51 protein-coding genes and 1 pseudogene (2 of these 52 cut by a window edge) are annotated in these 57,671 nt (G+C 56.6%); 36 read left to right on the forward strand and 16 right to left on the reverse strand.

The window, feature by feature from the left end:
• The 6 genes from mntR to SOM40_RS06840 form a co-directional block, all read left to right on the forward strand.
• Positions 1-78, forward strand: partial view of a manganese-binding transcriptional regulator MntR gene (mntR, locus tag SOM40_RS06815; RefSeq protein WP_106992458.1) — the final stretch only. 396 nt of this gene lie to the left of the window's left edge; only the last 78 of its 474 coding nucleotides appear in the window; its start codon lies off the left edge, out of view; it ends in the stop codon at positions 76-78.
• Positions 75-1,184, forward strand: a complete 1,110-nt coding sequence (locus SOM40_RS06820; RefSeq protein WP_320530715.1) for an anion transporter — start codon at positions 75-77, stop codon at positions 1,182-1,184. The genes mntR and SOM40_RS06820 overlap by 4 nt, the downstream gene beginning before the upstream one ends.
• 103 nt (positions 1,185-1,287) lie before the next feature.
• Positions 1,288-2,379 carry an HlyD family secretion protein gene (locus SOM40_RS06825; protein ID WP_106992460.1) on the forward strand — a complete coding sequence of 364 codons (1,092 nt, stop codon included), beginning with the start codon at positions 1,288-1,290 and terminating at the stop codon, positions 2,377-2,379.
• On the forward strand, positions 2,376-3,947 hold the full coding sequence (locus tag SOM40_RS06830; RefSeq protein WP_320530714.1) for a DHA2 family efflux MFS transporter permease subunit: 1,572 nt from the start codon (positions 2,376-2,378) through the stop codon (positions 3,945-3,947). Before SOM40_RS06825 ends, SOM40_RS06830 begins: the two co-directional genes overlap by 4 nt.
• Positions 3,947-5,470 carry an efflux transporter outer membrane subunit gene (locus SOM40_RS06835; RefSeq protein ID WP_320530713.1) on the forward strand — a complete coding sequence of 508 codons (1,524 nt, stop codon included), beginning with the start codon at positions 3,947-3,949 and terminating at the stop codon, positions 5,468-5,470. The genes SOM40_RS06830 and SOM40_RS06835 overlap by 1 nt, the downstream gene beginning before the upstream one ends.
• Positions 5,471-5,568: 98 nt before the next feature.
• Positions 5,569-6,609, forward strand: a complete 1,041-nt coding sequence (locus SOM40_RS06840) for an aldo/keto reductase (RefSeq protein WP_320530712.1) — start codon at positions 5,569-5,571, stop codon at positions 6,607-6,609.
• Positions 6,610-7,266: 657 nt separating this feature from the next.
• Here SOM40_RS06840 and ldtB read toward each other — a convergent pair.
• On the reverse strand, positions 7,267-8,187 hold the full coding sequence (ldtB, locus tag SOM40_RS06845) for a L,D-transpeptidase (RefSeq protein ID WP_106992464.1): 921 nt from the start codon (positions 8,185-8,187) through the stop codon (positions 7,267-7,269).
• A gap of 219 nt (positions 8,188-8,406) precedes the next feature.
• On the opposite strand from ldtB, the gene SOM40_RS06850 reads away from it, so the two are divergent.
• Positions 8,407-10,002 carry an ABC-F family ATPase gene (locus tag SOM40_RS06850; protein WP_106992465.1) on the forward strand — a complete coding sequence of 532 codons (1,596 nt, stop codon included), beginning with the start codon at positions 8,407-8,409 and terminating at the stop codon, positions 10,000-10,002.
• A 102-nt stretch (positions 10,003-10,104) separates the two neighbouring features.
• On the opposite strand, the gene SOM40_RS06855 is transcribed toward SOM40_RS06850, so the two are convergent.
• The gene (locus SOM40_RS06855) at positions 10,105-12,468 is read right to left on the reverse strand and encodes a glycoside hydrolase family 31 protein (RefSeq protein WP_320530711.1); all 2,364 of its coding nucleotides are present in this window, start codon (positions 12,466-12,468) and stop codon (positions 10,105-10,107) included.
• Between the two features lie 17 nt (positions 12,469-12,485).
• Entirely contained in the window at positions 12,486-13,787 is a 1,302-nt protein-coding gene (locus tag SOM40_RS06860) for an MFS transporter (RefSeq protein WP_166181929.1), read from the reverse strand.
• 266 nt (positions 13,788-14,053) lie between these two features.
• Here SOM40_RS06860 and SOM40_RS06865 point away from each other — a divergent pair.
• Positions 14,054-15,126 (forward strand): annotated as a pseudogene (locus tag SOM40_RS06865) (LacI family DNA-binding transcriptional regulator).
• Here SOM40_RS06865 and SOM40_RS06870 read toward each other — a convergent pair.
• Entirely contained in the window at positions 15,123-16,385 is a 1,263-nt protein-coding gene (locus SOM40_RS06870; RefSeq protein ID WP_166181931.1) for a DUF1479 domain-containing protein, read from the reverse strand. The pseudogene SOM40_RS06865 and the gene SOM40_RS06870 overlap by 4 nt on opposite strands.
• A gap of 150 nt (positions 16,386-16,535) precedes the next feature.
• The gene (locus tag SOM40_RS06875; protein WP_225759238.1) at positions 16,536-17,351 is read right to left on the reverse strand and encodes a Cof-type HAD-IIB family hydrolase; all 816 of its coding nucleotides are present in this window, start codon (positions 17,349-17,351) and stop codon (positions 16,536-16,538) included.
• Positions 17,352-17,826: 475 nt separating this feature from the next.
• Between SOM40_RS06875 and SOM40_RS06880 the strand changes: the two genes are divergently transcribed.
• From SOM40_RS06880 to SOM40_RS06900, 5 genes are all read left to right on the forward strand, one after another.
• Positions 17,827-18,549 carry a hypothetical protein gene (locus tag SOM40_RS06880; protein ID WP_312078683.1) on the forward strand — a complete coding sequence of 241 codons (723 nt, stop codon included), beginning with the start codon at positions 17,827-17,829 and terminating at the stop codon, positions 18,547-18,549.
• Between the two features lie 17 nt (positions 18,550-18,566).
• Positions 18,567-19,877, forward strand: coding sequence for a radical SAM/SPASM domain-containing protein (locus SOM40_RS06885; RefSeq protein ID WP_312188889.1), 1,311 nt, complete (start codon positions 18,567-18,569; stop codon positions 19,875-19,877).
• Between the two features lie 45 nt (positions 19,878-19,922).
• Positions 19,923-20,096, forward strand: coding sequence for a hypothetical protein (locus SOM40_RS06890; RefSeq protein ID WP_312078679.1), 174 nt, complete (start codon positions 19,923-19,925; stop codon positions 20,094-20,096).
• 80 nt (positions 20,097-20,176) lie between these two features.
• Positions 20,177-22,000, forward strand: a complete 1,824-nt coding sequence (locus SOM40_RS06895; RefSeq protein WP_312078677.1) for an ABC transporter ATP-binding protein — start codon at positions 20,177-20,179, stop codon at positions 21,998-22,000.
• 188 nt (positions 22,001-22,188) lie between these two features.
• Positions 22,189-23,229, forward strand: coding sequence for a S8 family serine peptidase (locus SOM40_RS06900; RefSeq protein ID WP_312188887.1), 1,041 nt, complete (start codon positions 22,189-22,191; stop codon positions 23,227-23,229).
• Positions 23,230-23,335: 106 nt separating this feature from the next.
• Here SOM40_RS06900 and SOM40_RS06905 read toward each other — a convergent pair whose 3' ends face one another.
• Positions 23,336-25,768 carry a formate C-acetyltransferase/glycerol dehydratase family glycyl radical enzyme gene (locus SOM40_RS06905; protein WP_312188884.1) on the reverse strand — a complete coding sequence of 811 codons (2,433 nt, stop codon included), beginning with the start codon at positions 25,766-25,768 and terminating at the stop codon, positions 23,336-23,338.
• Between the two features lie 4 nt (positions 25,769-25,772).
• A complete protein-coding gene (locus tag SOM40_RS06910) occupies positions 25,773-26,672 on the reverse strand; it encodes a glycyl-radical enzyme activating protein (RefSeq protein WP_166181933.1) in 900 nt (299 codons plus the stop codon).
• A gap of 126 nt (positions 26,673-26,798) precedes the next feature.
• On the opposite strand from SOM40_RS06910, the gene fsa reads away from it, so the two are divergent.
• Complete coding sequence (gene fsa, locus SOM40_RS06915) at positions 26,799-27,461, forward strand: fructose-6-phosphate aldolase (RefSeq protein WP_320530710.1); 663 nt, start codon at positions 26,799-26,801, stop codon at positions 27,459-27,461.
• 85 nt (positions 27,462-27,546) lie between these two features.
• Here fsa and moeB read toward each other — a convergent pair whose 3' ends face one another.
• The gene (gene moeB / locus SOM40_RS06920) at positions 27,547-28,293 is read right to left on the reverse strand and encodes a molybdopterin-synthase adenylyltransferase MoeB (RefSeq protein WP_320530709.1); all 747 of its coding nucleotides are present in this window, start codon (positions 28,291-28,293) and stop codon (positions 27,547-27,549) included.
• A 2-nt stretch (positions 28,294-28,295) separates the two neighbouring features.
• Positions 28,296-29,528: a molybdopterin molybdotransferase MoeA gene (moeA, locus tag SOM40_RS06925; RefSeq protein ID WP_320530708.1), complete on the reverse strand. Its 1,233-nt coding sequence runs from the start codon at positions 29,526-29,528 to the stop codon at positions 28,296-28,298.
• A 189-nt stretch (positions 29,529-29,717) separates the two neighbouring features.
• Here moeA and iaaA point away from each other — a divergent pair, with 189 nt between their 5' ends.
• From iaaA to SOM40_RS06955, 6 genes are all read left to right on the forward strand, one after another.
• A complete protein-coding gene (iaaA, locus tag SOM40_RS06930) occupies positions 29,718-30,656 on the forward strand; it encodes a beta-aspartyl-peptidase (RefSeq protein ID WP_166181936.1) in 939 nt (312 codons plus the stop codon).
• 10 nt (positions 30,657-30,666) lie between these two features.
• Positions 30,667-32,538, forward strand: a complete 1,872-nt coding sequence (gsiA, locus tag SOM40_RS06935) for a glutathione ABC transporter ATP-binding protein GsiA (protein WP_166181937.1) — start codon at positions 30,667-30,669, stop codon at positions 32,536-32,538.
• 35 nt (positions 32,539-32,573) lie between these two features.
• A complete protein-coding gene (gsiB, locus tag SOM40_RS06940) occupies positions 32,574-34,112 on the forward strand; it encodes a glutathione ABC transporter substrate-binding protein GsiB (protein ID WP_320530707.1) in 1,539 nt (512 codons plus the stop codon).
• Positions 34,113-34,159: 47 nt separating this feature from the next.
• Positions 34,160-35,080: a glutathione ABC transporter permease GsiC gene (gsiC, locus tag SOM40_RS06945; protein WP_106992479.1), complete on the forward strand. Its 921-nt coding sequence runs from the start codon at positions 34,160-34,162 to the stop codon at positions 35,078-35,080.
• Position 35,081: 1 nt separating this feature from the next.
• Positions 35,082-35,993 (forward strand): glutathione ABC transporter permease GsiD, encoded by a 912-nt coding sequence (gsiD, locus tag SOM40_RS06950; RefSeq protein WP_106992480.1) that lies wholly within the window; start codon positions 35,082-35,084, stop codon positions 35,991-35,993.
• 146 nt (positions 35,994-36,139) lie between these two features.
• Positions 36,140-36,529 carry a hypothetical protein gene (locus tag SOM40_RS06955; protein ID WP_261642427.1) on the forward strand — a complete coding sequence of 130 codons (390 nt, stop codon included), beginning with the start codon at positions 36,140-36,142 and terminating at the stop codon, positions 36,527-36,529.
• 99 nt (positions 36,530-36,628) lie between these two features.
• On the opposite strand, the gene SOM40_RS06960 is transcribed toward SOM40_RS06955, so the two are convergent.
• Both SOM40_RS06960 and SOM40_RS06965 read right to left on the reverse strand, forming a co-directional pair.
• Positions 36,629-37,369, reverse strand: a complete 741-nt coding sequence (locus SOM40_RS06960) for a nitroreductase family protein (protein ID WP_320530706.1) — start codon at positions 37,367-37,369, stop codon at positions 36,629-36,631.
• Between the two features lie 110 nt (positions 37,370-37,479).
• Complete coding sequence (locus tag SOM40_RS06965) at positions 37,480-38,157, reverse strand: type 1 glutamine amidotransferase domain-containing protein (RefSeq protein WP_320530705.1); 678 nt, start codon at positions 38,155-38,157, stop codon at positions 37,480-37,482.
• A gap of 79 nt (positions 38,158-38,236) precedes the next feature.
• Between SOM40_RS06965 and SOM40_RS06970 the strand changes: the two genes are divergently transcribed.
• The gene (locus tag SOM40_RS06970; RefSeq protein ID WP_320530704.1) at positions 38,237-38,674 is read left to right on the forward strand and encodes a GNAT family N-acetyltransferase; all 438 of its coding nucleotides are present in this window, start codon (positions 38,237-38,239) and stop codon (positions 38,672-38,674) included.
• Positions 38,675-38,834: 160 nt separating this feature from the next.
• Here the strand turns inward: SOM40_RS06970 and SOM40_RS06975 are convergent, their stop codons facing one another.
• From SOM40_RS06975 to SOM40_RS06990, 4 genes are all read right to left on the reverse strand, one after another.
• Entirely contained in the window at positions 38,835-39,296 is a 462-nt protein-coding gene (locus tag SOM40_RS06975; protein ID WP_320530703.1) for a hypothetical protein, read from the reverse strand.
• Positions 39,297-39,464: 168 nt separating this feature from the next.
• A complete protein-coding gene (locus SOM40_RS06980; RefSeq protein ID WP_414672291.1) occupies positions 39,465-39,980 on the reverse strand; it encodes an NlpC/P60 family protein in 516 nt (171 codons plus the stop codon).
• Positions 39,981-40,168: 188 nt separating this feature from the next.
• Positions 40,169-40,687, reverse strand: a complete 519-nt coding sequence (locus SOM40_RS06985) for a helix-turn-helix domain-containing protein (protein ID WP_501050558.1) — start codon at positions 40,685-40,687, stop codon at positions 40,169-40,171.
• Positions 40,688-40,894: 207 nt separating this feature from the next.
• Positions 40,895-41,557, reverse strand: a complete 663-nt coding sequence (locus SOM40_RS06990) for a winged helix-turn-helix transcriptional regulator (protein ID WP_320530700.1) — start codon at positions 41,555-41,557, stop codon at positions 40,895-40,897.
• Positions 41,558-41,964: 407 nt separating this feature from the next.
• Here SOM40_RS06990 and SOM40_RS06995 point away from each other — a divergent pair, with 407 nt between their 5' ends.
• The 15 genes from SOM40_RS06995 to SOM40_RS07065 all read left to right on the forward strand — a co-directional run bounded on the left by SOM40_RS06995 (position 41,965) and on the right by SOM40_RS07065 (position 56,930).
• Positions 41,965-42,495, forward strand: coding sequence for a fimbrial protein (locus SOM40_RS06995; RefSeq protein ID WP_320530699.1), 531 nt, complete (start codon positions 41,965-41,967; stop codon positions 42,493-42,495).
• Between the two features lie 61 nt (positions 42,496-42,556).
• Entirely contained in the window at positions 42,557-43,234 is a 678-nt protein-coding gene (locus tag SOM40_RS07000) for a fimbrial biogenesis chaperone (RefSeq protein ID WP_320530698.1), read from the forward strand.
• A 51-nt stretch (positions 43,235-43,285) separates the two neighbouring features.
• Positions 43,286-45,820 (forward strand): fimbria/pilus outer membrane usher protein, encoded by a 2,535-nt coding sequence (locus tag SOM40_RS07005; RefSeq protein WP_320530697.1) that lies wholly within the window; start codon positions 43,286-43,288, stop codon positions 45,818-45,820.
• 80 nt (positions 45,821-45,900) lie between these two features.
• Positions 45,901-46,914 (forward strand): fimbrial protein, encoded by a 1,014-nt coding sequence (locus SOM40_RS07010; protein WP_320530696.1) that lies wholly within the window; start codon positions 45,901-45,903, stop codon positions 46,912-46,914.
• 20 nt (positions 46,915-46,934) lie between these two features.
• The gene (locus tag SOM40_RS07015) at positions 46,935-47,456 is read left to right on the forward strand and encodes a fimbrial protein (protein ID WP_414672290.1); all 522 of its coding nucleotides are present in this window, start codon (positions 46,935-46,937) and stop codon (positions 47,454-47,456) included.
• Positions 47,457-47,499: 43 nt separating this feature from the next.
• Positions 47,500-48,009 carry a fimbrial protein gene (locus SOM40_RS07020; RefSeq protein WP_320530695.1) on the forward strand — a complete coding sequence of 170 codons (510 nt, stop codon included), beginning with the start codon at positions 47,500-47,502 and terminating at the stop codon, positions 48,007-48,009.
• A gap of 47 nt (positions 48,010-48,056) precedes the next feature.
• On the forward strand, positions 48,057-48,731 hold the full coding sequence (locus tag SOM40_RS07025) for an EAL domain-containing protein (protein WP_320530694.1): 675 nt from the start codon (positions 48,057-48,059) through the stop codon (positions 48,729-48,731).
• Positions 48,732-48,733: 2 nt separating this feature from the next.
• On the forward strand, positions 48,734-49,348 hold the full coding sequence (locus SOM40_RS07030; RefSeq protein ID WP_320530693.1) for a helix-turn-helix transcriptional regulator: 615 nt from the start codon (positions 48,734-48,736) through the stop codon (positions 49,346-49,348).
• A gap of 100 nt (positions 49,349-49,448) precedes the next feature.
• A complete protein-coding gene (locus SOM40_RS07035; RefSeq protein ID WP_320530692.1) occupies positions 49,449-52,211 on the forward strand; it encodes a sigma-54-dependent transcriptional regulator in 2,763 nt (920 codons plus the stop codon).
• A gap of 94 nt (positions 52,212-52,305) precedes the next feature.
• On the forward strand, positions 52,306-52,728 hold the full coding sequence (locus tag SOM40_RS07040; protein WP_312998509.1) for a PTS sugar transporter subunit IIA: 423 nt from the start codon (positions 52,306-52,308) through the stop codon (positions 52,726-52,728).
• A gap of 15 nt (positions 52,729-52,743) precedes the next feature.
• Positions 52,744-53,214 carry a PTS sugar transporter subunit IIB gene (locus tag SOM40_RS07045; protein ID WP_312188863.1) on the forward strand — a complete coding sequence of 157 codons (471 nt, stop codon included), beginning with the start codon at positions 52,744-52,746 and terminating at the stop codon, positions 53,212-53,214.
• A gap of 16 nt (positions 53,215-53,230) precedes the next feature.
• Complete coding sequence (locus SOM40_RS07050; protein ID WP_262673086.1) at positions 53,231-54,007, forward strand: PTS mannose/fructose/sorbose/N-acetylgalactosamine transporter subunit IIC; 777 nt, start codon at positions 53,231-53,233, stop codon at positions 54,005-54,007.
• Positions 53,988-54,833, forward strand: a complete 846-nt coding sequence (locus SOM40_RS07055; protein WP_106992491.1) for a PTS system mannose/fructose/sorbose family transporter subunit IID — start codon at positions 53,988-53,990, stop codon at positions 54,831-54,833. Before SOM40_RS07050 ends, SOM40_RS07055 begins: the two co-directional genes overlap by 20 nt.
• A 12-nt stretch (positions 54,834-54,845) precedes the next feature.
• Positions 54,846-55,907, forward strand: coding sequence for an SIS domain-containing protein (locus SOM40_RS07060; protein WP_320530691.1), 1,062 nt, complete (start codon positions 54,846-54,848; stop codon positions 55,905-55,907).
• A gap of 12 nt (positions 55,908-55,919) precedes the next feature.
• Entirely contained in the window at positions 55,920-56,930 is a 1,011-nt protein-coding gene (locus SOM40_RS07065) for an SIS domain-containing protein (protein WP_320530690.1), read from the forward strand.
• Positions 56,931-57,007: 77 nt separating this feature from the next.
• Here the strand turns inward: SOM40_RS07065 and rimO are convergent, their stop codons facing one another.
• Positions 57,008-57,671, reverse strand: partial view of a 30S ribosomal protein S12 methylthiotransferase RimO gene (rimO, locus tag SOM40_RS07070; RefSeq protein WP_166181951.1) — the 3' portion only. It continues 662 nt past the right edge of the window; the window shows 664 of its 1,326 coding nt (coding positions 663-1,326); the start codon falls outside the window, past its right edge — the gene reads right to left on this strand; its stop codon occupies positions 57,008-57,010.

Genomic DNA, 57,671 nt, shown 5'->3' on the forward strand with positions numbered 1-57,671 from the left:
ATGGAACATCACGTCAGCGAAGAGACGCTGCAACAGTTCCAGGCCTTTACGCTGAAATATGGATCCTCCGCAGAATGACCCTGCCAGGCTTGCGGGCGCTGGCCCGGGATCGCTTCTTTCATCTGTTGTTGATTATCGGGGTCGGGCTCAGCTTTCTGGTGCCCTTCGCCCCTGAGCGCTGGCCTGCCGCCATTGACTGGCACACCATTATTACCCTCGCCGGGCTGATGATGCTGACCAAAGGGGTCGAGCAGAGCGGGTTTTTTGACGTACTGGGGCGTAAGCTGGTGCGCCGTTTCGCCACCGAGCGACGGTTAGCGCTCTTTATGGTCTTCTCCGCGGCGCTGCTGTCGACCTTCCTGACTAATGATGTGGCGCTGTTTATCGTGGTGCCGCTCACTCTTACCCTGCGCAAGCTGTGCGAAATCCCGGTCAACCGGCTGATCATCTTTGAGGCGCTGGCGGTCAACGCCGGGTCGCTGCTTACCCCGATTGGCAACCCGCAGAACATCCTGCTGTGGGGACGCTCCGGGCTGTCGTTTGCCGCCTTCACCTGGCAGATGGCCCCCCTGGCGCTGGTGATGGTGCTGACCCTGATAGCCCTGGGCTGGTTCGCCTTCCCGGCAAAACCGCTGCACTATCACAGCGGCAGCGCGGCGGCCCAGTCGAAACCGCGGCTGGCGTGGAGCTGTCTGGCGCTCTATCTGATGTTTGTCGTGGCCCTCGATCTCAAACAGGAGCTATGGGGCGTGCTGCTGGTGGCGGGAGGTTTTCTGCTACTGGCTCGCCGGGTGTTGATAAGCGTCGACTGGACGCTGCTGCTGGTCTTTATGGCGATGTTTATCGACGTCCATCTCCTGATTCAGGTTCCGGCCTTGCAGGGGGTGCTGCAAAACGTGACCCATCTGACCCAGGGCCAGCTATGGCTCACCGCTATCGGCCTGTCCCAGGTGATCAGCAATGTGCCTTCCACCATCCTGCTGCTTAACTATGTCCCGCCAACCGCACTGCTGGCGTGGGCGGTGAATGTTGGCGGCTTTGGCATGCTGCCGGGATCGCTGGCTAACCTCATCGCCCTGCGGATGGCCAACGATCGCCGGATCTGGTGGCGCTTCCACCTGTGGTCCCTGCCGATGCTGGCCTGGGCCGGGCTGATCGGATTCGGATTATTCCTTCTCAAATAGTGCCCTATTTGTAAGGTTTTCCTGGCAAATGTATAGCAACGTCCTAACTTTAGTGAGCGGCATAAATTGTGATGCCGTTCACTAACAGGACGGATGCTGTTCTATGGCGGAAGAAAACCAACCCTCTGAAAACACCGATAATAAAGAGACTCAACGTAAACGCCCCGGCAAAAAGCCGCTGATTATTCTGGGCATTGTGGTGATCGTGATGGTCATTGTGGCGCTGGTGTGGTGGTTTATGACCCGTAACCAGGAGACCACCGACGACGCCTTTACCGAAGGCGACGCTGTGACCATTGCCCCCAAAACCGCAGGCTATGTCACCGAGCTGCGGGTGCGCGATAACCAGCGGGTGAAAAAGGGCGATCTGCTGGTAACCATCGATCCCCGGGACACCAGCGCCCAGCGCGACCAGGCCAAAGCCCAGCTTGGCCTGGCTGAGGCCCAGCTGCATCAGGCCCAGGCGCAGCTGGCGCTCTCGAAGGTGCAATACCCGGCCCAGCGCGATGAAGCTAACGCTCAGGTGATCAAAGCCCAGGCGGATCTCGCCAATGCCCAGGCGGAGTATCGCCGCCAGCGCGGCGTCGATCCCCGCGCCACCACGCAGCAGAGCATCGATGCGGCCAACGCCCAGTTGCGCAGCGCCCAGGCCCAGCTTGCCAGCGCTAAAGCCCAGCTCGAGGTGGCCTCGCAGGTGCAGCTGCAAATTCGCCAGCAGGAGACCAACGTCGAAGCCCGGGAGCGTCAGGTGGAGCAGGCCCGCGCCCAGCTGGAGACCGCAGAGCTCAACCTCTCTTACACCGAGGTCCGCGCCCCCTTTGATGGCTATATAACGAAACGCAACGTCCAGACCGGTACCCTGGTGCAGGCCGGCACCGCGCTCTTTTCGCTGGTCTCGACCGATATCTGGGTGGTCGCCAACTTTAAAGAGTCGCAGCTGGAGCGGATGCGTCCCGGTAATAAGGTCACGCTGAGCGTGGACGCCTGGCCGGATCTGGAGCTGGAAGGGCATATCGACTCTATCCAGCAGGGGAGTGGCTCGCGCTTTGCCGCCTTCCCGTCGGAGAACGCCACCGGCAACTTCGTGAAGATCGTCCAGCGCGTGCCGGTAAAAATCGTTATCGATAAAGGTCTGGATCCGAACCAGCCGCTGCCGCTCGGTCTCTCGGTTGAACCCAAGGTAACCGTGGAATGAGTGAGCACAGCCATGAAAACTGGCGGCCCGCCAGCAACCCGTGGGCGGTGGCGATTGTCGTCACCCTCGCGGTGTTTATGGAGATCCTCGACACCACCATCGTCAACGTGGCGCTGCCCCACGTGGCGGGCTCGCTCTCTGCCAGCTACGACGAATCCACCTGGGTGCTCACCAGCTATCTGGTGGCCAACGGCATCGTGCTGCCCATCTCGGCCTTTCTGAGCCGGGTTTTTGGCCGCAAGCAGTTCTTCCTGATCTGCATTGTGATGTTCACCATCTGCTCCTTCCTGTGTGGGATCGCCACCGAGCTGTGGCAGATCATCCTGTTCCGCATCATGCAGGGCTTCTTCGGCGGTGGCCTGCAGCCCACCCAGCAGTCGGTGCTGCTCGACTACTTTAAGCCGGAAGATCGCGGCAAGGCTTTTGGCCTGTCGTCGATTGCCATTATCGTCGCCCCGGTGCTGGGGCCGACGCTCGGGGGCTGGATCACCGATAACTACTCCTGGCGCTGGGTGTTCTTTATTAACATTCCGGTAGGGATCGTCACCGTGCTGGCGATCTATCAGCTGCTGGAAGATCCACCCTGGGAGAGTAAATCGAAAGAGAAGATCCCTATCGACTGGACGGGGATTGGCCTGATCGCGCTGGGTCTCGGTTGCCTGCAGGTGATGCTCGACCGGGGCGAGGACGAAGACTGGTTTAACTCGAACTTTACCCGCACCTTCGCGGTACTGACCCTGGTTGGCATTATCGGTGCCATCTACTGGCTGCTGTATGCCAAAAAGCCGGTGGTGGATCTGCACTGCATGAAGGATAAAAACTTCGCCGTCTCCAGCCTGCTGATGGCCGGGATGGCAATGATCCTGTACGGCAGTTCAGTGGTGATCCCGCAGCTGGCCCAGCAGGATCTGGGCTATACCGCCACCTGGTCCGGGCTGGTGCTCTCCCCCGGGGCGATCCTGATCGTCCTCACCATCCCGCTGGTGCTGAAACTGATGCCGATCGTGCAGACGCGCTGGATCATTGCCTTCGGCTTTACCTGTCTGGCGGTGTCGTTCTTCTGGTCCCGCACGCTCACGCCGGATATCGACTTCGAGACCCTGGTGCTGTTCCGCAGCGCCCAGTCGATCGGGCTGGGGTTCCTGTTTGTGCCCTTGACCACCATCGCCTTTATCTCGATTCCCCGGCAGCTGAACGCCGACGCCGCGGCGCTGTTTACCATGTTCCGCAACGTGGCCGGGTCGATCGGCATTTCGCTCTCGACGGCGGCCATTACCGAGCGTTCGCAGGCCCACAGCGCCCATCTCGCCACGCACACCTCAGCGTTCGATGAGCCGTTCCAGCACACACTTCGCGAGATGGCGCAGGCGGTGCAGAACTTCACCACCCAGGTGGGCGACCCCGCCAGCATCGCCACCGGGCGCATGTACCAGGTGATGATCGAACAGTCGCGATTCCTGGCCTACATCGACGTCTTCACCATTCTGAGCGTGGTGGCTCTCTTACTGATTCCGTTTTGTTTGTTGCTCTCGCCGGTTAAGAGCGAGGGAAGTGCAGGAGCACACTGATGATTTGCAGACGTTTAAGCCCCCTGATGATAATGCTGTTGCTGGCAGGCTGTGCCGTGGGGCCCGACTACCAGCAGCCCGCGCCGCAAACGCCGACCCACTGGAACGATCCGGGCGACGGCGGGGCGAAATCGCAAACCGCATCCACCGCCATCAATCCGCGCTGGTGGAAAACCTTCGGCGATCCGCAGTTGGACAGCCTGATTGAACGCGCCATTGCCGGCAACCTCACCCTGCAGCAAACCGTGCTGCGCATCGCCGGCGCGCGGGAGCAGATTAATCAGGCGGGCGGGGCCTTCTTCCCGGCGGTGAACGGCAACCTGCAGGCCACCCGGCAGCAGCTGGGGCTGGAGGGGGAGCTGAAATCCCACGGGGTGTACGACCAGCTGGATGATGTCGATCCCGAACTGCGCGGGGCGCTGGGGCCGCTGACCCAGCCGATTAACCTCTACCAGGGCAGCTTTGATGCCCAGTGGGAGCTGGATCTGTGGGGCAAGGTGCGCCGTCAGGTGGAAGCCGCCGACGCCCAGCAGCAGGCGGCCATCGAGCAGCGTAACGACGCCCTGGTGTCGCTGGAGGCCGAAGTCGCCCGCGGCTGGCTCCAGCTGCGCGGCGCCCAGAGCAGTATCGCCACCCTAAACACCCAGATCGAGAGCGCGCAGCAGACCCTGGAGCTGACCGACAGCCGCCAGCGCGGCGGGCTGTCACCGCAGATGGACGTGGAGAACGCCCGCGCCCAGCTCGGCAACCTTGAGGCGCAGCTTCCGCAGTATGAAGCCCAGGCCCGGCAGGCGATGAACGGCCTGGCGATCCTGCTGGGCAAACCGCCGGGGGCGCTGGACGGCGAGCTGCAGGCCAGCAAACCGCTGCCCGCGCTGCCGGAGATTGTCCCCACCGGTATTCCCTCCACGCTTGCGCGGCGACGTCCGGACGTGCGTGAAGCCGAGGCGAACCTGCATGCGGCCACCGCGCAGATCGGCGTGTCGGTGGCGCAGCTGTTCCCCAGCGTCTCGCTCAGCGGCCAGTTTGGCCTGCGTAACAGCGAAGCCAGCTGGCTCACCGACTGGAGCAGCCACTTCTACAGCGTCGGGCCGCAGGTCTCCATCCCCATCTTCCAGGGCGGACGGCTGGTCTCCAGCGTGAAGGTCGCCCGGGCGCAGCAGGGTGCCGCGGTGCTGGAGTATCGTCAAACGGTGCTCACCGCGCTGGGGGATGTGGAAAATGCGCTGGTCAGCTACCGCACCGACCAGAAGCGGGAAGCGGGATTGAACAAAACGATCGATGCGCTGCAAAACGCCTTCGATCTGGCAAGCAGCAGCTATCGCCAGGGGATCGCCACCTTTATCGACGTGCTGGATGCCCAGCGCCAGCTGGCGCAGGCGCAGCAGCAGCGGGAGCAGGCCCGGGTACAGAGCGCCCTGGATCTGGTGGCGCTCTATAAAGCCCTCGGCGGGGGCTGGGAGCCGTATCAGCAGGTCCAGCTGCCGGACTACGCCGTCTTTGGCGACGCCCCGCGCGGATAAGTTCAGAGGATTGGGCAAGAAACGGGCAGGAACCGCACATTCGCCGTCGGCGTGAGCCGGGTATAACTATCGGGTACTCAACACACGAGGAGCGTCAAATGCGATATCAAAAACTGGGTAATACCGGCCTGTTTGTTTCTGAGCTCTGCCTCGGGACCATGACCTTCGGCGGCGAAGGCGGGATGTGGGGCAAGATAGGCCAGCTCCAGCAGCAGGAGGCCGAGCAGCTGGTGGGTCGTGCGCTGGACGCGGGGATCAATTTTATCGATACCGCCAACGTCTATTCAGAAGGGCGCTCGGAAGCCATCACCGGCCAGGCGCTGAAAAACCTGAAGATCCCGCGTGAAAACGTGGTGGTAGCAACCAAAGTCTTTGGCGAGACGGGCACCGCCGGGGTTAACTCCCGCGGCAATTCGCGTCATCACATCATCAGCAGCGTGAAAGAGAGCCTGCAGCGCATGCAGCTGGACTATATCGATCTCTATCAGCTGCACGGTTTTGACCCGGCCACCCCGATTGAAGAGACGCTCTATGCCCTGGATAACCTCGTCCAGCACGGACATGTGCGCTACGTCGGCGTCTCCAACTGGGCGGCCTGGCAGATTATGAAAGCGCTGGGGATCTCCGAGCGGCTGGGGCTGGCCCGTTTTGCCTCCCTGCAGGCTTACTACACCATCGCAGGCCGCGATCTTGAGCGCGAGCTGGTGCCGATGTTGCAAAGCGAGAAGGTGGGGTTAATGGTCTGGAGCCCGCTGGCAGGCGGGCTGCTGAGCGGCAAATATGACCGCGACGGTCAGGTGCAGGGCGGTGGCCGCCGCCAGGAATTTGACTTCCCGCCGGTGGATAAAGCGCGGGCGTTTGACTGCGTGGACGTGATGCGCCACATTGCCGACAGCAAAGGGGTATCGGTCGCGCAGATTGCCCTCGCCTGGCTGCTCCACCAGCCGGTGGTCAGCAGTGTGATTGTGGGGGCAAAACGGGTGGATCAGCTGGACGACAATATCGCCGCGACGGCGATTCATCTCAGCGACGAGGAGCTGAAACAGCTGGATGCGGTGAGCGCGCTGCCGCGAGAATATCCAGGCTGGATGCTGGAGCGGCAGGGGGAATATCGCCATAACCAGCTGGCGCAGCAGTAATCTTTTATTGTTTTCTGATTGAGTTCGGTGGCGTGTTCCGTTCACCTTATGTCCACCAGAATATGACATTCCAGAACCTGTGAACGTGAAAGGGGGCCACCGCGGCCCCCTTTTCAATCCCCGCGGCCCGCAACGAAATCGGTGCTTCGCACTGCGCTCACCTCACGACCTGCTGCCTGCGGTCGGCTCAACTCGACGTCCTGTCTCGCTTCGCCTCTGGCCGCCATCCATGGCGTCCAGCCCTGGTCATCCGGTCTCCGGTTCGCCGATTTCAGCGGGACTCAACACCTGTGCCACATGCAGAAATTGTTAAAAAACTCTTTTAAGATTTTTTCAAACAGCTGTAAAGGTGGAAGGGGCGGGAGTCCGGCTGAAAATCGCCGAAGCGTTTCCTGTAGGCCGGGGCGAGGCGCATGGATGCGCCGAGAGGGCGTGACCTACATGGATGTAGGATCACGCCCGACCCGAAAGCCGAAAGGAATAAGCTGAGGGAACCGCGAAGCGGCGATTTTCTTTGCCGGGAGCCGGGATTGTTAAGGGGGCGGCGGTAGCCCCCTTAACACGTTCACCGCAGCTGGGTATGCATAATGCAGAGATGCTGTAGTGAACGGAACAATTCCACTGCTATGACAGAATTGTTCTCTTACGATCGGTCGATCAGTTCAGACGAACCGGCATCCCGGAACGGTTGTTGATCGCTTGCTCAACGATGGTCGCATCCACGTCCTGCTGGCCGGTGATGGCCTGCACGTTGCTGGTCAGGGTGACCGGCACGGTGACGTTGTTGTTGATCTGCTCTTCGCTGGTGGACAGCGGGTTATGCACTTCGAGGTAACGGCTGCCATCCGGCTCGGTAGTTGCTTTTACCGGCTCGTTGATGAACTGCACGCGGGTGCCTACCGGCACGTTCTCGAACAGGAATTTGATATCGTCGTTACGCAGACGCACACAGCCGTGGCTCACGCGCAGGCCGATACCGAAGTTGGCGTTGGTGCCGTGGATCGCATACAGACGACCAATGTACAGCGCGTACAGACCCATCGGGTTATCCGGGCCAGCAGGAACAACGGCTGGCAGCGGCTCGCCCGCGGCAATGTACTCGGCGTGCATTTTGGCAGTCGGCGTCCAGGTTGGGCCGGCTTTCTTACGCTCAACTTTGGTGGTCCAGTTCATCGGGGTATCTTTCCCCAACTGGCCGATACCGATTGGCAGCACGATCACCGTGTTGGTGCCTTTCGGGTAATAGTACAGACGCATTTCGGCGCTGTTGATGACGATGCCTTCATGCACGGTGTCCGGCAGGATCAGCTGCTGAGGAATATTCAGCACGGTACCACCCTTCGGCAGGTACGGATCGACGCCTGGGTTGGCTTCCATCATGTTGGACAGACCCAGCTGATATTCAGCTGCGAAATATTCCAGCGGCTGGGTGTTACCCTCTTCAATGGTCACAACCTGGTTCTGACCCACCAGACGGCTACCGTCGGTTGGCAGTGGATAGGTGACAGCAGAAGCGGTCTTGCAAAACCCTACTACGGCAAACGCCGCCGCGAAAAGCGAAGTTAATTTCATATTCATGGTGTGCGAGGTATCTGTGCCACTTGGCAGGTTGTTTAAAAGTCTGAACGGTTTAGGGAGCGCATTATATGTGCATTCCTGACCGCATGGAATTCGGATGTGTACTAAATCACACTTTTTTCCGTTTCGTTAAAGTTTAGCGTTATGTTGTTACACGGGATCTCATTTCGGAATTGTGGCATAATGCCGGGTTTATCACACTTCTCGCAGGAATCTCCCGTGTTAGTTACCAGCAACGTCACTATGCAGTTTGGCAGTAAGCCGCTGTTCGAAAACATTTCCGTCAAATTTGGCGGCGGCAACCGTTACGGCCTCATTGGTGCCAACGGTAGCGGAAAATCCACCTTCATGAAGATCCTCGGCGGCGATTTAGAGCCGACGCTGGGCAACGTTTCTCTCGATCCGAACGAGCGCATCGGTAAGCTGCGTCAGGATCAGTTCGCCTTTGAAACGTTCACCGTTCTTGACACGGTGATCATGGGCCACGGTGAGCTGTGGGAAGTGAAGCAGGAGCGCGACCGCATCTATGCCCTTGCCGAAATGAGCGAAGAAGACGGCTATAAAGTGGCCGACCTCGAAGTGCTGTACGGCGAAATGGATGGCTACTCTGCGGAGTCCCGTGCCGGTGAGCTGCTGCTGGGCGTGGGCATTCCGGTTGAACAGCATTACGGTCTGATGAGCGAAGTCGCACCCGGCTGGAAACTGCGTGTTCTGCTGGCGCAGGCGCTGTTCTCTAACCCGGACATCCTGCTGCTCGACGAACCGACGAACAACCTGGACATCGACACCATTCGCTGGCTGGAGCAGACGCTGAACGAGCGTAACAGCACCATGATCATCATCTCGCACGACCGTCACTTCCTGAACATGGTCTGCACCCACATGGCGGATCTGGACTACGGCGAGCTGCGCGTCTATGCGGGTAACTACGACGAGTACATGACCGCTGCGACCCAGGCGCGTGAGCGTCTGCTGGCCGATAACGCCAAGAAAAAGGCGCAGATTGCTGACCTGCAATCCTTCGTCAGCCGCTTCAGCGCCAACGCCTCCAAATCGCGTCAGGCCACCTCCCGTGCTCGCCAGATCGACAAAATTAAGCTGGATGAAGTTAAAGCCTCCAGCCGTCAGAACCCGTTCATCCGCTTCGAGCAGGACAAGAAACTGTTCCGTAATGCCTTAGCCGTCGAAGAGCTGACAAAAGGTTTCGACAACGGCCCGCTGTTCAAAAACTTCAATCTGCTGCTGGAAGTGGGCGAGAAGATCGCCATTCTGGGTGCCAACGGCGTGGGTAAAACCACCATGCTGAAGACCCTGGTGGGTGAACTGGCTCCGGATAACGGGACCGTGAAATGGTCCGAGAATGCGCAGATTGGTTATTACGCCCAGGATCACGCCGAAGATTTCGACAACGATCTGACCGTCTTCGACTGGATGAGCCAGTGGAAGTCTGAAGGTGATGACGAGCAGGTGGTACGTAGCTTCCTTGGCCGTCTGCTGTTCAGCCAGGACGACATCAAAAAGCCGGCGAAGGTGCTTTCCGGTGGTGAGAAGGGGCGTATGCTCTTCGGCAAGCTGATGATGCAGAAACCGAACATTCTGGTGATGGATGAACCAACCAACCACCTGGACATGGAATCGATCGAATCGCTGAACATGGCGCTGGAGATGTATCAGGGCACCCTGATCTTCGTCTCTCACGACCGTGAGTTTGTCAGCTCCCTGGCGACCCGCGTGATTGAAATTACGCCAGAGCGCGTGGTGGACTTCAGCGGTAACTATGAAGATTACCTGCGCAGCAAAGGTATCGACGGTTAAAATAAACCCCTCACCCTAACCCTCTCCCCACAGGGGAGAGGGGACTGCCCGGTGCGGTTTTCACCCTCGCCCCTATGGGGAGAGGGCCGGGGTGAGGGGCAATTACACCACCCACTCACTCCCTTCCACACCGTTCACCCGCAGCTTACGTTTTTCTTCCGCCGGTAACGACAGCTTCAGCGCCTTCCACGCCGGACGATAATCCCCACGCCCGTTGACCTTCAGGTTGATGGTTGCCCCATCGCACACCATCTCCCACTCCACCCACAGCGCATTGCCGTTCTGATAACCCCAGCTCTCGCCGTCATCTTCAAACAGCAGACCCGAGGTCGCACCCACGCCTTTCACCGGGAACAGCTTCAGCTCGCGGGTATCATCTTTTTCGGCTGACACATGCGTGATGCGTTCGCTGAGGGGAAGACCGGCACCGGCACGCACCAGCAGGGGCAGTTTTTCCAGCGGAGCATCACGGACGATCCACTGCCCGCCGGAGAACCACTCCTGGGTGTAAAAATCGTACCAGCCGGTTTCGTTATCCGGCAGCCAGACACGGCGCTCACGCTGCCCGGCGTCGACGACGCTGGCCACCAGCAGGTCGCGGCCCAGCAGGAAGTCATCGCACTCTTCGAAGGTCTGCGCATCGTGCTCATGGTCGAGGAAGGTTGGACGCAGCATCGGCTCGTCATCGGCATGGGCCTGCCAGAGCAGGGTGTAGAGATAGGGCAGCAAACGATAGCGCAGCTCAATGGCACCGCGAATGGCCGGCGTTACCCCCGGATACATCCACGGCTCGTTAACGGTGGCATCATCATTCCACGAGTGAATGGTAAAGCGCGGATGCATCACCCCGTTCTGCACCCAGCGGACAAACAGCTCGGCGTCCGGTTTATCGCCGGAGAAGCCGCCGACGTCGTGGCCGACGTTATAGAGCCCGGAGAGGCTCATCCCCAGCCCCATGCGGGTGTTGTAGCGCAGGGTCGCCCAGTTGGTGCGGTTATCCCCGCTCCAGGTCTGGACGTAGCGCTGCATCCCGGCGCAGCCGGAACGGGAGATCAGATACGGACGTTTTTCCGGCGCAAAGCGCTGCTGCGCTTCCAGCGAAGCCCGCATCATCAGCAGCGGCATCACCGGACGAATATGTTTGATGGCGATTTCATTGCCAAAGCCGTGGCAGCGCGCTTCCCCATCCCACACCTCAAACTCGTTGTTGTCGTTCCAGGTGGAGTCGATCCCCATCTCCAGCAGCTGGGTGGTCACCCCTTCCTGCCACCACTGCACCGTCTGCGGGTTGGTAAAGTCGAGGTGTGAACCTTCGTCATCCCAGAAGCTGGAGCGTTCCGGTGCGTCGGTTTCTGAATCGCGAATGAACAAGCCGCGCTCCGCCACCTCGTTATAGCGCGGATGATCCTGCAGCAGGCACGGCTTGATGTTGGCTGCCAGCTTCAGGCCCGCATCGTGGAACGCCTGGCTCATCACCTTCGGCTGCGGCACTTTGTCGTAGTTCCAGTTGAAGACGTAGCGCTTGCCGTTGATCGAGGTGTAGCCCGACGAGAGCTGGAACGAGTCGCACGGAATGGCGTGCTCTTCGCACAGGCGGAAAAAGTTCATCAGCTGGTTCTGGGCGTCCGGTGCGTCGGTGTAATGCATGGTCGAGCCGCTATAACCCAGGCTCCATTTCGGCCCGAACAGGGTTTTGCCGGTCAGACGGACAAAGGCTTTGGTGACCTCCAGCGCCCGTTTGCCGGTGAAAATGTAGTAATCGATATCACCCGCTTCCGCCTGCCAGCGACGGTAGGCGGTGTGATAGTTGTCGATTTCGTTACCCAGATCCAGCCAGCAGCTGCTGAGGTTGTCGTAAAACAGGCCGTAGCTCACATCATCCCGGCGGGTGAGGGTGAACGGAATATGCTTGTACAGCGGATCGGTGCTGGCCGCGTTATAGCCCATCGCATCCAGGTTACGCATCTCATAGCGCTTGCCGTTGCGCTGTAAATCACCCGCTTTCTCACCCAGACCGTAGAAACGTTCGTCCTGACGACGGCTCAGGTAGTGCGCCACCCCGTCGCCGTGGGCGTTCAGCAGATAGGCGCTGGTAGGACGGTCATTTACCAGCGGCTGCCACTCACCTGCCTCGTCGCGGTAGTGCCACTCCAGCCACAGCGGCTGATGCACGGTGACGCGCAGCTGTTCGGTGGCCACGGTCAGTACATCGTCCTGTTGCGTCAGCGTCCAGGTCGGGCAGCTAAAGCCGCTGAGATCGTCCCGACGGCGGCCTTCCCAGGGCACATCCCGCTCCGGGGCAATGCTCCAGGTCCGATCCAGGGTCAGTGCCCCCTGGCGCTTAATCAACACCCGGAACAGGTTCTCTTCCAGCACATACAGGCACAGGCGATGCTGGTTATCGACCAGCAGTTCCAGATGGTTCGCTGACTGTTTATCTACGGTCCAGTTTTTCAGGGTTTTCATATGCAATACATCCACTATCAGGCGCGCTTAGCGCGACGTTCAGCAATAAATGCCACCAGGAAAACAGCGCCAATCAGGTCGAAGAACCCCATGGCAATAAAGAGCGGGTTGAAGCCGATTTTGTCGGCGGTGACACCAATCAACAGGGAGAAGAGGAAGCTGGCGATCCACGCCGCCGAGCCGCGCATGCCGTTGACGGTGGCCATCTGGCCCTTGTCGAAGGACTCCACCACCAGGGCGCTGAGCATGCAGGAGATGATCTGATGTCCAAAGCCGCCGATGGAGATCAGGGCAATGGTGATGTACGGGTCGCGGGTGAGGGCGACAATGCCTAAGGAGATCATCAGGAAGGCGCCGGTAACCGAGCTGGCCACCACTGAGTTGACGCGGGAGCAGCCGAACCAGCGGGTATAGAGACGGGTGAGATACCCGCTCGCCACGCTGCCGAGGTCGGCGGCGAGGAACGGTAGCCAGGCAAACATCGCGATCTGCTTCAGGTCCATGCCGTGCTCTTTCGCCAGATAGAGCGGCACCCAGAAGCTCAGTACCGCCCAGGCCGGTTCCGCCATAAACGCCGGAATGGCAATCCCGTAGAAACGTTTGTTCTTCGAGACGGTTTTCAGCGCGGTCAGGAAGGGCAGTTTCACCGCCGGTGGCTCGTTATCCTGCTTGATAAACGCCAGTTCGTCCTTGCTCAGGTTCGGGTGCTGCTCCGGGTTGTGGTAGAACGCCCACCACAGGATCACCCACAGCAGCGCCAGCACGCCGGTAAACATAAACGCGCCCTGCCAGCCGAAGGAGGCGTGGGCGAAGTAGATGATAGGCGGGGCCAGCATCGCGCCGATGGAGAAGCCCACACCGGCCCAACCGGCGGCTACCGGACGTTCTGATTTCGGGAACCATTCGCCAATGGTTTTGGCGTTTGCCGGGGTCGCGGCCGCTTCGGACGCGCCCATAAAGAAGCGCAGGATCGCCAGATGCAGCCAGCTCCCGGCTCCCGCGTGGAAAATACACATCAGCGCCCAGATCCCGGCGCAGACCATAAAACCAATCTTCAGGCCAATGACGTCGATTAACCAGCCACACAGCGGCTGGAAGAGGGTATAGGCGAGCTGGAAGGCACCGACAATCCACGAGTACTGTTCCGTGGTGATGCCGAGGCTCTCTTTCAGCTCCGGGGCAAGAATGCCTAACGAGTTACGGGTGATGTAGTTGACGGTGACGCCCAGTAAAAACAGAACCAGCACATACCAGCGCAGGTTTTTGATAACGCGGCGAGTTTTGCCGACCGCGACGGTGTGATTGATGTCCTGACTCATTGTTCTGTCTCCAGACGGACTGTAGGGGTACGGAGGTTAGGTGTCACACCGCTTTATCGTTTTTTGATGGTGTTGGTATACAACTAGTATGGGAGTGGTGTGACAAATTGAACTTAAGACAGAAAAAGAAGCCGCAGTAGCGGATTTTGTGCAAGTTTTCTCATAAATGTTATTAATAGTTTGACATGATGCTAATGAAGCCAGTTATGACCCACTTTTGACGCTGTGAAAATTTATTCATTTAACAATCGGGGCAAGATCACAAAATGGAGAAAAGACTAAAAATCGCCGAAATTGCTGCCCGCACGCAGCTTTCGGTCAGCACGGTGTCCAGAGTGCTGGCCGGAAAGGCCAACACCAGCCCGGCTGCACCAGTAAAGTGCTGGCCTGCGCCCGGGAACTGGGGGTGATGGAGGGCATGGCTGCCGGACGGCTGCTGCTTAACAGTCTGGTGGTGTTTGCGCCCCAGCGCGCCTTTGACGAGCGCTCCGACATCTTTTATTACCGGGTGATCCAGAGCATGAGTAAAGCCCTCGGCCTGCATGAGGTGAGGCTGCGCTACTGCGCACTGGAGGAGTTCGACAGCGATGCCCAGCTGTTTCTGACGAAGATGAACGAAGCAGAGACCCAGGCCGCCATTCTGCTGGGGATTGACGATCCGCACATTCACGATCTCGCCGTGGATGTGGGTAAACCCTGCATGCTGATCAACTGCCGCGACCGCCGCCAGCGCCTGCCCGCCGTCTCCCCCGATCACCGTGCGATTGGCGAGCTGGCAGCGGAATACCTGTTCGAGATGGGGCACCGGGACGTGCTGAACGTGCTCTGCCTGCGGCGGTACACCATGGAGCTGCGGCTGGCGGGGATCCGCGATGCCTGGCAGGGACACAACCTCAAATTCAACGACAAGCGCGATCTGCTGGTGGTGCCGAGCTTTAGCGCCAGAGAGACCGAGGAGCAGGTCAGCGCCTGGCTCAGCAAGATACCGGATAACGCGCTGCCAACGGCGTTTCTGGTGGGGGGCGATTTTATGGCGGCAGGCACCATCAGCGCACTGCAGAAGCACGGCCTGCGCGTGCCGCAGGATGTTTCGGTGATGAGCATTGACGGGTTTAATCTGGCGGCGATTCAGGATGTGCCTTTAACGGCGGTGCACGTTCCGCGCGATGAGCTGGGAACCGAAGCGGTGCATATGCTCCAGCAACGGCTGATTCGCCCGGAGGCACCGGCCGGAACCTTGCTGCTGAACGGGATGCTGGCGGTGCGGGAATCAGTACGGCGGATACGTCCGGGGAAAAGACGCACCGCCGTGGAGCGGGACGGGCTGTACGACGCTTAAGCCATACCCAGCGCGCGCTTGCCGTGGATGTTCAAATCTTCCGTGGTGAAGCGTGACTGCCAGTCAGCCTCATAATCCTCGCGCGGGAAATCGCCCGGCGAGGCCCCGGTTTCCAGCGCCGCTTTCACCTTCTTCGCGTAGGCGAGGTTTTTCTCGCACATCGGTGCCGCCGGAATATACATCACGTTGCCCCAGCCCTGCTGGTTCTCTACCGGGGCCACCGAGTGGATCACATCGCAGTGCCACCACACGGAATCACCCGCTTCCAGCGCCGGAATGCTGGTCAGGGCTTCAATCAACAGCGGATGCCACTTCTCAGAGATCGGCAGCACGCGCCCTGGCGCCACGCCGCAGAGTTCATCTTCCGGCACATCGTCCAGCAGCGGACGCAGCAGAATGTAAGCCATCGCTTCCGGGATCGGCACCACGTGCAGCAGACCCTGATCCGGGATCATATCGGAGAGCGCGGTCCAGCCCTGGAAGGTGCGGAACACCGAGCACTTGGTGGTGTTATCCACGGTGTACTCTTCCACTTCGGTACGGTGCGCGGCATTCCACGGATCGTACTGGTCAACATTGCCATCGAACACCCGGGCGAAGACCTGCTGATAGGCCGGGAGCAGCCAGCGCTCCAGCGCCCCGGAGTCAGTGTGTGCGCCCAGGCCTTTCGAGGTGGTGCCTGGCGGACGGCGGCGAATGCGGTCCGGGTAGATGACGCTCACGTCCGGGTTGAACCACTGTTTGCCGTTGCTCTCGAAGGTCCACAACCGGTTCAGGAACGACTGCACCTGGGCCATCCGTTCGCTCTGACGGGCTTCCATCTGGGCGTGTGACCAGTAGATCGGGTAGATCTCCGGGCGTGACGCGGTGAGGGAGCCGAAGAAGTTGTCACCCGGGCCTTTATAGACCTCATCAAACCGGTTGAGATCCAGATAGTCGAGCATCGCGTTATCCCACGCCAGCGCCTGCTCACGCGGGAAATGACCTTTGATCACTGCACAGCCGCGACGCTTAACCGCGTCGCGCTGTTCCGGGCTGATGTTGCCGCTCTGCACGTCGGCAAAGGGGATCACCGGCCAGACAGGATCGCCTTTGCTTTTCAGGGCATTAATTTCTGCCACCCGGCTGGCAATCTTATCGCTCAGACGATTGAACACCGCCTGCACGTCACCGATCTGCGCCCGCAGTTCACGCTTCATCTGGCGGATCGCCGCTTTATGGTCAGCAGGCAAGGTTTCACTGGTAAAGGTTAAGGACATAACAGCCTCGCTATCTTTCATTCGAAAGTAAAAGTGATTACAAGTGATACTTTAGGTTAAAAATAAGTTAAAGCAAGTTAAATAACTTGATGAAGTGCACAGGCTGAGAAAAAAGAAGGGAGTTCGCCGGAGCAGGCTCCGGCGAGAGGATCAGTGGCTGAAAGGCGGGGTGTTATCGAGGACGGCCTGAATCACGTTCAGCGCGCCCTGGTGGTTATTGTCATCGGCCTGATAGCGGGTGATGGCTTTAATGTTCTCGCCAGCGTTGCCCATGGCGAAAGAGTAGTGGGCAAACTTCAGCATTTCGGCGTCGTTACCGCTGTCGCCAATCGCCACACACTCCTGCGGAGAGATATGCCAGCGCTTCAGCAGGCGGCTGAGGCCGTTGGCTTTGTGCAGGCCGGGGATAATCAGATCGACAAAACCAAACCCGCTGGTCACCGGCTTCATGATCCCGTCAAGGGAGACGTGCAGGGCATCAATCAGGTTCGGGATATCGCTGTCGGGCAGGTTCAGTGAGAACTTAAACAGCACGTCGTCAATGTCACGATAGTCGCTGACGCGCTGCAGGCGATGATAGTGTTTTGACATCAGCGCAACGAACGCATCCGGTGCCTGTTCGCTGACGTAGGCGCTTTCCAGACCGCAGGCGACGAAGTTCAGGGAGGTATCTTTCAGCAGTTCGCCAATCACAATCTGCGATTCATGCTTCGTCAGCTCGCCGTGGAAAATCTGCTCGCCGTGATCGAACACCAGTGCGCCGTTTTCCGCCACAAAGGAGATCTGCGATTTCAGCTCCGGGAAGAAGGAGATGAGCTGGTAATACTGGTTGCCGCTGGCGACAACGAACTCAATATTCCGGGCCTGAAGTTGCTGGAACTGCGCCTGAAAGCGGTCACGATCGTACTGCTTGGCGTCATCAAGAAAAGTTCCGTCCATATCGGTGACGATAACTTTAACGGTCATACATTGCGCTCCTGGATGTTACTGCGACCAGCAACATTCTAATAACAATGTGACCAAAACCACAAATTTAATTTCGAATGAAAGTGAAAAGCCGTTGGCGTAGGTAAAAGCAACCAGGGTTGCCGTTTTTTAGCGTTGGCACAAAGTGTTATGCATACCGCTGCGCTAGTGAGCTACTTTCAAGCAATAAATAAGCCATATACAAAAAAATAGAATGTTACTTTATGTCATTTAATGATAAAACGGATAATTATCTTCTTAGATAATATAAATTTGTCGTTTTGTTTTAATAAAATAAGATTTCTGGATGTCTTTGTAAATGGGATTATATTTACTATTAATGTAAAATATATCTAATGAATCTTCATGCTATTAGAGGTTGTTTTAATTAATCACAATTTGATTAAAGTCATATTCTTCAAATTTTTATAGGTGTAGGTTGTATAAAAATTCATCATGATTTTTTTGACGAAAAATGAAAATTGGCATTTATTGCACTGTAAGCAGTAGGGAACTTCATATTGCATTGGCAACACTGCATTTTGCCGAAGTATGTGAACATGTTTTTAATATAGCAATTTTGATAACTGATGGAGAACCCGTTAATCCAAGGAATATTTCTGAAAAAATAACAGTTTATAGCCGGGATTTCGGGGCAGGATATGATTTAAGTATTGCGGATGGTGGGTATGATCAGATCGCTGCAAGAAATTTTCTGATAGATATCCTTTCAGATACCGACGCCGACTGGCTCATGATGCACGATGCGGATGACGTTTATTTATATGAGTTTTATCGTTTTATTTCAGAGGAATGCAACGCAGTTGATGCTGTTACCTGCTCTTGTATCACAGTGAGGCCGGGGCCAGAATTATGCGTGCCGCAGGCGAAGAAACAGCACGTTCAGGGAAGGACATTATATGATCCTCACACACGAATCTGGAAAAAAAAGCTGGGCTTACGCTTTAAAAAATCTGAAGGTGTTGAGCAACATTTTGTAAATCATAGTCGTCATTGTGGCGTTTTTTTTCCGAGAGAATTACATATATTATCCATTGATGGTTTATATCACTTTCATTTGCATGCGTTATTTAATAAGCGGCACAGCGATAAAATAGCAAATTATGCTCGGCTCGATTGTATATTTCCGGTAAATATTGGCCATTTTCTGAAAACAAATAGTTGGCTTTTTTCTTAAACACAGGAAGGCACGTCATGGATGAAAAAATTAATACTGAAGTGTTTTTTTTTAGCGGAGATGACGGTTATCTGTACATGCATTTCCCCGTCCGAGGTTATGCCCTTAAAACTCATGTTAACAATGAACCATTAGTGAACAAACTGGTTCAGAGAACCGTTCTCACCGTACAGGAATATCGTCATCCTCTTGTCGTTAAACTGCTACAAAAAGGATTAATGGGTACTGTTTTTAAGTCGCCGCCGGTTGTTCAGGATAAGTTGGAATTCAGACCTATTGAGGCGACTCTTCTACTTACCGAAAGTTGCAACCTTGCCTGCAGTTATTGTTACGCTAAAGCGACTACACAAAAGTTTGCACCTATGACACGAGAGGTAGCAAAAGCAGCCATCGATTTGGTGATTGAAAATGCAAAAACACATAAATACAAAACCGCCGAGTTCCGATTTCTTGGTGGTGGCGAGCCCACACTTGAGTGGGAGTTAATTGTATGGGCAACAAATTATATTCGTTTCCAGGCCGATGAAGCAGGAGTTAACCATTGGATCCGTCTGATCACAAATGGAGTGTTAATTAACGATGAGAAAGCATGCTGGATTGCGAAACATATTCACTACGTTACGCTCTCGTTTGATATTCTGCCCGATTTACAGGTCAACCGATCTTTCCCAAATGGAAAAAATTCGCATAAAGCCGTGATGCGTGCTGCTCAATTACTATGTAAGCACGGCGTACCTTGTCATTTTCGTACAACTATCTCCTTCGCGGCTTCCGATCGTCTTCAGGAGATGGTGGAGTTTACTCACAGATATACCGCTGTGAAAACAATCCGCTTTGAACCGATGGCGGAAATTGGCCGTGCCAGTGACACGGAAATGAACAAGCCCGCACAACAGGCCTTCGTTAATGCATTCATCGCGGCTTATGAGCTTGGGAAACAATACGGAATTATGGTTACTTGCAAAATGATGACCAATATTCAACGTCGCTCATCGCGTTTCTGTAATGTCGAATTTGCGGTCACTTCTGAGGGAAATGTTGCAGGTTGTCACCGCTATAGTCGACAAAATAATGCCGGTTTTGATTTTTATCATGTCGGTAAATGGACTGGTCAGCAGTTTGATTTTGATATGGCAAATATCAACGCCCTACGCCGAATAGACGTTCACGCTTTCCCAGAGTGTCGGAATTGTTTTGCCAGATGGAGTTGTGCGTCTGGTTGCCTTTCCGCCCGCATGCAGGACGGTGAAATAAGTCAGACCGGTCCACTGTGCCATCTGACGCAGGAGTTGCTGAAGTTCAGCATCAAAGAGGCATTGCTCGCATGATATTGCGTTGCATGCTGTCAATATAGCTTTAACGGAGTAATTACTATGACGAAAGAAAAGCTGGAAGACGTAAAAAAAGAGCCTGCCAATGCAGATCAACTCGCTGAAAAGGTGAAATTTATATCAACGGATGAAGAAGAACAGGATGGGAATTTTGAATTCCTTTGCTGTCGTGGCGGCATGAGCCCCGGCGGGAACGGGATCGGCGGCAGATGGTAAGTGACACCATGATGTAGCTGTCGGGTTTAACAGGATGGCAACTCCGGTTGCCATCTTTATTTCTCCGTTAAGGAAAACGTATGCTCGAAAATCTGTTCCAATTTTTTGAAAATTTACTTAACCCCTTTCAGGAAAAAGATACTGCTTTTCTTCATCATAAACAGGGTTTGTGGTACTTCGTAAAAAAAATAAAAACCATTGTAGTGTTAATTGCTCTGGCCGGATTCATCAAGGCTGCTGTCGATGTCGGCGTGATCTATACCGCAGGTCTGGTGATCGACTCCCTCAACGGTACATTGTCATCGACTTTACTTCATCTTGTTACACAGAACCAACTGCTGTTAATTACCGCTTTTCTGTTCCTTATTGTCCGACCACTTACGTCATTAAGCCTTGGCCTGCTTTGTGACCAGTGTCTTCGCGCCCGCTTCAGCCCTATGGTCCGGTGGATGTTTTACAATAAGGTTATAAACAATGACGTAGCATATTTTAACCGAAATCATGCAGGAAAAATCGCGTCGGCAGTCTGGCAAGCGGGGCAGGCAGTAACAGAATTTTTGCTCAGCGCACTCCAGATGATATGGTCGAACATCGCTTACGTCATTCTGGCGCTTGGGTTTATGAGTGTTATTAACCTTTGGTTTGCGGTAGTCATTATTGTCTGGCTGGCACTGTATATTTGGCTATCAGTAAAATACGCTCCGGAAATTAAACGGTGCTCCCGTAAATCCGCTGATGCATCTAACGTTATTAATGGTCATCTCGTCGACATTTTCTCCAATATCATCAACGTAAAATCCTTGTCGCCACAGGGTGACGACCGCGAATTTGTGAAGGAGAAAATGCGGGATTTTATAGGTAAAAACGAACGTTTTCTCCGGGCGATAACCTGTGCCGAAACACTCCTGCTGATAACGAGTTCTACTGCAATGGTGGCTACAGGCTATATCTGTATTTATTCGTGGCACGCAGGTTTGCTTTCAGTGGGTGAAATCTCGGTTGTCTTTGGTCTGGTATTTCGTCTTGAGGGCCAACTTGCTTCCCTTATGGCTCAGCTTACCGGTGCGATGCGGGCAATGGGACTGTTTACGGCGGCCACAGAAACTGTACATCACCAGAATCAGGTTACTGAGGCGAGTTTCAGAATATCCTCATGTAACACAGAGGGAGATATTCAACTGTGCGATCTTCACTTTCAGTATGAAGCCGGAAAACCAATTATACGAGGCCTGAATATACACATTAAGTCAGGTGAAAAAGTGGCAATAGTGGGAGAGTCAGGTTCTGGTAAATCCACGCTGATTAGTCTGCTTTTGAGGTTTTACGATCCCTCTGATGGCAAAGTGGTGCTCGATGGTACTGATATCCGCCAGCTTTCCCTGGAGGCACTGCGTCAGCAATTCAGTGTTGTTACCCAAGACAACATGCTGTTTAACCGGACTATTTATGAAAATATCACGTTCGGCTGCAGCAATTTTAGCGAGGAGGATGTACTGGCAGCCGCTCAGAAAGCCAGAGCGCTGGATTTTATTCTTCAGGCTACTGACGGTACCAATACCGGGTTTGATACATTGATTGGTGATCGCGGTGTCAGACTTTCCGGCGGACAGCGCCAGCGCCTGAGTATCTGCCGTGCCATTCTTCGTAATGCCCCGGTGCTGATTCTGGATGAAGCCACCTCCGCTCTCGACTCCCTGACAGAAGCAGATATCCGTGATGCGCTGAACGATGCGATGGAGGGGAAAACCGTGATTGCCATCGCCCACCGTTTGTCGTCGGTAATTGGAATGAATCGGATTGTCGTCCTGCAGAATGGCCTCATCCAGGAAGAGGGCTCCCACGAAGAGCTGTTACAGAAAGAAGGGTGCTATTTTTCCCTGTGGAAACAGCAGGCGTGTTTATGAGACCTCATTCTTTCGTACTCCCGGCGGAACTGCTAGCATCCTCTGCTTTTCAGTCACAATGGCACCTCCATGGCAGAACGGCGGATGGACAACGCTGTCGTTCCGTGAATGCAGAACGTGCATGGTGTCGTTTGAATGGCTTTGGCAGCAATGAGGTTGTTATCGCATTTGCAGATGATGGATGTCTGATGGATGCCATTGCCTGCGGTTCTGATAATAAATTTGTTGCGGCAGCCTTTCTGGAGCGGGGGAGATTGTTATACGGCGACACTCAAAGGATTAAAACACAGATGTTTATTCCCGGTTACCGCCACGGAACAGCGCTTGCCGGTCTGATGGCAGGTTCACTAAACGCCAGCCTGCCAGTGGGCGTCGCACCGGGATGTCGTCTGTTACCGGTACGCTGGGAATACGATAAACGCTTTCGTATTACGCCACAGGGTTTCCATACCATTCTCACCGCACTGGCTGATAAAACCGATATATTCATCAACACTTGGGCCAGCCTGCCACATATGAGTTTACCGGATGAGACCGTCCGGTTGATGGGCGAATTGTCACGCAGTGGAGGCCGCAGGGGTAAGGGGATCCTCTTTATCTGGGCGGCGGGAAATTCAGGGTGTCCGATTCATTTTTGTGCAGACTCGCCTGTTCCTTTTACCGGGTATGTCAAAGATAACGTATTTTGCGAAGGGCGATATTCAACATCATTTACGCATTCCATATGTAATCTTGAAAATGTGCTGATCGTCGCGGCGATTAATTTGTATGGTCGCCGTGCTCACTACTCCAGCTACGGGCCGGGTATTGCCCTCTGTGCGCCCTCAAATAACCGTCACTGTTTTGATGCGTTTCCCTTTGATGAGCCGGGTTTAACCACACGTTCCGCAGATATCAAAGGATACACCCATAACTTTAAAGGTACGTCTGGTGCTGCCGGGCTTGTGGCCGGTGTTGCAGCACTAACGCTGAGTGCTAACCCACAATTAGATGCCTGTGAACTGGCTGATATACTTTGTGGTACTGCCGCAAAAGACCTTAATTGCAGACCTTATGATGAACATCGCTTCACTGCACCGGGCTCTGTCAGCGGCGAGGTAACCGATTTACCTTTGCAGCCTTTCAGGGACGGCAGATTTAACGGTAATGGATGGAGTCCCTGGTTTGGTTATGGACTGGTTGATGCAGAAAAAGCGGTAATGATGGCGTTAGATAGGGTCAAGAAATAGCAACCTAAGAATGATTAACGCCATGTATGTATCTCAACGCCCACCAAGAAGAGAGCGCCAGAAAATCCATGCCCGGTAAGCGTAGCGCCACCGGGCATTGTCGAGGTTACAGTGTATGCTCAGTACGCGCGATAATATCGTCCTGCGCGTCCGGTGACAGGGAGGTGAAGAACGCCGAGTAACCCGCCACACGCACCACCAGGTCACGATACTGGTCCGGGTGTTTCTTCGCTTCCAGCAGCGTTTCGCGGGAGACGATGTTGTACTGGATATGCCAGCCTTTGTGCACCTCGAAGAAGGTCCGCAGCAGCACCATCAGCTTCTGGCGGTCGCTGTCGTTATCCAGCGTCGCCGGGTTGAGCTTCTGGTTCAACAGCACGCCGCCCAGAATCGCTTCAGTCGGCAGCTTCCCGACCGAGCCAATTACCGCCGTCGGCCCCAGGTGGTCAGTACCGGAGGATGGGCTTGCGCCTTCTGCCAGTGGAGTATGCGCTTTACGCCCGTCCGGGGTCGCCATGGTGGCCGCACCAAACGGAACGTTGGCCGAAATAGACGAGGTCCCGGCGTAGTAATTACCGCCAATCGGGCCGCGGCCGTAGCGCGGGTTATGGTACTGCTTCAGCTCCTCGATGTAGGTCTGATAGGCACGCGCCAGCAGCAGATCCACGCTGTCATCGTCGTTACCGTACTTCGGTGCGCCGTTGATCAGACGCTGACGCAGCTGCTCATGGGTCAGCCCCTCGAAGTCATCCGCCAGCGCCGCCGCCAACTGCTGCTGACCGATAGCTCCCTGGTCGAAGACCAGCTTCTTCACCGCCGCCAGGCTGTTGCCGAGGTTGGCGATCCCCACCTGCAGACCGGAGACCCAGTCGTACTTCGCGCCGCCCTGCTTGATGCTCTTCGCGCGCTCAATGCAGTCATCCACCAGCGCCGAGCAGAGAATGTCGTGGACGTTCTCTTCCAGCATGGTGTCCACCACGTACTCAATCTCGATGGATTTGCGGGTGTAGTATTTAATCTGGCGATCCCAGGCGGCCATCACTTCATCGAAGTTGTTAAAGTTGCCTTCAGAGAGCGCTTTGACCTGGGGCAGGAACACCTTGCCGCTGGTGGCGTCGCGACCGCCTTCCATTGCTGCCAGCATCACGCGGGCGAAGTTGATAAAGCTCATCCCGGTGCAGCGGTAGCCCCACTTGCCGCCGACCGCGGTTTCGATACAGCCGATGGCGGCGTAGTCGTAGGCATCCGCTTTTTCGATGCCGAGCTTGATGAATTCTGGGATCACGATCTCATCGTTGTTAAAGGCCGGCATCCCGAAGCCGCAGCGGATCACCTGCACGCAGGCGTCGAGGAAGTCGTTGCTCATGCCCGCGTGGTAGCGCACGCTCAGGTTCGGCTGAGTGGAGCGCAGGCGACCGCAGGATTCCAGAATCGCGTAGGAGAGCGGGTTCACCGCATCCATCGGCTCACCGTTGACCAGCTTCTGGCCGCCGATGGTGACGTTCTGGTACAGCGGACTCCCGGCAGAGGCTTTAGAGTGCGAGCCGGAGCGGATCTTGTTCACTTCCAGCAGCTTCAGCCAGCAGCTGTGCAGCAGCTCGATGGCATGCTCGCGATCCAGAGACTGGTTCAGCTCCACGTCGCGACGGTAGTACGGGTAGAGATACTGGTCCATACGGGCAAAGGAGACCGAGTGGCCGTTGGACTCAATCTGCAGGATCAGCTGGATGAAGTAGCACAGCTGCAGCGCCTGCCAGAAGGTTTTCGGCGGCTCGTGCGCGATCACGTCACAGTTTTCCGCCATCGCCAGCAGCTCATCGCGGCGGCTTTCGCGGGTTTCACTGGCGGCCATCTCACGCGCCAGGTCGGCAAAGCGTTCGATATGCAGGCTCACCGCTTCCAGCACGATATCAATCGCTTTCAGGAACTGGTCGCCGTGCAGATCTTCCAGGCAGGTGAGGTTAATCCGGGAGCGACGCTCGTCCACTTTGTGGCGCATGCCGTCGAGGCCTTTCTCCAGCACCAGCGGGAAGTTCACCGCCAGGTGCGCATCGCCGGAGGTCATATTGCCTTCGGCTTTGATGATGCCGGTTTCCAGCAGCCCTTTTTGTTCGTCGGTGAACATGCCGTAGCAGCGATCCTGCACCGTCTGGCCGCGCCACCACGGGCAGAGTTCATGCAGAACGCGCTTGTTCTCTTCGCTCACCGCAAAGCCGGCACCCGGACGGTCGGCGAGATCGTCGATCTCTTTCTCAATCCACGAGACGGTATATTCCGGGAAGATCGGCGCGGCGCGCACTTCGCTTGCCTGGTTGCCGATAATCAGCTCGTCATGTTTGATCCAGATAGTGCGCTGCGCCAGGTGATGCGCCAGGGCCAGCGCGCGACGGACCGGGATCGGCTTATCCATATGCTGCTGGTACATTTCGGTGTAGTGCTGCGCGCGCTCGGTACAGACCGGCGGCTTCACAATGTGGACCAGGGCCGTTTTGTGCGCCTTAATGCGATCGCTCAGGGTAGTAAGATTCAGCTGTGTCATAACATTATCCTCGTAAGGTCGCGGTTAACCCTTTCCGGGCGGCATACTGCCGGGCAAAGTCCAGTAAAGCAGGGTTATCGAGCGGTTTATCTGGGGCAGAGTAGGGTTGGCCGAGCAGGGTGTATTTGTTCATGCCCAGCGTGTGGTACGGCAGAAAATGGATGTCGTGGACGTTCAGTTCGTCGGCGGCAAAATTGGTAATGGCGGTAATGGAGGCCTCATCGGCGTTAAAGCCCTGGATCAGCGGCACGCGAATGGTGAGCGATTTCCCGGCGGCGGCCAGGCGCTTAAGGTTATCCAGCACCCGTTTGGCGGAGCCGTCGGTCCACTGCTTAAATACCGCCCCGTCGACGTGTTTCAGGTCGGCGAGAAACAGATCGATGTACGGGAGTGACGGTTCGATATAGTGCCAGGGCACATGCAGGCAGGTTTCCACCGCGGTATGAATGCCCTGTTCATGGCTGGCCTGGAACAGCTGGCGCGCCAGATCAGGGTTCATAAAGGGTTCGCCGCCGGAGAGGGTGATCCCGCCGCCGCTGCGATCGTAAAACGGCTTATCTCGCAGGACGGTGGCCATGATCTCCTCCACCTGCTGCTCTTCGCCGCAGACGGTGAGGGCCTGGGTCGGGCAGCAGTTTGTGAGGGCATCCAGGTGGGTATCGTCGAGTTTTTCGCGGTGGATCACCAGGCCATTCAGCGTCCGGTCAATGACCGCGGGCGCCACCTGCTGGCAGAGGTTGCACCCCTCCAGGCACAGGCGGGCGTCGAACAGCAGGTCCCGCGACCGCTCCCGGCTCTCCGGGTTCTGACACCAGCGGCAGCCCAGCGAGCAGCCCTTCATAAAGACCACGGTACGAATACCGGGGCCGTCGTGTGTCGAGTAACGCTGAATGTTGAAGATCATAATATCGCCTCTTGTTGCGTATGAAGATTAAATTACTTTCGAATGAAAGTTATCTTGACGCAAATCAACTCCGAAGCAGGTTTTGCCGTGTAGGGTTAGGGCATAGTCATTTTTGAGGACCCGATCATGGAACTGTATCTCGACACATCCGACGTTATTGCTGTTAAAAAACTGGCCCGCGTGTTTCCGCTGGCTGGCGTCACCACTAACCCAAGCATTGTTGCCGCAGGCAAAACGCCGCTCGAGGTGTTACTGCCTCAGCTGCAGGACGCGATGGGCGGTCAGGGCCGTCTGTTTGCCCAGGTGATGGCCACCACCGCAGACGGGATGGTGGAAGACGCGCTCAAACTGCGCGGTATCGTTGCCGATCTGGTGGTGAAGGTGCCGGTCACGGCGGAAGGGCTGGCGGCAATCAAAATGCTGAAAGCGCAGGGGGTACCGAACCTGGGGACGGCGGTATATAGCGCAGCGCAGGGGATGATGGCGGCGCTGGCGGGGGCGGAGTATGTCGCCCCATACGTTAACCGCGTGGATGCGCAGGGCGGGGACGGGATCCAGACGGTGGCCGAACTCCAGCAGCTGCTGACCCTTCACGTGCCGCAGTCAAAAGTGCTGGCGGCGAGTTTCAAAACCCCGCGTCAGGCGCTGGATTGCCTGCTGGCAGGCTGTGAATCCATCACCCTGCCGCTGGATGTGGCCCAGCAGCTGATTACCTCTCCGGCGGTGGATGCGGCGATTGCGAAGTTCGAGCAGGACTGGCAGAACGCCTTTGGACGGACGTCGATCTAGTGGTATTGCCGGGCGGCGCTGCGCTTGCCCGGCCTACGTTCGAGCCGTTGTAGGTCGGGTAAGGCGAAGCCGCCACCCGACTTTTTTACTGGCTACAAACCTCGCACCCCGGATTACGCATCAATTTCATCTCGCGGAACTGGCAGGTCATCGCGTCGTACATCACGATTTTTCCCGCCGCGGGCGTGCCGTAACGGGTCAGCACCTTAATGGCTTCCATCGCCTGCATCGAACCAATCACCCCCACCAACGGGGCCATCACGCCAGCCTCGACGCAGGTCAGGGCGTTTTCGCCAAACAGACGGCTCAGGCAGCGGTAGCAGGGCTCGCCCTCGGCATAGGTAAAGACACTCACCTGGCCTTCCATGCGGATCGCCGCCCCGGAAATCAGCGGCGTTTTATGGGCGAAACACCCGGCGTTGAGCTGATTGCGAATGGCGACGTTGTCGGTGCAGTCGAGGACCAGATCGTGATGGGCAATCTGCGCCAGCAGCGAGGCGTCATCCAGCAGGGCATTCAGTAACGTAAACTGCACGTTGGGGTTGATGCGCGTCAGCGCCGCATGGGCCGACACCACTTTCGGCTCGCCGATGGTCGCATCGCTGTGCAGGGTCTGGCGTTGCAGGTTGGAGAGCGACACGGTGTCGAAATCGAGCAGCGTCATGCGCCCCACACCGGCGGCGGCAAGATACTGCGCCGCGGCGCAGCCCAGCCCGCCGAGGCCGACAACCAGCACGTTCGCGGCTTTCAGCGCTTCCTGCCCGTCGAAATCAAAGCCGCGCAGCACAATCTGGCGATTGTAGCGCAGCATCTCCTGGTCGCTCAGTTCCATGCTCAGCCTCCAAACAGCGCGTTAAACGGCTCAACCTCAACCCATTCACCCGCTTCCACGTTGCCGCGCTCGCGCTCAAGCACGATAAAGCAGTTGCCCTGGCTGAAGGAGCTGAAAATATGCGAGCCCTGATGGCCGGTGGTGCTCACCTCCAGCTCGCCGTCGGCGTTACGCGCCAGAATGCCGCGCTGGAAGTCGAGACGACCCGGTGATTTTTTCAGACGGGTGGCGGCACGCACGCGCTGGCGGGCAGGGAGGCTGTGGGCCCGGTTGCCGGAGAGCTTCGCCAGCAGGGGCTGCACCAGCTGATAGAACGTCAGCGCCGCAGAGACCGGGTTCCCCGGCAGGCCGCAGAACCAGCTGTCCGGCAGCTTGCCGAAGGCAAAGGGTTTGCCCGGCTTAATGGCCAGCTTCCAGAAGCCGATCTCGCCCAGCTCATCGAGAATGGTTTTGGTGTAATCCGCTTCGCCCACCGACACGCCGCCGGAGCTGAGCACCACGTCGGCCACGCGATCCGCTTCGATAAACGCCTCGCGCAGCTTGTGCGGATCGTCCGGGATAATCCCGAGGTTGATCACCTCGCAGCCCAGCTGCTCCAGCATCAGATGCACTGCCAGCCGGTTGGTGTCGTAGATCTGCCCCTCGGCCAGCGGCTGGCCCGGGAGCTGAAGCTCGTCGCCGGTGGAGAACAGCGCCACCCGCACCCGGCGCACCACGGCAATGTCCGCAATACCCAGCGAGGCCAGCACCGGCAGTTCCGCCGCGGTCAGTCGGGTGCCCGCCGGGAAGACGGTTGCGCCCTGGGTAATGTCTTCCCCGCTGCGACGGATGTTCTGCCCCGGCTTCACGCTGGCGGTAAAGCGCACGCCATCGTCGGTCTGCTCGGTCTCTTCCTGCATCACCACCGCGTCGCAGCCCGTTGGCACCGGGGCGCCGGTCATGATGCGGATGCAGCTTCCGGCTGGCCATTCACCCTGGAAGGGTTGACCGGCAAAGGCTTTGCCCGCCACCGGCAGCGCGGCACCCGCCGCCAGATCCGCCAGCCGCACGGCGTAGCCGTCCATCGCCGAGTTATCAAAACCCGGTACGTTGATGGGCGAAACGATGCCGGCGGCGGTCACGCGGCCAAAACAGCGCAGCAACGGCAGCGTCTCCTGATCTGACAGCGGTGAAAGTCGATCGAGCATCTGCGTGAGTGCCGTCTCAAGCGGCATCAGTCCGGCGGTAAAATCCATGGGTCACTCCAGGAAGAGAATAACGAAGGCGGCCATTATGGCAGAAAAGTGCCCTTAACTGTATGACACCATGGGCTTACCCTTTACATCACAGTTGCGTCTTTCTATATTCAAAAATCATCTGAAGTTCCGGCAACGATAATGATATTTATAGAAAAAGCGGCAATTCAGCGCGCAAAGGTGAAGTAGATGGGGAATGCAGTCATCGCGATCCACGGCGGCGCAGGGGCAATCACCCGCGCGCAGCTCAGTCAGGAACAGGAAAGGCGCTACATTGAGGCGCTCTCGTCGATAGTCGAAACCGGCCAGCGAATGCTGGAGGCGGGGGAGAGCGCGCTGGATGTAGTCACCGAAGCGGTACGCCTGCTGGAGGAGTGCCCGCTGTTTAACGCCGGGATTGGCGCGGTGTTTACCCGCGATGAAACCCACGAGCTGGATGCCTGCGTGATGGACGGCATTACCCTGAAAGCGGGCGCCGTGGCCGGGGTCAGCCATCTGCGCAACCCGGTGCTGGCCGCCCGTCTGGTGATGGAGCAGAGCCCGCACGTCCTGCTGGTGGGCGAGGGGGCAGAGAAGTTTGCCTTCGAACACGGCATGGAGGCGGTGTCGCCCGATATTTTCTCCACCCCGGAACGTTATCAGCAGCTGCTGGCGGCGCGCAGCGCAGGGGAGACCCGGCTCGATCACGCCGCCCCGCTGGATGAATCGACGAAAACGGGCACCGTTGGCGCGGTGGCGCTGGACAAGGCCGGTAACCTGGCCGCCGCCACCTCTACCGGCGGGATGACCAACAAACTGCCCGGTCGGGTGGGCGACAGCCCGTTGCCCGGTGCGGGCTGCTATGCCAATAACGCCAGCGTGGCGGTCTCCTGTACCGGCACCGGCGAAGTATTTATTCGCACCCTCGCGGCCTATGACATCGCCGCGCTGATGGACTACGGCGGCTTAAGCCTCGCCGAAGCCTGCGAGCGGGTGGTGATGGAAAAACTCCCGGCGCTGGAAGGCAGCGGCGGGCTGATTGCCGTCGATCGTGAGGGTAACGTGGCCTTACCCTTTAACAGCGAAGGCATGTACCGTGCCTGGGGCTATGCCGGCGATACGCCGAGCACCGGCATCTACCGTGAATAAGGGGGAAGGGATGCCGCATAGCGATGAACTCGACCGCCATCAGGTGCTGGCGGTGCATAACCTCAACGTCGCTTTTCCCGACGAGCGGGAGCCGATCCCGGCGGTCAAAAAGCTCTCTTTTTCGCTACAACGCGGCGAAACGCTGGCGATTGTCGGGGAATCCGGGTCCGGTAAGTCGGTCACCGCCCTCTCGTTAATGCGATTGATTGAACAGTCCGGCGGGCTGGTGGCGTGCGACAGCCTGCTGCTGCGCCGCCGCAACGGTCAGGTGAGCGATCTCACCGACCTCAACCCGTCGCAGATGCGCAGCGTGCGCGGGGCCGATATCGCCATGATTTTTCAGGAGCCGATGACCTCCCTAAACCCGGTCTTCCCGGTGGGGGAGCAGATCGCCGAGTCGATCCGTCTCCATCAGGGGCTGAGCGGCGACAAGGCGCTGGCCGAAGCCAGACGCATGCTGGAGCAGGTGCGGATCCCGGAGGCGGACGCCATTCTGGGACGTTATCCGCATCAGCTCTCCGGCGGGATGCGCCAGCGGGTGATGATCGCCATGGCGCTCTCCTGCCGTCCGGCGGTGCTGATTGCCGATGAACCGACCACCGCGCTGGACGTCACCATTCAGGCGCAGATCCTGCAGCTAATCAAGGTATTGCAGGAGGAGATGGAGATGGGGGTGATCTTTATCACCCACGACATGGGCGTGGTGGCGGATATCGCCGACCGGGTGCTGGTGATGTACCAGGGCGAGGCGGTTGAAACCGGCACCGTAGAACAGATTTTCCATGCCCCTGAACACCCTTATACCCGGGCGCTGCTGGCCGCGGTGCCGCGGCTCGGGGCGATGAACGGCAGCGACCTGCCGCGCCGTTTTCCGCTGATCTCGCTGGCTAATCCTGGCCATCAGGAGGCCGAAACCGAGCAGGATACCGTGGTGCCCGGCGAGCCCATTCTACAGGTGCGCGACCTGGTGACCCGTTTTCCGCTGCGCGGCGGCCTGTTGAACCGGGTTAAGCGCGAAGTGCACGCGGTGGAAAACGTCAGCTTTGATCTCTGGCCCGGCGAAACGCTGTCGCTGGTGGGCGAGTCCGGCAGCGGCAAGTCCACCACCGGACGGGCGCTGCTGCGGCTGGTGGAGACCCAGGAGGGCACCATCACCTTTAATGGTGAGCGCATCGACACTCTGCCTGCCGGGAAGCTGCAACCCCTGCGGCGGGATATTCAGTTTATTTTCCAGGACCCCTATGCCTCCCTCGATCCCCGCCAGACGGTGGGCTATTCGATTATGGAGCCGCTGCGGGTGCATAACCTGCTGGACGGTGATGCCGCCCAGCGGCGGGTGGCGTGGCTGCTGGAGCGCGTCGGCCTCAAGCCGGAGCACGCCTGGCGCTATCCCCATGAATTTTCCGGCGGTCAGCGGCAGCGGATCTGCATTGCCCGCGCGCTGGCCCTCAACCCGAAGGTGGTGATCGCCGACGAGTCGGTCTCGGCGCTGGATGTCTCCATCCGGGCGCAGATCATCAATCTGCTGCTCGACCTGCAGCGGGAGATGGGCATCGCGTTTCTGTTTATTTCCCACGATATGGCGGTGGTGGAGCGCATCAGCCACCGGGTGGCGGTGATGTATCTCGGGCAGATCGTTGAGATTGGCCCGCGGCGGGCAGTGTTTGAAAATCCGCAGCACCCTTACACCCGCAAGTTAATGGCGGCGGTGCCGGTGGCCGATCCGGCCCATCGTCAGGTCCGCCGGGTGCTGGTGCAGGATGAGCTGCCGGGCAACATTCGCAAGCGGGGAGAATCCACCGAGCGGGTGGTATTGCGCGAAATTGCCCCCGGTCACTTCGTCGCGCCGCCGCGTCAGGATAATGCTTTTAAACACCTATAACGAACAACAGCACAGCACAACAGGAGAACACAACAATGACAAAATTTGTTGCTCGCAAATGGCTGTTAGCCGCGAGCGTAACGGCAGCCCTGGCCGCCACGCCAGCCTTCGCAGCAAAAGATGTGGTGGTGGCAGTGGCCTCCAACTTCACGACCCTCGATCCGTATGACGCCAACGACACCCTGTCCCAGGCGGTGGCGAAGTCGTTTTATCAGGGGCTGTTTGGCCTTGATAAAGAGATGAACCTGAAAAACGTGCTGGCAGACAGCTATACCGTCTCGGATGACGGACTGGTCTACACCATCAAGCTGCGCAGCGGCGTCAAGTTCCAGGACGGCACCGACTTTAACGCCGACGCGGTGAAGGCCAACCTCGACCGCGCCAGCAACCCGGAAAACAGCCTCAAGCGTTATAACCTGTATAAAAATATCGCCAGCACCGAGGCGGTCGATCCCACCACGGTAAAAATCACCCTCAAAGCGCCGTTCTCGGCCTTTATCAACATTCTGGCCCACCCGGCCACGGCGATGATCTCCCCGGCAGCGCTGAAAAAATACGGCAAAGAGATCGGCTTCCATCCGGTTGGTACCGGCCTGTATGAGCTGGTGACCTGGAATCAGACCGATTTTGTGAAGGTGAAGAAGTTCGCCGGGTACTGGCAGCAGGGGCTGCCGAAGCTGGATACCATCACCTGGCGTCCGGTAGTGGATAACAACACCCGCGCGGCGATGCTTCAGACCGGCGAAGCGCAGTTTGCCTTCCCGATCCCGTATGAGCAGGCAGCGCTGCTGAGCAAAAACAGCAAGCTGGAGCTGGTGGCCAGCCCGTCAATCATGCAGCGCTACATCAGCATGAACGTGACGCAAAAGCCGTTCGATAACCCGAAAGTGCGCGAGGCGATTAACTACGCCATCAACCGCGAGGCGCTGGTGAAGGTGGCCTTTGCCGGTTACGCCACTCCGGCCACGGGCGTGGTTCCGCCGTCCATTGCTTTCTCCCAGCAGTATCATCCGTGGGAATACAATCCGACCAAGGCGCGCGCGCTGCTGAAAGAGGCCGGCTTCCCGAACGGTTTCAGCACCACGCTGTGGTCATCGCACAATCACAGTACCGCTCAGAAGGTGCTGCAGTTCACCCAGCAGCAGCTGGCGCAGGTGGGCATTAAGGTGCAGGTAACGGCGATGGATGCCGGGCAGCGTGCCGCTGAAGTGGAAGGTAAGGGCCAAAAAGAGAGCGGGGTGAGGATGTTCTACACCGGCTGGTCGGCCTCGACCGGCGAAGCCGACTGGGCGCTGTCGCCGCTGTTTGCCTCTAATAACCAGCCGCCAACCCTGTTCAACACCGCGTTCTACAGCAATCCGCAGGTGGATAAAGATCTGGCCGATGCCCTGAAAACCACCCAGCCGGAAGAGAAAGCGAAACTGTACAAGGACGCGCAGGACACCATCTGGAAGGAGTCCCCGTGGGTGCCGCTGGTGGTTGAGAAGCTGGTCTCGGCGCACAACAAGGCGCTGACCGGGTTTTACATCATGCCGGACACCGGCTTTAGCTTTGACGACGCGGATCTGAAATAGAGCACTCATTCCCGCAGGCACGCGCCTGCGGGATGAGAGGAATGTGCATGCTGAATTATGTGATTAAACGCCTGCTGGGCCTGATCCCAACGCTGCTGATCGTGGCGGTGCTGGTCTTTTTATTCGTCCATATGCTGCCGGGGGATCCGGCGCGGCTGATTGCCGGCCCGGAAGCGGATGCCACGGTTATCGAACTGGTGCGCAAGCAGCTGGGGCTGGATCAGCCGCTCTACCGGCAGTTCTGGCACTACATCACCAACGTCGTGCAGGGCGATTTTGGTACCTCGATGGTGTCGCGCCGACCGGTCTCCGAGGAGATTGCCAGCCGCTTTATGCCCACCTTCTGGCTGACCCTGGCCAGCATGGCCTGGGCGGTGCTGTTTGGCCTGATGGCCGGGATTGTAGCGGCCGTCTGGCGTAACCGCTGGCCGGACCGGCTGGGGATGGCGCTGGCGGTAACCGGGATCTCCTTCCCGGCCTTTGCGCTGGGGATGCTGCTGATGCAGGTCTTCTCCGTCGAGCTGGGCTGGCTGCCTACCGTGGGGGCAGACAGCTGGCGGCACTACATCCTGCCGTCGTTGACCCTTGGCGCGGCGGTGGCGGCGGTGATGGCGCGCTTCACCCGCGCCTCGTTCGTTGACGTGCTGAACGAAGACTACATGCGCACCGCCCGGGCGAAGGGGGTCAGCGAGAAGTGGGTGATCCTCAAGCACGGCCTGCGCAATGCGATGATCCCGGTGGTGACCATGATGGGGCTGCAGTTTGGCTTCCTGCTCGGCGGCTCGATCGTAGTGGAAAAGGTCTTCAACTGGCCGGGGCTAGGGCGCTTGCTGGTCGATTCCGTCGACATGCGCGACTACCCGGTGATCCAGGCGGAAGTGCTGCTCTTTTCGCTGGAGTTTATTCTTATCAACTTAGTGGTGGATGTGCTCTATGCCGCCATTAATCCGGCTATCAGGTACAAGTAAGATGCGACTGTTAAACTGGCGCCGGCAGGCCATGTTAAAGGCGATGCCGGGGCTCAAACCGGATCAGATCCGCACCCCGTGGCATGAATTCTGGCGGCGCTTTCGCAAGCAGCCGGTGGCGATGACCGCCGGACTGTTTGTCCTGCTGCTGATCCTGGTGGCGGTGCTGGCACCCTGGATCGTCCCCTTCGATGCGGAGAACTACTTCGATTACGACCGTCTGAACGAAGGGCCGTCGATGATGCACTGGTTCGGCGTGGACTCGCTCGGGCGGGATATCTTCAGCCGGGTACTGATGGGGGCGCAGATCTCCCTCGCGGCGGGGGTTTTTGCGGTGCTGATTGGCGCGGCCATCGGCACGGTGCTGGGTCTGCTGGCAGGTTATTACGAGGGCTGGTGGGACCGCATTATCATGCGCATCTGCGACGTGCTCTTTGCCTTCCCCGGTATTCTGCTGGCCATTGCGGTGGTGGCGGTGATGGGTAACGGCATGGCGAACGTGATTATCGCCGTGGCGATCTTCTCGATTCCGGCCTTTGCCCGCCTGGTGCGCGGCAATACCCTGGTCCTGAAACAGCAGACCTTTATCGAGTCGGCGCGCAGCATTGGTGCCAGCGATACCACCATCCTGTTTAACCATATTCTGCCGGGCACCGTCTCCTCAATCGTGGTCTATTTCACCATGCGTATCGGGGTGTCGATTATCTCGGCGGCGAGCCTGTCGTTTCTCGGGTTAGGCGCTCAGCCACCGACCCCGGAGTGGGGGGCGATGCTCAACGAGGCGCGAGCGGATATGGTGATTGCCCCGCACGTGGCGCTGTTCCCGAGCATGGCAATTTTCCTCACCGTGCTGGCGTTTAATTTGCTGGGGGATGGGTTGCGTGACGCGCTGGATCCGCGGATTAAGGGATGATCTACCAATTATGGTAGAAGTTATTGCGAAAGGTATTGTTATTCAATGATTTAGAAAATACCGTGTAAAAGGTTTGCTGGAGTTAACTATTTGTAAAAATTATAATGATTAACGATTCAATAACGTTAAATATTGTAAGGATTACAATGAAAAAGCTCCTTTTATGCGGCATGGTTTTACTTTCTACCTCTTGCGCGGATTTCCAGAAAAACATGAGTGACGGGATGAAAGCGGTGAATACGGCCCTGACGCCGAAAACTTCCAACGGCACGCAAACCACGGCGGCAGCAAAACAGTCTGGCACTATCACCAATGAACAGTGCAAAACCAGCGTGGGTAAATCCCGCGACTATTTCGAACAGATTGTTGGCTTCAAGCTGAACGAGACCAACTCCTCGGGCTACACCTCGTTCTCCGAGACCTACAACCTGCGCATTTCCGATCGTAAAGACCGTTTTGGCGGCAACTTCGCTATCTGCATTATCTCTATCGATCCGCAGACCAATAAGGTCACTACCTTCTCGATGCCGACCTGATTCAGGCATGTTGCCGGGTGGCGCTGCGCTTACCCGGCCTACAAAGGGTGCAAAACCCGTAGGCCCGTGCAAGCGCAGCGCCGCCGGGCATTTTCCACGTTACTTATCGACGCCAAAGCCCTGCTTAAGCAGCGCCGGGAGCACGTCCGGGAAGTAAATGTGCTGGTAATACCCGCTCACGCTTTCACTCCATGTATCCCCGTCAGTACGGTCAATGGCCTGCCAGTGTTCGGTCATTTGCTGATTGTAGCGGGTGATTTTCGCCTCCAGCCCGTCGGTGACGTAGGCTTCGTCATGGCGGAAGGTCTCCAGCGGCAGACGCGGTTTGTGATGCGAAGGGACATTGACGTGACCGATCACCACGCCCGCCACCGGGAAGGTGTGTTCCGGCAGGTCGAGCAGCGCAATCAACTCCTGTGGACGCAGACGGATCCCGCCAATCGGCACGATCCCCAGCCCTTCCGAGCGGGCCGCCGCCATCACTGAGCCCAGGGCAATGCCCACGTCGGTCGCGCCGGCCACCAGGCTCTCAATGCTCTGATGCGCTACCTGCTCCTTGCCCGCCAGCTTCATGCCAACCTCGGTTTTGTACATATCCAGCACAAAGGTGATAAACACCGGGGCTTTGGCAATCCACGGCTGGCCGCCAGCAATCTGCGCGATCTGCGCCCGCTTTTCCGCATCGCGGGTGACGATGACCGACACCTGCTGGGAATGGACGGAGGTAGGGGCGCGGTACGCGGTGCTGATAATGCGCTCAAGCGTGGCGTCATCAATGGATTGATCGGTAAAGCTGCGCTCGCTTTTATGATCGTTAAACAGGTCAATAATCGTGTTCATAGCATCTCCGGTGTGAATCGCAAAATCCTGGCAGCCCGGCACCGTTTTGTCTTTAACACTCTATGCTAAAAGCGCAGGAGGGATTGCCCGACCAGCGGCCGGGCAGGGGGTTAGCGCAGCGCCTTGACTAACGCTTTGGCGACATCTTCGGAGCTGGCCGGGTTCTGCCCGGTGATCAGCTGGCCGTCTTCAACAATGTACGAGCCCCAGTTTGGGCCTTTCTGATACTTCCCGCCCAGGGCGATCAACTCATCTTCCACCAGGAACGGGACGATGTCGGTCAGCTCGACATCGGCCTCTTCACCGTTGGTAAAGCCGGTCACCTGACGGCCCTTGACCAGCGGCTCGCCAGAGGCGGCCTTCACGTGACGCAGCACGCCCGGTGCATGGCAGACGAAGCCAGTCGGTTTACCCGCGCGGGTAAAGGCTTCAATCAGGGCGATAGAGGTTTGTGACTCGGCCAGATCCCACAGCGGGCCGTGGCCGCCAGGGTAGAAGACGGTGTCGAAATCGTCCTGACGGACGCTGTCGAGCTTGAGGGTGTTGGCGAGTTCGCGCTGGGCCGCCGGATCGGCTTTGAAGCGCTGGGTCAGTTCGGTCTGAAAATCGGCGGAATCACTTTTAGGATCCAGCGGCGGTTGACCGCCCGCCGGGGAGGCCAGCACCACCTCGGCTCCCGCATCTTTGAAGATGTAATACGGGGCGGCAAACTCTTCCAGCCAGAAACCCGTTTTCTTACCGGTGTTTCCCAGGTCACTGTGAGAGGTGAGAACCATTAAGACTTTCATTGTTATCTCCGGTGATGTCGTGAGATATAAAAGTAGACTGTTTCCCGAGGGCGCGAGTACAAAACAAGGAATAACAACGATGGTTAAAGTGCGTGAGACGAACGCGGACGATTACGACGCATGGCTAACCCTGTGGAAGGGCTATCTGGGTTTTTACGGCACTGAGCTGGATGAGGTGGTGACGCAGGCGACCTGGCGGCGGGTGTTATCTCCGGATGCAAACCTATTCTGCCGACTGGCAGAAACCGAACAAGGGGTGGTGGGTTTCGCCATCTGCGTACTGCATGAAGGCACCTGGGTGACCCGGCCGCTGTGCTATCTGGAAGACCTGTTTGTGGCTGACGCGGCGCGCGGCAAAGGGGCGGGCAGGGCATTAATTGAGGCCATCATTGACGAGGCGCGGCAAAAGGCGTGGTCGAAGGTCTACTGGATGACCCGGACAGGCAATCCGGCCCGGGCGCTGTATGACCAGCTGGCGGTAGTGGATGATTACGTTCGCTACCGGATTACGATTTAATAATACCTGGCACGAACGATTCTCTCTTTCTTAACAGTGCCGGTGCGGCCTGATTGCCCGGCGGCGCTATGCTTGCCGGGCCTACAAGGTCAAAGGCAGGTTTTGGGGCGCAGTTCACAGTCGCCACCCGGCACTGCGTTTGCCCGGCCTACGTATTTCCTCAGTTGTTCAACGCATCAATCGCCACGCGCCCATCCGGCGTTTGCAGCCAGCGTGGCGCGTTCAGCGTGTCGGCGTAGAAGTTCACCAGCTCATACAGCAGTCCTTCCATCACCTTTGCCATATCCCGCGGCAGTGCGTTGCTGATCAGCAGCTGCGTGAGCGTCTGACAATACAGCCCGAGCAGCTCACTTTCCGGTTCGAAGGTGGGCAGACGGGACGGCAGGTCGGTCAGGGTGAAACGCTCCACCAGGTGCGGCGGAATGGGCTCGTTGAGCGTGGGCTGCAATAGCGCGAGACAGGCAGAAAGCCGGGCGCAGAGTGCCAGTTTCTCCGCCGGGTCGTCGGTTTCCAGCAAGGTATGGGCAAAACGTTCGCAATGGTTCGCCAGCTCGGTGAAGTCGGTATTGTGGGAGAAAGGTACGGTAAATAATGCCTGAGCACGGGTAGTGATAGTAGCCATAGTGGCAGCCTCCGATAAAGTTAGTGGATCCTGTAATTTTTATCGGGAGGCCAATCCCGGCGCCTGATTTTGCAGGCGCATCAGGAAGATACTGCGTAGAGATCGCAGCGACAAGCCGGGAAAATCATTCCCGGAAGGCGCCTCGCAAAAAATCGTGATGCTGCCGATTCAGGTATCTCCCGTCACCCGACGGGCGGTGATGAAATGCGATTGCCAGTAGTCATCACTCAGGTCAGAAACCGTGACCCCCTGGCTGGTGGAAGCATGAATAAACTGGTGATCGCCGATATACACGCCGACATGGCGACGGTGCGCGCCAGTCTGGAAAAACACCAGATCCCCGGCTTTCAGGCTCAGTTCTTCCACCTTCACCCCTCTGTGGATCTGCTCCCCGGTGGTACGCGGTAACGACAGGTGCGCCGCATCCCGAAACAGGTGCTGCATCAGGGCGGAACAGTCCACGCCATTGTGCGTGGCGCCGCCCCACCGATAGTGGGTTCCTTTCCATTGTTGATATTGCACCAGGATGCGGGTGAGCAGCGGCCCGGTCTGCTGATGCGCGGATGCAGGCGAAAAGCCGCTGTCGCGATTGACGGTTAACATGGATGCGGGCAATTCAAAACTGAACGCAGAAAACGAGGTAAAGCTAAACGTAAGCAGGGAAATTAAAAGCAAAAAGGGCATAGTCATTTACAGGCAACAGGTGAGTTCTTCCTTACCATGACGGAGACGGTGATCCAGTGAGTCGCCTCTCGATGGGGGAATACTATCGTTAGTCTGTTTTTTGACCAATTCATAATGAGTCTAAAAGTGGACTGCTGAACAACGCAGGGCGGCACTGCGTTTGCCCGGCCTACGGAGCCCGCGGGTCTTCAATATTTCTCCGGCAGCTTAACGATATTGATAAGTACCCCGCGCTGCATTTCAATGTATCCCCCCGCCTTTAACCCCGCCAGAATACGCATCACGCCGCTGCGGGACAGATGCGTTTTCTCACGGATATAACGCTCGGCAGTAATGTTATTCCTGACCATCGGGGCTTCATTGATCAGCTCATTAAGCTGGGCACGGACGATGTCATAGGCAGAGGGGGCAGAAAGCTGTTCGCTGGACTCAAATAACTTCCCGGCGATCACCATCATATGTTTTGCCAGCGGCTCCCAGAGTTGGTTCGCGCTGATAATGTCGTAAACCGTAGCCATTTTAAGGATTGCAATATCGCAGGGGACCAGCGTTTTGATATAGCCATCCATCAGCATCTGCTGCAAATTACCGATGCCAACCAGCGATGGGGCCGTTACGGTTGCCATCGCCAGATCGTCACTGCGACGGTGAACCGTTACGCGTCCCTTAAGGATTAAATAACAGAAGCGTTCCTCGCCGATCTGCATACTCAAACGACGCCGGGGAAGAATATGTTTTACCCCGGCATCGCGCTTCAGGTAATCCACCAGCTGTTGAGCTTAATCTGAGGTGCGTAAAATCGATGAATGCGATGTTCCTGTCGTCATAACTCTGCCCGTCAAAAGCGCATGGTATTTTGATGGCAAGTATAGTGCGATTTTCGATCCTGCTCACCTGAGATACAGGCTATGAATTCAATACCTTAACGGCAGATGGTTGATGGCGACCAGAATACCGCGGTTCAGCTCAATATATCCGGCTTCACGGAGCTCCGCGAGGATGCGCATAATGCCGCTGCGGGAGAGGTAAGTCCGGCTTTTGATATAGTTGGCCGCGGTAATGCTGGTGCGGATCCGCTCAGATTCGTTCATCAGCTCCTGCAGCTGAAAGCGAATGATCTCATAGGAGGACATTTGCGAAATCAGAGTGCAGTGTTCATAGACGCGCGACGCGGTATAGACCAGCAGCTTGCACAGGCTCTCCCACATGGCAAAGCTCTCTATCAGCAGGTTAAAACGTTCCAGCGGCAAGCGGCTCATCTGCGCATTTTCATTGACTCGCAGATAGAGATTTTCGGACTGCGAAAATTGATTGCTCACCCCCAGAATAAAGCGGGCCTGCTCGGAATTTAACACCATCCCGTCACCCCGGCGATTTAGCGTAACGCTTCCTTCATGTAGTAAATAACAGGTGCGTTTATTGCCAGAATAATAACGTAAAATTTCACCCTTACTGGCGTGAAAGCTTTTGGCAAAAGGCGCAATTTGTTCGATTATTTTGTCGATGTCAGCGACGGGTTTTACCGCCTGCGCAGATGATATCCCCGGGTTATCTCCGGTTGTGATTTTGGTATTCATTATCTTAACTCCAGACGATCTTTTATTGGGAAAGATGCGCGGAGGATTATCGATCTGATAATTTCATAAATACATATTGTATTAGTTCCATTATGGACTGGTTTATTAACAACTGTGTAATAACTATTGGTAGGGCTATTTTATAACATTTCGCCTTGTTAAATGGATGTTAATTTTAAAGTCTACGGTTGGCCTAAAAAGGAATTGTGCCCGGCACACAATTTCTATAAATTTCGTTTCAGCAAATCAGGGCGTGAAAACAACGTGACCCAATAAATATCGTTGCGCTCCGCCTGTTGCAAATCAGAAATGAAATGAATGGCGCAAAAAAATATATGGTCATCCGACCATCTGGATGTTGTCGCCTGAATTTCAGAAATTAATAGGATCATTAAGGAAAACAATTCATGAAAAAGAATATTATCGCTGCTGCTATCGTTGCTACCGCTGCACTGTCTATGTCTAACGCATTCGCTGCTGCTGGCACCGTGAACTTCAACGGTGAAATTCTGGACGCAGCGTGCACCGTTGACGTCGGTTCTCAGAACCAGACCGTTGAACTGGGCAAATACAACAAGTCTGAATTCGCTGCTGCAGGTGATGTATCTGCTGCCACTAAATTCGACATCGTTCTGAAAGACTGCCCGGCAACCGTAACTTCAGCTTCTGTCCGTTTCGATGGTACGCCTGATGCTGCTGATTCTTCTCTGCTGGCTGTTGATAGTTCTGTTGCTGGTGCTGCTACTGGTGTTGCTATCAACCTGATGACCGCTGACAAGGCACAACTGCCGCTGCACGGTTCTAACGGTTACAGCTACACCCTGACTGAAGCTGCTGACAACACCCTGGATTTCTACGCTCAGTACAAATCTACTGCTGATGCAGTAACTGCTGGTCCGGCAAACTCTGTAGCTAACTTCTCCGTAGTCTACAACTAATTTTCCTGCCGGAAAAACCATTGGGGCCAGCCTGTCGGCCCCTTTTTTATCGAGGTATAAAATGCACTTTCTGAGTAAAACTTTAATTGCCTGCGCAATACTTTCTGCTGGCGTTTCAGCGGCCAATGCCGGTGTGGTCATTGGTGGGACGCGTGTTATTTATGATGGCAATAAAAAAGAATCCTCTATTAGCGTCAATAACCCCGACACGACGCCCTATTTAATTCAGTCGTGGGTCGAGACGCAAAATGGGGGTGCTGAGAAAGCACCTTTTATTATTACGCCACCATTATATCGACTGGATAAAGATCAGCAGAACGTCGAGCGTATCGTATTAGCCGGTTCGGTTGCCCAGGATAAAGAGTCGCTGTACTGGCTGAATATTAAAGCCATTCCGGCCGCGCCACGCAAAGACAATACCCTGCAAATTGCGGTGAAAACCCGTATTAAGCTGATTTACCGCCCGGCAGCATTGAAGGGCGTTATTCCGGAAGAGCTGGCGGATAAATTAACCTGGCAGCGCAGCGGTAATCAGATTCAGGTGACCAATCCCACTAACGTAGTAATGAACTTCAACGAAATAAATGTGGCAGGTAAAAAGCTGGAAGACGTCACCTACGTATTGCCAGGTTCAAGCGCGCGTTTTGATTTGCCGAAAGGCGTCAGCAGCGGGGCGGTGACCTTCAAAATTATTAACGACTACGGCGGCACCGGAAACGTACATAACGCCACGATGTAATGCGCGCTGGGGTAAAGGACACCTGTTTCGTACGGATGGAGTAAAGTTGTGATGAGTAAAAATAAGCAGGAACGACGATTCAAACCTGCACGCCTTGCGTTTTTAATCGCATTTGCACTGGGCGCGACCTCACAGGCCGCGCATGCCCGCGACTATTTTAACCCGGAGCTGATTGAGCTGGATAACCCAGGGATGAAGGGTGCGGATCTGTCGGCTTTTGAATCCGGTTCGCAGCTGCCTGGCACCTATCGTGTGGACGTCATCATTGGCGAGCAGATTGTCGATACCCGCGAGATCAAATTTGACGCGGTACAAGGTGCGGATGGCGAGGCGTCGCTGCAGCCGTGCCTGAGCGTGGCACAGCTGAAAAGCTGGGGCGTGAAGACCGAACTGTTCCCGGAGCTGGCCTCCGGCGGCGAGTGCGCAAAGTTAAACGCGATCCCGCAGGCCTCTGCGGAGTTCCTGTTTGGCGTGCAGCGCCTGGTGATCAGTATTCCGCAGGCGGCATTGTCGCCGCAGGCGCGCGGCTACGTGCCGCCCGAGATGTGGGACGAAGGGATCACCGCCGCGATGCTCAACTACAGCCTGAGCGGATCGAACAACTGGGCGCGTAACGGCAACGGCAGCGATACCAACAGCCAGTACGCCAACCTGCGTCCGGGGATTAACGTCGGCCCGTGGCGGATCCGTAACTACACCACCTGGACCCGCGACAGCAGCGGTAATGACAAGTGGGATACGGTCTATACCTACGGCCAGCGGGCGATCATCCCGCTGAAGGCGCAGCTCACCACCGGTGACAGTTCCTCTCCGGCGGACGTGTTCGACAGCATTCCGTTCCGTGGAGCGCAGCTGGCCTCCGATGACGACATGATGCCGGACTCGCTGAAAGGTTATGCGCCAGTGGTTCGCGGGATTGCGCGCACCAACGCCCAGGTAGTCATTCGCCAGAACGGGTATCAGATCTACCAGAGCTATGTGGCACCGGGTGCGTTTGAAATTACCGATATGTACCCGACCGGCGGCGCGGGAGACCTCGACGTCACTGTAAAAGAGAGCGACGGCAGCGAGCAGCACTTTACCGTAGCCTTTGCCTCCCTGCCGGTGTTGCAGCGTGAAGGGCGCTTTAAATACGCGGTGACCGGCGGTCAGTACCGCTCGTACAACAGCGACGTGGATAAAACCCCGTTCAGCCAGCTGACCGGGATCTATGGTCTGCCATATGGCCTGACGATGTACGGCGGTTTCCAGGAGTCGAGTAAGTATCAGTCCCTGGCGGCGGGTGTCGGTAAAAACATGGGCGACTTCGGTGCGTTCTCCACCGACGTGACGCAGTCGTGGGGCACCCCGAAAGATATGCCGAAGAGCCAGGGTCAGTCGTGGCGAATCCGCTACAGCAAGAACTTTGTTGAGACGGGGACTAACTTCGCCATCGCCGGTTACCGCTATTCCACCAGCGGCTACTACGGCATGCAGGAAGTGCTGGACTCCTACGGCGACAGTGGCGCTCTGCAGGACCGCCGTCGCAACCGCGCCGAGCTGACCATGAGCCAGAACATTGGCCAGAACTTCGGCTCGATGATGCTGAGCGCGGTACGTGAGGACTACTGGAATTCCGGTAAGACCATGGAGTCGTACAGCGCCGGGTATAACAACTCGTGGAACAGCGTGAACTACGGGATCACCTATACCTACAGCAAAAACGGCAGTACCGACAGCTATGGCCACACCACCAGCTACGACAAGGATCAGCAGATTGCTCTGAACGTCAGCGTGCCGCTGGAGAAATTCCTCCCGCGCACCTGGGCCAACTACAGCATGAACGCCAGCAAGAACAACGGCACCACGCACAGCGTAGGGCTGAACGGTTCAGCGCTGGAGAACAACGCCCTGAGCTGGAACGTTCAGCAGGGTTACGGCACGGATGACGTGGGGTACACCGGTAACGCCAACGCCGATTACAAAGGCACCTACGGTGAAGTGACCGCAGGCTATGGCTACGACAAAGACAGCGATCGTCTGAACTACGGTCTGCAGGGCGGGATCATTGCCCATGCCGACGGCGTGACCTTCTCGCAGCCGCTGGGTGAAACCAACGTGCTGGTGAAAGCGCCGGGGGCGAAAGGGGTGAGCATCCAGAACCAGAGCGGGGCCAAAACCGACTGGCGCGGCTATACCGCGGTGAGCAACCTGACGCCGTACCGCAAGAACGACGTGGCGCTGATGACCGACACGCTGCCGGATGACGTGGAACTGGAACTGACCAACAGGACGGTGATTCCAACCCGTGGCGCGGTGGTAAGAGCGGATTACGTGGCGAACGTGGGGATGCGGGTGTTGATGACGCTTAACCACAGCAGCGGACAGCCGGTGCCGTTTGGCGCGATTGCAACAATTAAAGGGCAGGAAAATAACAGCTTTATTGTTGGCGATAAGGGGCAGGTTTATTTAACCGGGTTAAGTCCGAGCGGGACGTTGTTGGTGAAGTGGGGGAATGATGCTTCGCAACAGTGTCAGGTGAAATATTCATTAACTGAACAGAACACAAGCAATGGTGTTCATGTCATTAGCTTAAATTGTGATTAAAAATATTTATGAACATGCTTATAAGAGAATCATACGCGGGAATTATTAAATTTGAATTGAGAAAGGTGCTAATCAATTTTATGGCAGGAGTTGCATTATTTTTGATGCTAATGTTGTTGACTGCTTTAAATAGTCAAGCATATGCAGCGTCATGTGCGAGTGCTGCTGGGAACTATACGTTTTCTGCAACGCAGTCATGGCAAAGAGATACAGCTGTAGGATATGTTGGTGCCAAAATCGGAGCGCAGGGAGGAGCTGTTTGGAATATGAGTTGTACTGGAGATGCATCTGCTGACAGGGACGTTTATTTCACTATGAAAGTAAATGGTTCACCTGTTTCAGGATATACAGATGTATACTCGACTAATATACAGGGCGTCGGTGTTAGATATAATTTCGCATTAAACACCGGTAGTTTGACTTTCTGTGCGATTCAATATGATGACCATATTAATAATTCTTCGAGGCAATATACCTGTCATTTACCTAAGAATACTTCTCAATCATTTAGTTTGGGCGCGTCACTGCAATTCGTTAAACTCTCAAATGATATAAATTCTGGGGTTATAAATTCAATTCCAGCAGTGACGGCATCATATTCTCTAAATAACCAGTCTGGAACTTGGGAGCTAAATAATATATGGACAGGGGCAGGTAATTTGAATCTTTCTGTGCTTGCATGCTCAATTAATAATTCAAATATGGTATTTCCGATAGGAGATGTTCAGGTTGCGAGTTTTGGAAGTCAGATAGGTACTGTAGTTGACAACGCCCAAAACACTCAAAATCTAGCACTCAATTGTGGAGCGGGCTCAAACATTAATATTTCTTTGAATGGGATTCAAAACCCGGATGTGAGCACCACCAGCGTATTAGCCTTAACCGGCCAAGGCAATGCGGATGTGGCTAAAGGTGTCGGTGTGCAGCTGTTATATAACGGCACACCATTAGTATTAAATAATCGTATTGTGTTGAAACAATCGGCAGGCGGGCAGGAAACCTTCCCGATTACCGCCCGCTATTATCAGACCAAAACCAGTGTTTTACCGGGGAAAGCTAATACAGCCGCGACCCTTGATTTAACGTACCAGTAATAAACAAAGGAATTAAACAAATGGCGAAATTAACACTTATCGCAGCGGCTTCGCTCGGCCTGATGATGGCAGCACAGGGCGCTTATGCTGGCGATACCGTAACAATGAATATCACCGGCAACGTGGTGGCTTCCCCATGTGTGGTGAACGGCGGCGGTGGCAATATTGATGTCGATCTCGGCGATATTCAGGCGACTACGCTGGCTACGGCCGCGTCATCTTCAACTGAAAAAGCGTTCGATATTAAATTGACCAGCTGCCCGACCGGTACCTCCAGCGTGGTAGCGACCTTCTCTGGCACCAGCGATACTGTTGCCGGTACGGATTACTATAAAAATACCGGAACAGCCGGGAACGTCGCGGTGGCGTTAATCCAGGCCAGTAATAACTATATGAAGGGTAACGGCACAACCATTACCCAGACTGTGCAGGCAGATCGCACCGCCACCATGTCGATGAAAGCCAAAGCCTACTCCAGCGCAGGCGGGGCCACACCGGGCACTATCAAATCCGTTGTGACGGCAACCTTTACCTATCAATAATGTGTAAAACGCCCCGGCTTGCCGGGGCGAAAAGGTGATATCTATGTTTAAGCCCGGCCTGAAAATAGCTTTTTGTTTAACGTTATTCTCTGCTGCTGTGCAGGCAGACTCGTCAATTTCAGTTTCCGGAAACGTCGTCGCCAGCCCGTGCACGGTCGACACCGACACGGTGAACAAAACCGTGGAATTAGGCACGTTGCAGCGAATCGATCTGCGAGACGCGGGTGAGGGCGGCGAGTGGCAGGACTTCGATCTGCTACTGACCAGCTGCCCGGCGGGTACGACTAACGTGACGGCCATGCTCAGCGGTGCGGTGGACTCGCAGGATGCCACGGCCTGGAAAAACAGCGGCACCAGCAGCAACATGGCGCTGCGTATCGCCAGCCGTGACCACGCAACGGCCTATACGCCTGGGAGTTCCCTGCAGCAGAGCGTCAATACCAGTAACCGCTCGGCGTCCTTCCCGCTGTCGGCCAGGATGTTTACTCCGCAGGGCAGTGCGACAGCTGGTACGTTCCAGTCAGTAATGAACGTCGATTTTACCTGGCAGTAAATAACTCCCCGGCCAATAAACCTCTGATATTTATTTAAAGGTGCACTATGCCTTATCGTTTACCCTTTGAAAATGCGGTGCGCGGAATTCGTTTTCAACCTATATATTCCGTGGCTGAAAAAGTGATTAAAGCATGGGAGATATTAAGTTTATTGCAGCCGGGGATTAATCATGAGCAGTATTTTGCTTCGCAATCCGAACAGTCCTGTCTGAATATCCTGTGCTGGCAGTTGCAGATCATTTATAAAATGAAAAACAGAGAACGTTATTATTTAAACGTTCCTGCCAGATTGCTCTGCTCCTCACAGGCTGTAGAACACCTCCTCCCGTGGCTACGGGAGGGTATTGTTCTTGAAGTTCAGGATCCTCAGGGATTTATTTCGCTGACATACTCTGAGCGCCAGGCCTTTTATGCCTATGCCCGGATGATAAAATCCATGGGCGCCGAGTTGTGGCTGGATGATATTTTACCTGAACAACTTAACGATTTAGACGCTGAACTGGGCCGCTTTGACGGGGTTAAGATTGATAAAAGCGTCCTTAAGGATCCGTCTTCCTTAAGCCAGTTTATTGCACACTGTGCCCACCGTGTGAATGCCGTGCTGGTGGAAGGGGTGGAAAATAGCCAGCATTTTGAAATCGCCGAAAGTGGAGGATGCCATTTTCTGCAGGGATTTATGTGGCCTGAACAACAATTCTTTATCCGTTACACTCCAGGTTGAAGATGCTAAAAATTTTAATCAACGAACCCGATGCCATGTTTCGTAAGGGAATGATATGCTTTCTCAAGGAATTGTTCTGGATAAAACTCGGGCGTAAATGCGAATATGTCACGGACTTTACCCCAGAGAATATTGCTGATGCTGATGTGATTGTGCTTTCTCTGCGCCAGGGCGAACGTTACATCTGTTTTCCCGATCTGCGCGCGCGGCGAAAAGGCATTGTTATTGGCCTGGTTGATGAAGCGGATAATTATCATAAATCACCGTCCTGCTTTGCAGATATTATCTACATCCTGCGACGAGAAACTCTTAAAGAAATCAGCCAGAAGATCACTGCCACCTGGCGTAGCTGGCTAATGAGCGAGGGTTTTTCGCGGTATAAAACGTGCTCGGGGTGTAGATATGTAACGATAAGTCCCCAGCAAAAGGAAATTATGGCCGGGTTATATCGCGGGCTCTCGATTCAGGAAATCGCGATAATGTTGCGAGTTACCTATAAAACGGTTGCTGCGCAAAAATATGTTGTCATGCGCAAATACAGTTTAAAAAACGATCATGATTTATTGCACTTTCTGGGCATCTTGCGTGATAAAAGCATCACCCGCTTATTCCTGTGAACTCCCCCACAAAAGCGCACATTGCCCGCCGTCACGTTCGCTCCGCCCGTGCGTTTGCGGGCATCATACCCCCACGACACACTCAGACGTGGGATACACCATGCGCAACGAAATCCTGACCTTCCTCGCCAACCAGACCGATTTTTTCGACCCGGAAAACCTGAGCGAGGTCTTTACCGCCCGCTACCTCGCACAGCGGTTCGACCTCAAACGCAACACCGCCAGCCACTATCTGAACCAGCTGGTGGCTCAGGGGGAGCTGGTCAAAATCAATACCCGTCCGGTCTATTTCCTGCATAAGAAAGCCTTCAGCCAGCAGTTTTTCGGCCTGGCCGGGAACGAATACGACAGCATCGCCCAGCTGCTGAACGATGGCGACAGCGGGCAGGAACCGCCGGATCACTTTTCTCTTCTCATCGGGCATGACGGCAGCCTGAAAAAGGCCATCGCCCAGCTGAAAACGGCGCTCTTCTATCCCGATGGCGGCCTGCCGCTGCTGATCACCGGCGACAGCGGCACCGGGAAAAGCTATATGGCGAACCTGATGCACGCCTTCGCTATCTCCCAGGGGCTGCTGGCGGACGATGCCCCCTTTGTCAGCTTTAACTGCGCCCAGTACGCCAGCAACCCGGAGCTGCTGGCGGCGAACCTGTTCGGCTATGTGAAAGGGGCCTTTACCGGGGCGCAGACCGACAAGCAGGGTGCTTTCGAGGCCGCCGACGGCGGGATGCTGTTTCTCGATGAGGTGCATCGTCTGAACGCCGAGGGCCAGGAGAAACTCTTTACCTGGCTCGACCGGAAGGAGATCTACCGGGTAGGGGAAACCGCTCAGGGTCGCCCCATCCGCACACGGCTGGTCTTCGCCACCACCGAGGAGCTGCACAGCACCTTTTTAACCACCTTCCTGCGCCGCATTCCGATCCTGGTGACGCTGCCCGACCTGCAGGCGCGCTCCCGTCAGGAAAAAGAGGCGCTGATCCTCCAGTTCTTCTGGCGCGAGGCACAAAAGCTGGACGCGCGCCTGAATCTGACCCCCCGCCTGCGCGAGGTGCTGCATCATGCGCTCTATCGCGGCAACGTCGGCGAGCTGAAAAACGTGGTCAGGTATGCGGTCGCCGCCGCCTGGGCCAGACAAAGGGGGCAGACGGCGATTGGCGTCACTATTCAGGATCTGCCGGAGAAGGTGCTGGCTGCGATCCCACTGATGAGCGACGCCCCCGTGGCGGAAGAGCCGCTGACCATCGAGCCGGAGACCAATCTCCTGTGGCTGCTTCGCGCCCACGATCGCACCCAGGGGATGATCCACGATACCCAGTGTCAGGTGCTGGCCCTGTATGAAGAGGTGCTCAGCGGCCGCTCGGGCTGGGAGGATGTGCATCGGCGGATGGGGGAGGAGATCGAAACCCTGTTCGACAGGCTGGTGTTTCACCACCGGGAGTCCACCGCTTCGCCGGTGTTACAGCTCACCACCCAGCAGGTGCGGGAGGAGTTTTACCGGCTGGAGCAGCAGTTCAACGTCCAGTTTAACGGCAATGGCATCTACGCCCTGAGCCACTATCTGGTGCATCGCGCCCAAAGCGCGCTCTCGGCCCTGAGCCAGGAGCGGGTCCGGCTGCTGGATGACTTCCTGGCGCAAAAGTATCCTCTGCTGTACCGCTTTTGCCAGGCGATGATCGCTGCCCTGACGCAAAAGCTCGACATTGAGGCCCAGCGCATCGACGCTCTGCTGCTGGTGCTGTGGCTGCATAAAGCGGGGGCGGTGAGTCAGTCCCAGGTGACGCGGGCGGTGATCCTCGCCCACGGCTACGCCACCGCCAGCAGCATTGCCAACGTGGCGAACCGCCTGCTGAAACAGACGGTGTTTGAATCCTTCGACATGCCGCTGGACGTCACCCCGGAGGCGATTGCCCAGCAGGTGATGCACTACATCGAAAGCAACGCCCTGGCGTCGGGGCTGATGATCCTGGTGGATATGGGCTCGCTGAATGCCATTCACAGCCACTTCCAGCGCCGGGTCTCCACCCCGGTGGCGATTGTGAACAATGTCTCCACCAGCATGGCGCTGTATGTCGGGGAGCGGATCCTGCAGGGGCATCATATCGAGGAGATTGCCCACGACATCGCCGACGATCTGCCGGTGGAGCACCAGCTCTTCTGGCCCCAGGCCAGCAAACCCCGGGTCATTCTCACCACCTGCATCACCGGGATCGGCGCGGCGGCCAACCTTTGCAATCTGCTGAAGGCCAGTATTCCTGAGGCGCTGGGGATAGAGGTTATCGCCTGTGACTACGAGATGCTCAGCGACGCCCAGGAGCGGACGGTGGCCTTTAACCGCTACGACATGCTGGCGATTGTCGGCACCTTTGACCCGCAGGTGCCCGCTGTGCCGTGGATCTCGCTGGATTCGCTGATTGCCGGGGAGGGGACACAGCCGCTGATGCGCATCTTTGGCGATATCGCCACGGCAGAGCAGGTGGCGGAGATCAACAATCTGCTGCTGAAGAACTTCTCCCTGCGGCGGGTGATTGAGTCGGTCACCATTCTCGATACCACCAAAGTGATCAACCAGGTGGAGCAGTTTGTCTTCCGCTACGAGCATCTGGCGGGCTGCCAGGTACCGAATGAACGCAAGGTGGCGCTCTATGTGCACATCAGCTGTCTGATTGAGCGGCTGATCCGCAACGCCTCGCCCACCACCTATGCCGGGCGACAGTGTCCTGAAAGCGAGCTGGCCCTGCTGCGCCAGGCCTTTAGTGTCATTGAGAGCAGTTATAGTGTCAAAATCCCGGTTGTTGAGCTCTGTTACATCCACAATATTCTGACCCTCGAAACGGAATTTATTCAGGCAGATCAAGAGTTTTAATTCCTCGCTCTCTCCTGTTCCCCACGGGCCACTTTTTCCTGGCACGTGGGTTGCAATCTCTTTCTGGTAAGTGGAATGAGTATTCGAGGACAGGATGAAACGACATTACATATTTGCCAGTCACGGCACCTTAGCGCGCGGGGTACTCGACTCGGTCGAGCTGATCCTCGGCAAGCAGCAGGACATCTACACCCTCTGCGCCTATGTCGACGAGCACCAGGACGTCACCCGGCAGGTGGCGGAGCTGCTTGCCGGGCTACCCGCCCAGGATGAGGTAATTGCGATCACCGATATCTTTGCCGGCAGCGTCAATAACGAATTTATCCGCTATCTGCATCAGCCGAATTTTCATCTGATCGCCGGGCTTAATTTGCCGCTGGTGATCGGCCTGCTTATTTCCGCCGATGAACAGGATACCGAAAAATTAATCCATGACGCGTTATTAAGCGCCCGGGAAAGTATTCAGTATTGCAACCACACCATTGCCAGTGCGGTACAGGCGGATAAAGACTTCTGATCAAGAGGAATAATAATGATTACGTTACTGCGTGTTGACCACCGCTTATTACACGGCCAGGTGGCCTTCTCCTGGACGCAATATGTCGGGGCGGACTGCATTTTAATTGCCAACGACAGCGTGCCCAGCGATGAACTGCGAAAAACCACCATCAAGCTGGCCAAACCGCCGTCGGTCAAGCTGGTGATTAAAAATATCAATGACTCAATCGAGGCCATCAACAGCGGCGTCACCGATAAATATAACCTGTTTATCGTGGTGGAGTCGGTGGAGGATGCCTGGCGGTTAGCCTCGGCTGTTGACGGCATTAAGAGTATCAATCTCGGCGGTATTAAAGCGAAGGAGGGGGCGCGGAATATTTCGAAGGCCATTAATTTGCTGCCGGACGAAATAGAAAAGCTCACGCAGCTGGTGGGCAACGGCGTGGAGATCGAAATACGCCAGGTGCCTAACGATCGCAAACAGTTATTAGCGGAATCGCTGTAATTCCTGAGGACTCACTATGGTAGAGGCACTTTTACTCGGGCTGGTGGCGTTTATCGCCCAGTCGGAATATGCCCTGGGCACCTCGCTGCTTTCCCGGCCGATTGTCACCGGATTATTAACCGGGCTGGTGTTAGGCGATGTACAGACGGGCGTGATTATGGGGGCGACGCTGGAGCTGGCGTTTATCGGCTCGTTTTCGGTGGGGGCATCGATTCCGCCGGATGTGGTCACCGGCGGGGTGCTGGGGGTGGCGTTTGCCATCACCTCCGGGGCGGGAACGGAGACGGCGCTGCTGCTCGGGCTGCCGATTGCCACCCTGACCCTGGTGCTGAAGAACGTCTATCTCGGCATGTTTATCCCGATGCTCAGCCAGAAGGCCGACGGCTATGCCGACCAGGCGGACACCCGCGGCATTGAGCGAATGCACCTTATCGCCGGGTTTGGTCTGTCGCTGATGCTGGCGGCGGTGGTCACCGTGTCGTTCCTGGTGGGCAGCAGCGCGGTGAAATCCTTGCTGGATGCCATCCCGGAGTTTATTAAGCACGGGCTCAGCGTGGCGACGGGGATCATTCCGGCGCTGGGCTTTGCGATGCTCGCCCGACTGTTGATTAACAAAAAAGTGGCACCCTTTTTCTTCCTCGGCTTTGCCCTGATGGCGTACCTGAAAATACCCGTCACCGGTATCGCCATTCTCGGTGCCATTGTGGCGGTGGTGATGGTTAACACGACTGCACGTAACGCCCCTCGTCCAACGACCGATCAAGGAGTCAGTGATGACGACGAAGATTTCTGAAGAGACCCTGCCTCAGGTGCAGGATGAGAATGCCATCAACGCACGCGATCTGCGCCGGGTGTTCTGGCGGTCGTTCCAGATGGAGTTTTCCTGGAACTACGAGCGGCAGATGAACCTCGCGTTTGTCTATGCCCTGATCCCGGTGCTGAAAAAGCTCTACCCGCAAAAGTCAGAGCTGGCGGCGGCGTTAAAGCGCCACCTGGTCTTCTTCAACACCACGCCGCATATCGTCACCCTGCTGCTGGGCATCACCACCGCGATGGAGGAGAAAAACAGCCAGCAGCAGGAGATGGACGGCACAGCGATCGACAACGTGAAAGCGTCGCTGATGGGGCCGCTGGCCGGGCTGGGGGACTCCTTCTTCTGGGGAACGCTGCGCCTGATCGCCACCGGGATCGGCACCAGCCTCGCCCTGCAGGGCAACATTCTCGGGCCGATCCTGTTCCTGCTGGTGTTTAACGTGCCGCACATTCTGGTGCGCTGGCTCTTTACCCGCTGGGGCTATGTGCTGGGCACCGGGGTGCTCCACCGGGTTCAGAAGAGCGGAATGATGGAGAGCCTCACCTACGGGGCGTCGATTATCGGGCTGATGGTGGTGGGGGCGATGGCCGCCTCGATGATCAACATCACCATCCCCGTCTCCTTCGGCGCGGGGGAGGCGAAAACCGAGGTTCAGGACATTATCAACAACATCATGCCTGGCCTGCTGCCGCTCATCAGCTTCGGGATTGTCTACTGGCTGCTGGGGCGCAAGGTTAAACCGCTCACCATTATCGGGGGCATGGCGCTGGTGGGGATTCTGGGTTCGTGGATTGGCCTGTTTTAAGCGGAGAAGACGATGCAACCGACAATGATGACCTATATCGAAGAGCAGCCCGCGGCGCTGGCGGCAATCCTCAACGCATACCCGCGCCATCTGGCGTCCGTGGAGGACTTTGCCCGCCAGCATCCGGTGCGCCGCCTGCTGGTGCTGGCGACCGGCTCGTCGCTGAATGCGGCGATGTGCGCGCGCTACTTCTTTGAACACCGGTTTGGCCTGCTGGTGGAGATCAAAGAGCCATACAACTTTGTCCACTATGAGGCCATCGACCCGCATACCGACATGGTGCTGGTAGTTTCCCAGAGCGGGAAAAGCGCCTCGACCCTGACGGCGATGGAGAAAGTGCAGGCCGCCGGGCTGCGGGTGTTTGCCCTGACCTCGGATCCGGATAGCCCGATAGGCCGCCGCTGCGACCATGTGCTGGATATCCATACCGGGATCGAGAAGGTGGGCTTCGTCACCCGCGGCTTTAGCGCCACGGTGCTGAATCTGCTGCTGGTCGCGCTGACTATCGCCCGGGCGCAGCAGCAGATCGCTGAGCAGGAGACGCAGGACTATCTGGAAGCGCTGCACCAGCTGGCGGGAGCGATCCCCGACACCCTCGCCCGCACCGAGGCCTTTTTCGAGCGGCACGTTCAGGAACTGCAGGCCGGGACGCGCTTTGTCGCCATCGGCGAGGGTGCCCTGACCGGGGTGGCGAAAGAGTTTGAGACCAAGTTCACCGAAACGGTGCGGGTGCCGTCCGGCGGGTTTGAGCTGGAGGCCTACATGCATGGCCCCTATCTGGAGGCCAACCCTGAGCATGTGATGTTCTTCATAGAGGACGCGCCAAACCCGCGCCTGCGGGCGCTCAGGGACTATATGGCCCCGGCGGTGAAGCGGGCGTTTCTGGTCACCCTGACGGGCGAAGAGGGGCCGGATACCCTGGCGCTGAACTGCCGCCTGCCGCATCTGCTCTCGCCGCTGCTGTTGATTGTTCCTCTGCAAATTCTGGCCTGGCGTACCGCCTGCGCCAAAGGCATCGATCTCTCGGTGCGTATCTTTGACGATTTCGATCGGGTTTTAAAAAGTAAAATCTAAAGGAGAATGACCATGTTAGGTTTTAATCAGGACGAGTACCTGACCAGTGCTCGTGAGATTGTTGCTGCGCGCAAACAGGCGGAACAGGTTGCTGATGAGATTACTCAGCAGGGTTTCAGCACCTTATTTTTCGCCTCGGTAGGGGGCTCGTTAGCCCCGATGATGGCGATGAACGCCTTCGCCCGGGAAATAACTGAGATGCCGGTTTACCTTGAGCAGGCGGCGGAATTAATTCATGCCGGGCATAAACGCTTAAATAAGGATTCGGTGGTGATTACCCTTTCGAAATCGGGTGATACCAAAGAGTCGGTGGCGATTGCCGAATGGTGTAAGGCTCAGGGGATCCGCGTGGTGGCAATCACCAAAAACAGCGACTCGCCGCTGGCCAATGCCGCCACCTGGCATATTCCGATGCGCCACAAAAACGGCGTGGAATATGAGTACATGCTGCTGTACTGGGTATTTTTCCGCCTGGTGCAGGGTAACGGGGAATTTGAAAACTATGACCGCTTTGCCAGCCAGCTGGAGCTGTTACCTGAGAATCTCCTGAACGCCAAAAAGCAATTTGATCCGCAGGCTGACGCCATCGCGCAAAAATACCATAACGCCGATTATATGATGTGGATTGGCGGGGCGGAGATGTGGGGCGAAGTCTATCTCTTCTCGATGTGTATTCTGGAGGAGATGCAGTGGAAGCGCACCAAATCGGTCTCGTCGGCGGAGTTCTTCCACGGCACGCTGGAGCTGCTGGAGAAAGAGGTCCCGCTGTTCCTGGTGAAGGGCGAGGGGAAATGCCGGGCGCTGGACGATCGCGTGGAGCGTTTTGCGGCGAAAATCACCGATAACCTGGTGGTGCTTGATCCGCGTGAGTACGCGCTGGCGGGGATCGATGATGAGTTCCGCTGGTTGCTGGCGCCGTGCGTGATCTCAACCTTGCTGGTGGACCGTCTGGCTGCCCATTTCGAGCACTACACCGGCCACAGTCTGGATATTCGCCGTTATTACCGGCAGTTCGAGTATTAATAGTAATAAAAAAGGGGACGTAAAGTCCCCTTTTTCGTAGGCCTGATAAGCGCAGCGCCATCAGGCGTTAACGAAAATTAAACCCGGCTACCCCACAGGTCATATTCGTCAGCGTTTTCAACTTTAACGCGCACGATATCACCCGGTTTCACCTTGGTTTCGCCGTTCAGGTAGACCGCGCCGTCGATTTCCGGGGCATCGGCCATGCTGCGGCCAATCGCGCCTTCTTCGTCCACTTCGTCGATGATCACCAGAATTTCGCGGCCCACTTTCTCCTGCAGACGTTCAGCAGAGATCTGCTGTTGCAGCTGCATGAAGCGGTTCCAGCGCTCTTCTTTGACCTCTTCCGGCACCTGATCGGCCAGCTCGTTGGCGGTCGCGCCTTCTACCGGGCTGTACTTGAAGCAGCCCACGCGGTCCAGACGCGCTTCAACCAGGAAGTCGAGCAGCATCTGGAAATCTTCTTCGGTTTCACCCGGGAAGCCGACGATAAAGGTGGAGCGCAGGGTCAGATCCGGGCAGATTTCGCGCCACTGCTTAATGCGCGCCAGCTGGCGGTCAACGGAGCCAGGACGCTTCATCAGCTTCAGAATACGCGGGCTGGCGTGCTGCAGGGGGATATCCAGATATGGCAGGATCTTGCCTTCCGCCATCAGCGGGATCACGTCGTCCACGTGCGGGTACGGGTAAACGTAATGCAGACGGGTCCAGATGCCTAGCTTAGCGAGCTGCTCGCACAGG

Source organism: Leclercia sp. CFBP8987, assembly GCF_034044995.2.
Taxonomy (GTDB): Bacteria; Pseudomonadota; Gammaproteobacteria; order Enterobacterales; family Enterobacteriaceae; genus Enterobacter; species Enterobacter tamurae.

What these genes read in the sequence shown, in the direction of transcription:
- SOM40_RS07025 (WP_320530694.1), top strand. Translation starts at nt 48,057, where the DNA reads ATGCCTTATCGTTTACCCTTTGAAAATGCGGTGCGCGGAATTCGTTTT.
- moeB (WP_320530709.1), bottom strand. Translation starts at nt 28,293, where the DNA reads ATGGAACTGAGCGACCAGGAGATGCTGCGCTACAATCGCCAGATTGTG.
- SOM40_RS06870 (WP_166181931.1), bottom strand. Translation starts at nt 16,385, where the DNA reads ATGTCCTTAACCTTTACCAGTGAAACCTTGCCTGCTGACCATAAAGCG.
- SOM40_RS07050 (WP_262673086.1), top strand. Translation starts at nt 53,231, where the DNA reads ATGGTAGAGGCACTTTTACTCGGGCTGGTGGCGTTTATCGCCCAGTCG.
- SOM40_RS07045 (WP_312188863.1), top strand. Translation starts at nt 52,744, where the DNA reads ATGATTACGTTACTGCGTGTTGACCACCGCTTATTACACGGCCAGGTG.
- SOM40_RS06875 (WP_225759238.1), bottom strand. Translation starts at nt 17,351, where the DNA reads ATGACCGTTAAAGTTATCGTCACCGATATGGACGGAACTTTTCTTGAT.
- SOM40_RS06910 (WP_166181933.1), bottom strand. Translation starts at nt 26,672, where the DNA reads ATGATCTTCAACATTCAGCGTTACTCGACACACGACGGCCCCGGTATT.
- SOM40_RS07060 (WP_320530691.1), top strand. Translation starts at nt 54,846, where the DNA reads ATGCAACCGACAATGATGACCTATATCGAAGAGCAGCCCGCGGCGCTG.
- SOM40_RS06835 (WP_320530713.1), top strand. Translation starts at nt 3,947, where the DNA reads ATGATTTGCAGACGTTTAAGCCCCCTGATGATAATGCTGTTGCTGGCA.
- gsiB (WP_320530707.1), top strand. Translation starts at nt 32,574, where the DNA reads ATGACAAAATTTGTTGCTCGCAAATGGCTGTTAGCCGCGAGCGTAACG.
- SOM40_RS06975 (WP_320530703.1), bottom strand. Translation starts at nt 39,296, where the DNA reads ATGGCTACTATCACTACCCGTGCTCAGGCATTATTTACCGTACCTTTC.
- SOM40_RS06825 (WP_106992460.1), top strand. Translation starts at nt 1,288, where the DNA reads ATGGCGGAAGAAAACCAACCCTCTGAAAACACCGATAATAAAGAGACT.
- SOM40_RS06855 (WP_320530711.1), bottom strand. Translation starts at nt 12,468, where the DNA reads ATGAAAACCCTGAAAAACTGGACCGTAGATAAACAGTCAGCGAACCAT.
- SOM40_RS06880 (WP_312078683.1), top strand. Translation starts at nt 17,827, where the DNA reads ATGAAAATTGGCATTTATTGCACTGTAAGCAGTAGGGAACTTCATATT.
- SOM40_RS06830 (WP_320530714.1), top strand. Translation starts at nt 2,376, where the DNA reads ATGAGTGAGCACAGCCATGAAAACTGGCGGCCCGCCAGCAACCCGTGG.
- SOM40_RS07010 (WP_320530696.1), top strand. Translation starts at nt 45,901, where the DNA reads ATGGCAGGAGTTGCATTATTTTTGATGCTAATGTTGTTGACTGCTTTA.
- SOM40_RS07000 (WP_320530698.1), top strand. Translation starts at nt 42,557, where the DNA reads ATGCACTTTCTGAGTAAAACTTTAATTGCCTGCGCAATACTTTCTGCT.
- SOM40_RS06985 (WP_501050558.1), bottom strand. Translation starts at nt 40,687, where the DNA reads ATGCAGATCGGCGAGGAACGCTTCTGTTATTTAATCCTTAAGGGACGC.
- SOM40_RS07065 (WP_320530690.1), top strand. Translation starts at nt 55,920, where the DNA reads ATGTTAGGTTTTAATCAGGACGAGTACCTGACCAGTGCTCGTGAGATT.
- SOM40_RS06890 (WP_312078679.1), top strand. Translation starts at nt 19,923, where the DNA reads ATGACGAAAGAAAAGCTGGAAGACGTAAAAAAAGAGCCTGCCAATGCA.
- SOM40_RS07055 (WP_106992491.1), top strand. Translation starts at nt 53,988, where the DNA reads ATGACGACGAAGATTTCTGAAGAGACCCTGCCTCAGGTGCAGGATGAG.
- SOM40_RS06965 (WP_320530705.1), bottom strand. Translation starts at nt 38,157, where the DNA reads ATGAAAGTCTTAATGGTTCTCACCTCTCACAGTGACCTGGGAAACACC.
- gsiA (WP_166181937.1), top strand. Translation starts at nt 30,667, where the DNA reads ATGCCGCATAGCGATGAACTCGACCGCCATCAGGTGCTGGCGGTGCAT.
- fsa (WP_320530710.1), top strand. Translation starts at nt 26,799, where the DNA reads ATGGAACTGTATCTCGACACATCCGACGTTATTGCTGTTAAAAAACTG.
- SOM40_RS06960 (WP_320530706.1), bottom strand. Translation starts at nt 37,369, where the DNA reads ATGAACACGATTATTGACCTGTTTAACGATCATAAAAGCGAGCGCAGC.
- SOM40_RS06860 (WP_166181929.1), bottom strand. Translation starts at nt 13,787, where the DNA reads ATGAGTCAGGACATCAATCACACCGTCGCGGTCGGCAAAACTCGCCGC.
- SOM40_RS06995 (WP_320530699.1), top strand. Translation starts at nt 41,965, where the DNA reads ATGAAAAAGAATATTATCGCTGCTGCTATCGTTGCTACCGCTGCACTG.
- SOM40_RS06955 (WP_261642427.1), top strand. Translation starts at nt 36,140, where the DNA reads ATGAAAAAGCTCCTTTTATGCGGCATGGTTTTACTTTCTACCTCTTGC.
- gsiC (WP_106992479.1), top strand. Translation starts at nt 34,160, where the DNA reads ATGCTGAATTATGTGATTAAACGCCTGCTGGGCCTGATCCCAACGCTG.
- SOM40_RS07005 (WP_320530697.1), top strand. Translation starts at nt 43,286, where the DNA reads ATGAGTAAAAATAAGCAGGAACGACGATTCAAACCTGCACGCCTTGCG.
- SOM40_RS06895 (WP_312078677.1), top strand. Translation starts at nt 20,177, where the DNA reads ATGCTCGAAAATCTGTTCCAATTTTTTGAAAATTTACTTAACCCCTTT.
- SOM40_RS07040 (WP_312998509.1), top strand. Translation starts at nt 52,306, where the DNA reads ATGAAACGACATTACATATTTGCCAGTCACGGCACCTTAGCGCGCGGG.
- SOM40_RS06885 (WP_312188889.1), top strand. Translation starts at nt 18,567, where the DNA reads ATGGATGAAAAAATTAATACTGAAGTGTTTTTTTTTAGCGGAGATGAC.
- SOM40_RS06990 (WP_320530700.1), bottom strand. Translation starts at nt 41,557, where the DNA reads ATGAATACCAAAATCACAACCGGAGATAACCCGGGGATATCATCTGCG.
- SOM40_RS07015 (WP_414672290.1), top strand. Translation starts at nt 46,935, where the DNA reads ATGGCGAAATTAACACTTATCGCAGCGGCTTCGCTCGGCCTGATGATG.
- SOM40_RS06900 (WP_312188887.1), top strand. Translation starts at nt 22,189, where the DNA reads ATGGATGCCATTGCCTGCGGTTCTGATAATAAATTTGTTGCGGCAGCC.
- ldtB (WP_106992464.1), bottom strand. Translation starts at nt 8,187, where the DNA reads ATGAATATGAAATTAACTTCGCTTTTCGCGGCGGCGTTTGCCGTAGTA.
- SOM40_RS07020 (WP_320530695.1), top strand. Translation starts at nt 47,500, where the DNA reads ATGTTTAAGCCCGGCCTGAAAATAGCTTTTTGTTTAACGTTATTCTCT.
- SOM40_RS06905 (WP_312188884.1), bottom strand. Translation starts at nt 25,768, where the DNA reads ATGACACAGCTGAATCTTACTACCCTGAGCGATCGCATTAAGGCGCAC.
- SOM40_RS06980 (WP_414672291.1), bottom strand. Translation starts at nt 39,980, where the DNA reads ATGCCCTTTTTGCTTTTAATTTCCCTGCTTACGTTTAGCTTTACCTCG.
- iaaA (WP_166181936.1), top strand. Translation starts at nt 29,718, where the DNA reads ATGGGGAATGCAGTCATCGCGATCCACGGCGGCGCAGGGGCAATCACC.
- gsiD (WP_106992480.1), top strand. Translation starts at nt 35,082, where the DNA reads ATGCGACTGTTAAACTGGCGCCGGCAGGCCATGTTAAAGGCGATGCCG.
- SOM40_RS07035 (WP_320530692.1), top strand. Translation starts at nt 49,449, where the DNA reads ATGCGCAACGAAATCCTGACCTTCCTCGCCAACCAGACCGATTTTTTC.
- SOM40_RS06970 (WP_320530704.1), top strand. Translation starts at nt 38,237, where the DNA reads ATGGTTAAAGTGCGTGAGACGAACGCGGACGATTACGACGCATGGCTA.
- moeA (WP_320530708.1), bottom strand. Translation starts at nt 29,528, where the DNA reads ATGGATTTTACCGCCGGACTGATGCCGCTTGAGACGGCACTCACGCAG.
- SOM40_RS07030 (WP_320530693.1), top strand. Translation starts at nt 48,734, where the DNA reads ATGCTAAAAATTTTAATCAACGAACCCGATGCCATGTTTCGTAAGGGA.
- SOM40_RS06840 (WP_320530712.1), top strand. Translation starts at nt 5,569, where the DNA reads ATGCGATATCAAAAACTGGGTAATACCGGCCTGTTTGTTTCTGAGCTC.
- SOM40_RS06820 (WP_320530715.1), top strand. Translation starts at nt 75, where the DNA reads ATGACCCTGCCAGGCTTGCGGGCGCTGGCCCGGGATCGCTTCTTTCAT.